This window comes from Bacteroides sp. An322, assembly GCF_002161765.1.
In the GTDB taxonomy this organism is placed as follows: Bacteria; Bacteroidota; Bacteroidia; order Bacteroidales; family Bacteroidaceae; genus Phocaeicola; species Phocaeicola merdavium.
In genome coordinates this window covers 1-57,671 of the sequence record NZ_NFIN01000018.1, presented here as the reverse complement: position 1 = coordinate 57,671, position 57,671 = coordinate 1, and the positions used below count along the sequence as shown (strand labels likewise).

General features: G+C 48.6%; 44 protein-coding genes (1 of these 44 running past the window's edge). 24 read left to right on the top strand and 20 right to left on the bottom strand.

What is annotated here, in order from left to right; translation table 11 throughout:
• The 3 genes from B5F91_RS10335 to B5F91_RS10325 form a co-directional block, all read left to right on the top strand.
• On the top strand, positions 1-809 hold the 3' portion of the coding sequence (locus B5F91_RS10335; protein WP_087429016.1) for a heparan-alpha-glucosaminide N-acetyltransferase domain-containing protein. The gene continues 265 nt to the left of window position 1, outside the view; the window shows 809 of its 1,074 coding nt (coding positions 266-1,074); its start codon lies off the left edge, out of view; the stop codon is at positions 807-809.
• A 6-nt stretch (positions 810-815) separates the two neighbouring features.
• On the top strand, positions 816-3,179 hold the full coding sequence (locus tag B5F91_RS10330) for a GH92 family glycosyl hydrolase (protein WP_087429015.1): 2,364 nt from the start codon (positions 816-818) through the stop codon (positions 3,177-3,179).
• A 171-nt stretch (positions 3,180-3,350) separates the two neighbouring features.
• On the top strand, positions 3,351-4,766 hold the full coding sequence (locus tag B5F91_RS10325; RefSeq protein WP_087429014.1) for a glycosyl hydrolase family 28 protein: 1,416 nt from the start codon (positions 3,351-3,353) through the stop codon (positions 4,764-4,766).
• Between the two features lie 47 nt (positions 4,767-4,813).
• Here B5F91_RS10325 and B5F91_RS10320 read toward each other — a convergent pair whose 3' ends face one another.
• Positions 4,814-5,788: a polyprenyl synthetase family protein gene (locus tag B5F91_RS10320; RefSeq protein WP_087429013.1), complete on the bottom strand. Its 975-nt coding sequence runs from the start codon at positions 5,786-5,788 to the stop codon at positions 4,814-4,816.
• Positions 5,789-5,883: 95 nt separating this feature from the next.
• Here B5F91_RS10320 and polA point away from each other — a divergent pair, with 95 nt between their 5' ends.
• Both polA and B5F91_RS10310 read left to right on the top strand, forming a co-directional pair.
• Positions 5,884-8,655, top strand: a complete 2,772-nt coding sequence (polA, locus tag B5F91_RS10315) for a DNA polymerase I (protein ID WP_087429012.1) — start codon at positions 5,884-5,886, stop codon at positions 8,653-8,655.
• Positions 8,656-8,807: 152 nt separating this feature from the next.
• Positions 8,808-9,194, top strand: coding sequence for a DUF3836 domain-containing protein (locus B5F91_RS10310; protein WP_087429011.1), 387 nt, complete (start codon positions 8,808-8,810; stop codon positions 9,192-9,194).
• Positions 9,195-9,458: 264 nt separating this feature from the next.
• Here the strand turns inward: B5F91_RS10310 and B5F91_RS10305 are convergent, their stop codons facing one another.
• The 3 genes from B5F91_RS10305 to miaB all read right to left on the bottom strand — a co-directional run bounded on the left by B5F91_RS10305 (position 9,459) and on the right by miaB (position 14,248).
• Complete coding sequence (locus B5F91_RS10305) at positions 9,459-10,622, bottom strand: SGNH/GDSL hydrolase family protein (protein WP_087429010.1); 1,164 nt, start codon at positions 10,620-10,622, stop codon at positions 9,459-9,461.
• A 198-nt stretch (positions 10,623-10,820) separates the two neighbouring features.
• Positions 10,821-12,845, bottom strand: coding sequence for a cytochrome c biogenesis protein CcdA (locus tag B5F91_RS10295; protein ID WP_087429008.1), 2,025 nt, complete (start codon positions 12,843-12,845; stop codon positions 10,821-10,823).
• Between the two features lie 32 nt (positions 12,846-12,877).
• The gene (gene miaB / locus B5F91_RS10290) at positions 12,878-14,248 is read right to left on the bottom strand and encodes a tRNA (N6-isopentenyl adenosine(37)-C2)-methylthiotransferase MiaB (RefSeq protein ID WP_087429007.1); all 1,371 of its coding nucleotides are present in this window, start codon (positions 14,246-14,248) and stop codon (positions 12,878-12,880) included.
• 256 nt (positions 14,249-14,504) lie between these two features.
• On the opposite strand from miaB, the gene B5F91_RS10285 reads away from it, so the two are divergent.
• The 3 genes from B5F91_RS10285 (at position 14,505) to B5F91_RS10275 (ending at position 16,716) form a co-directional block, all read left to right on the top strand.
• Positions 14,505-14,840: a hypothetical protein gene (locus B5F91_RS10285; protein ID WP_087429006.1), complete on the top strand. Its 336-nt coding sequence runs from the start codon at positions 14,505-14,507 to the stop codon at positions 14,838-14,840.
• 27 nt (positions 14,841-14,867) lie between these two features.
• Positions 14,868-16,364: an acetyl-CoA hydrolase/transferase family protein gene (locus B5F91_RS10280; protein ID WP_087429005.1), complete on the top strand. Its 1,497-nt coding sequence runs from the start codon at positions 14,868-14,870 to the stop codon at positions 16,362-16,364.
• A gap of 172 nt (positions 16,365-16,536) precedes the next feature.
• Positions 16,537-16,716: a hypothetical protein gene (locus B5F91_RS10275; RefSeq protein ID WP_087429004.1), complete on the top strand. Its 180-nt coding sequence runs from the start codon at positions 16,537-16,539 to the stop codon at positions 16,714-16,716.
• 325 nt (positions 16,717-17,041) lie between these two features.
• Here the strand turns inward: B5F91_RS10275 and B5F91_RS10270 are convergent, their stop codons facing one another.
• Positions 17,042-17,551, bottom strand: coding sequence for a hypothetical protein (locus tag B5F91_RS10270; RefSeq protein ID WP_144025107.1), 510 nt, complete (start codon positions 17,549-17,551; stop codon positions 17,042-17,044).
• A gap of 373 nt (positions 17,552-17,924) precedes the next feature.
• Here B5F91_RS10270 and B5F91_RS10260 point away from each other — a divergent pair, with 373 nt between their 5' ends.
• On the top strand, positions 17,925-18,386 hold the full coding sequence (locus B5F91_RS10260) for a DUF6261 family protein (protein ID WP_255376667.1): 462 nt from the start codon (positions 17,925-17,927) through the stop codon (positions 18,384-18,386).
• A gap of 150 nt (positions 18,387-18,536) precedes the next feature.
• On the opposite strand, the gene B5F91_RS10255 is transcribed toward B5F91_RS10260, so the two are convergent.
• The gene (locus tag B5F91_RS10255) at positions 18,537-19,286 is read right to left on the bottom strand and encodes a glycosyltransferase family 2 protein (RefSeq protein ID WP_087429000.1); all 750 of its coding nucleotides are present in this window, start codon (positions 19,284-19,286) and stop codon (positions 18,537-18,539) included.
• 6 nt (positions 19,287-19,292) lie between these two features.
• Positions 19,293-20,555, bottom strand: coding sequence for a glycosyltransferase family 4 protein (locus B5F91_RS10250; RefSeq protein ID WP_087428999.1), 1,263 nt, complete (start codon positions 20,553-20,555; stop codon positions 19,293-19,295).
• Positions 20,556-20,631: 76 nt separating this feature from the next.
• On the opposite strand from B5F91_RS10250, the gene B5F91_RS10245 reads away from it, so the two are divergent.
• The gene (locus tag B5F91_RS10245) at positions 20,632-21,453 is read left to right on the top strand and encodes a glycosyl transferase (RefSeq protein WP_239416402.1); all 822 of its coding nucleotides are present in this window, start codon (positions 20,632-20,634) and stop codon (positions 21,451-21,453) included.
• Between the two features lie 66 nt (positions 21,454-21,519).
• Here the strand turns inward: B5F91_RS10245 and B5F91_RS10240 are convergent, their stop codons facing one another.
• From B5F91_RS10240 to B5F91_RS10225, 4 genes are all read right to left on the bottom strand, one after another.
• Entirely contained in the window at positions 21,520-22,428 is a 909-nt protein-coding gene (locus B5F91_RS10240; RefSeq protein ID WP_087428997.1) for a glycosyltransferase, read from the bottom strand.
• Positions 22,429-22,557: 129 nt separating this feature from the next.
• A complete protein-coding gene (locus B5F91_RS10235) occupies positions 22,558-23,448 on the bottom strand; it encodes a glycosyltransferase family 2 protein (protein ID WP_087428996.1) in 891 nt (296 codons plus the stop codon).
• Positions 23,449-23,554: 106 nt separating this feature from the next.
• Positions 23,555-24,550 carry a hypothetical protein gene (locus B5F91_RS10230; RefSeq protein ID WP_087428995.1) on the bottom strand — a complete coding sequence of 332 codons (996 nt, stop codon included), beginning with the start codon at positions 24,548-24,550 and terminating at the stop codon, positions 23,555-23,557.
• Positions 24,551-24,669: 119 nt separating this feature from the next.
• A complete protein-coding gene (locus B5F91_RS10225) occupies positions 24,670-25,392 on the bottom strand; it encodes a DUF6261 family protein (RefSeq protein WP_087428994.1) in 723 nt (240 codons plus the stop codon).
• 612 nt (positions 25,393-26,004) lie between these two features.
• Here B5F91_RS10225 and B5F91_RS10215 point away from each other — a divergent pair.
• Positions 26,005-26,670 (top strand): hypothetical protein, encoded by a 666-nt coding sequence (locus tag B5F91_RS10215; RefSeq protein WP_087428992.1) that lies wholly within the window; start codon positions 26,005-26,007, stop codon positions 26,668-26,670.
• Positions 26,671-26,782: 112 nt separating this feature from the next.
• On the opposite strand, the gene B5F91_RS10210 is transcribed toward B5F91_RS10215, so the two are convergent.
• The 7 genes from B5F91_RS10210 to metG form a co-directional block, all read right to left on the bottom strand.
• Complete coding sequence (locus B5F91_RS10210) at positions 26,783-27,751, bottom strand: hypothetical protein (RefSeq protein WP_239416401.1); 969 nt, start codon at positions 27,749-27,751, stop codon at positions 26,783-26,785.
• Positions 27,752-27,800: 49 nt separating this feature from the next.
• Positions 27,801-28,325, bottom strand: coding sequence for a hypothetical protein (locus B5F91_RS10205; RefSeq protein ID WP_144025106.1), 525 nt, complete (start codon positions 28,323-28,325; stop codon positions 27,801-27,803).
• Positions 28,326-28,350: 25 nt separating this feature from the next.
• The gene (locus B5F91_RS10200) at positions 28,351-28,569 is read right to left on the bottom strand and encodes a hypothetical protein (protein WP_087428989.1); all 219 of its coding nucleotides are present in this window, start codon (positions 28,567-28,569) and stop codon (positions 28,351-28,353) included.
• The gene (locus B5F91_RS10195; protein WP_087428988.1) at positions 28,566-29,054 is read right to left on the bottom strand and encodes a DUF3990 domain-containing protein; all 489 of its coding nucleotides are present in this window, start codon (positions 29,052-29,054) and stop codon (positions 28,566-28,568) included. The genes B5F91_RS10200 and B5F91_RS10195 overlap by 4 nt, the downstream gene beginning before the upstream one ends.
• On the bottom strand, positions 29,051-29,281 hold the full coding sequence (locus tag B5F91_RS10190) for a DUF3791 domain-containing protein (protein ID WP_087428987.1): 231 nt from the start codon (positions 29,279-29,281) through the stop codon (positions 29,051-29,053). Before B5F91_RS10190 ends, B5F91_RS10195 begins: the two co-directional genes overlap by 4 nt.
• Positions 29,282-29,345: 64 nt before the next feature.
• Positions 29,346-30,800 (bottom strand): lipopolysaccharide biosynthesis protein, encoded by a 1,455-nt coding sequence (locus B5F91_RS10185; protein ID WP_087428986.1) that lies wholly within the window; start codon positions 30,798-30,800, stop codon positions 29,346-29,348.
• Positions 30,801-30,906: 106 nt separating this feature from the next.
• Positions 30,907-32,949, bottom strand: coding sequence for a methionine--tRNA ligase (metG, locus tag B5F91_RS10180; RefSeq protein WP_087428985.1), 2,043 nt, complete (start codon positions 32,947-32,949; stop codon positions 30,907-30,909).
• Between the two features lie 137 nt (positions 32,950-33,086).
• On the opposite strand from metG, the gene B5F91_RS10175 reads away from it, so the two are divergent.
• Complete coding sequence (locus tag B5F91_RS10175; RefSeq protein WP_144025105.1) at positions 33,087-33,539, top strand: hypothetical protein; 453 nt, start codon at positions 33,087-33,089, stop codon at positions 33,537-33,539.
• A gap of 160 nt (positions 33,540-33,699) precedes the next feature.
• On the opposite strand, the gene B5F91_RS10170 is transcribed toward B5F91_RS10175, so the two are convergent.
• Positions 33,700-36,192, bottom strand: coding sequence for a YfhO family protein (locus B5F91_RS10170; protein WP_087428983.1), 2,493 nt, complete (start codon positions 36,190-36,192; stop codon positions 33,700-33,702).
• A 258-nt stretch (positions 36,193-36,450) separates the two neighbouring features.
• On the opposite strand from B5F91_RS10170, the gene B5F91_RS10165 reads away from it, so the two are divergent.
• The 4 genes from B5F91_RS10165 (at position 36,451) to B5F91_RS10150 (ending at position 41,944) form a co-directional block, all read left to right on the top strand.
• The gene (locus B5F91_RS10165) at positions 36,451-37,146 is read left to right on the top strand and encodes a 5'-methylthioadenosine/adenosylhomocysteine nucleosidase (protein WP_087429030.1); all 696 of its coding nucleotides are present in this window, start codon (positions 36,451-36,453) and stop codon (positions 37,144-37,146) included.
• An 11-nt stretch (positions 37,147-37,157) separates the two neighbouring features.
• Positions 37,158-37,637 carry an S-ribosylhomocysteine lyase gene (locus B5F91_RS10160; RefSeq protein WP_087428982.1) on the top strand — a complete coding sequence of 160 codons (480 nt, stop codon included), beginning with the start codon at positions 37,158-37,160 and terminating at the stop codon, positions 37,635-37,637.
• Positions 37,638-38,084: 447 nt separating this feature from the next.
• Positions 38,085-40,760: a hypothetical protein gene (locus B5F91_RS10155; protein ID WP_087428981.1), complete on the top strand. Its 2,676-nt coding sequence runs from the start codon at positions 38,085-38,087 to the stop codon at positions 40,758-40,760.
• A gap of 281 nt (positions 40,761-41,041) precedes the next feature.
• Positions 41,042-41,944, top strand: coding sequence for a serine acetyltransferase (locus tag B5F91_RS10150; protein WP_087428980.1), 903 nt, complete (start codon positions 41,042-41,044; stop codon positions 41,942-41,944).
• 11 nt (positions 41,945-41,955) lie between these two features.
• Here the strand turns inward: B5F91_RS10150 and B5F91_RS10145 are convergent, their stop codons facing one another.
• On the bottom strand, positions 41,956-43,662 hold the full coding sequence (locus B5F91_RS10145) for a glycoside hydrolase family 43 protein (RefSeq protein ID WP_087428979.1): 1,707 nt from the start codon (positions 43,660-43,662) through the stop codon (positions 41,956-41,958).
• 235 nt (positions 43,663-43,897) lie between these two features.
• Here B5F91_RS10145 and B5F91_RS10140 point away from each other — a divergent pair, with 235 nt between their 5' ends.
• The 8 genes from B5F91_RS10140 to B5F91_RS10105 all read left to right on the top strand — a co-directional run bounded on the left by B5F91_RS10140 (position 43,898) and on the right by B5F91_RS10105 (position 57,089).
• Positions 43,898-45,523, top strand: a complete 1,626-nt coding sequence (locus tag B5F91_RS10140) for a glycoside hydrolase 43 family protein (protein ID WP_087428978.1) — start codon at positions 43,898-43,900, stop codon at positions 45,521-45,523.
• Complete coding sequence (locus B5F91_RS10135) at positions 45,520-47,889, top strand: glycoside hydrolase family 127 protein (RefSeq protein WP_087428977.1); 2,370 nt, start codon at positions 45,520-45,522, stop codon at positions 47,887-47,889. The genes B5F91_RS10140 and B5F91_RS10135 overlap by 4 nt, the downstream gene beginning before the upstream one ends.
• A gap of 64 nt (positions 47,890-47,953) precedes the next feature.
• Complete coding sequence (locus tag B5F91_RS10130; protein WP_239416403.1) at positions 47,954-49,870, top strand: glycoside hydrolase family 97 protein; 1,917 nt, start codon at positions 47,954-47,956, stop codon at positions 49,868-49,870.
• A 31-nt stretch (positions 49,871-49,901) separates the two neighbouring features.
• Positions 49,902-51,233: a glycoside hydrolase family 43 protein gene (locus B5F91_RS10125; RefSeq protein WP_087428975.1), complete on the top strand. Its 1,332-nt coding sequence runs from the start codon at positions 49,902-49,904 to the stop codon at positions 51,231-51,233.
• 16 nt (positions 51,234-51,249) lie between these two features.
• Complete coding sequence (locus tag B5F91_RS10120) at positions 51,250-52,608, top strand: glycoside hydrolase family 43 protein (protein WP_087429029.1); 1,359 nt, start codon at positions 51,250-51,252, stop codon at positions 52,606-52,608.
• 112 nt (positions 52,609-52,720) lie between these two features.
• On the top strand, positions 52,721-54,823 hold the full coding sequence (locus B5F91_RS10115; protein ID WP_087428974.1) for a glycoside hydrolase 43 family protein: 2,103 nt from the start codon (positions 52,721-52,723) through the stop codon (positions 54,821-54,823).
• 24 nt (positions 54,824-54,847) lie between these two features.
• Positions 54,848-56,206, top strand: coding sequence for a glycoside hydrolase family 43 protein (locus B5F91_RS10110; RefSeq protein WP_239416400.1), 1,359 nt, complete (start codon positions 54,848-54,850; stop codon positions 56,204-56,206).
• Positions 56,207-56,240: 34 nt separating this feature from the next.
• Positions 56,241-57,089, top strand: a complete 849-nt coding sequence (locus tag B5F91_RS10105) for an alpha/beta hydrolase-fold protein (protein ID WP_239416399.1) — start codon at positions 56,241-56,243, stop codon at positions 57,087-57,089.
• Positions 57,090-57,671 lie beyond the last annotated feature (582 nt).

Here is a 57,671-nt window from a genome sequence, read left to right as displayed (position 1 = left end):
TAGGCTGGGGTATCTATTGGTTCGAGTTCGCTTGCGAGGGAGACTTCTTTCCCTTTGCCCATATCCGCATCTTGGGTGTATTGCCACGCATTGCCCTCTGCTACGGCATTGTCTCGCTGCTCGCCCTCTATGTGCGCCCCAAAGGGTTGGCATGGATAGCGGGATTCCTGCTCTTGGGTTATGCCTTCCTATTGCATTTCGGCAACGGATATGCACAAGATGCAGGGGTGAACATCCTCGCCGTTTGGGACACGAATGTATTAGGTTACGAACATCTCTACCATAAAAGCCCCGTTGACCCTGAGGGACTGACCAGCACCTTGTCCGCCATAGCCCATACGATTATCGGCTTCCTCTGCGGACGGCTCATTATGGAGACCAAAGACCTGAACCAGAAAATCATCAAGCTCTTCGTGGCAGGCTTCCTGTTGGCTGCCATAGGATTCTTATTGGTCGAATGGCTGCCGCTGAACAAGCGCGTATGGTCGCCCAGCTATGCCCTTGTCACTTGCGGACTGGCGGCGATGCTTCAGGCTGCCCTACTCTACTTCATCGATGCGCAGGGGCGGAAACACTGGTGCCGCTTCTTCGAAGTCTTTGGCGTAAATCCGCTCTTCCTCTATGTGCTGAGCGAACTGACAGCCGTAGTGCTTAACGTAACCGAATGGAAACCGGTCCTCTACGGAGGCATCCACAGCGTCATCAGCAACCCTTACCTCGCTTCCGCCGTCTATTCACTCCTCTTTGTCGGGGTGATGGGAGCCATCGGCTATCCGCTTTACAAGAAGAAGATATACGTTAAAATATAAAACGATATGGGTACAAAACGATTTTACCACAGAGAACACAGAGGCACACGGAGTTTTGAATTAGAAAAAAAACTTTCCTCTGTGGGATTCTGTGCCCTCTGTGGTGCATGGCTCTTTACTGCCTGCACATCCTCGACTATCCCGGACAGCCTGAGCTGCATCGACACCCGAACGGGAACGGCTGCCAGCACCACACAAACCGCAGGCATGTTCGGCAAACATACCGAAGAATACGGACAAACCCTGCCCGCAGTGTTGGAACCAAACGGGATGAACTTCTGGACACCGCAGACGCAGGACACCGAACAGAAGTGCATCGCCCCTTATTACTACCGCGACTCGCTGATGCAGGGCTTCCGCAACTCGCACTGGATTGTGGGAGGCTGTACGCAGGACTATGGCTCGATGACCCTGATGCCCCTCGCCGGAGCATTGCGCTGTATGCCCGAACAGCGAGCCACACGCTTCTCGCACGATGACGAAACCGCAACCCCCTCCTACTACGCCGTATCCCTGCCCGACGAACACCTGACGGCGGAAATGACCTCCCGCTCCCGCTCCGCTATCTTCCGCTTCACTTACGAGGATGAAGGCGATGCTTGGCTCGTGGTCAACCCGAACAGCGATGAGGGCAAAGGATACATCGAACTGGATACGGTGAACCGCCGCATCTACGGCTATAATCCCGTACACCGCATCTACCAAGGCTGGGGCGAACCGGCGGGCTATAGCGGGCACTTCGTTGTGGAATACCAAAAGAATCTTGCCGGATTCGGCACCTTCCGCGGAGACAGCCTGTTCGAGGGGCAGACAAGCATCCGGTCGGGACAAGGCATCGGGCTGTACGTCCGCTTCCGGGTGAAGGCAGATGAAGAAGTGTTGGTGAAAGCCGCTTCCTCGTTTACCGGACGCGAAGGGGCTATCGGAAACCTCCAAGCGGAAATCCCGCACTGGGACTTCGACCAGACCCGTCGGGAACTGACCGGCATTTGGGAGAAACACTTGGCAAGCATCCAGATAAAGACCGACGACGAAACGGCACGGCGGAAGTTCTACGGAGCAATGTACCGCGCCTCGTTCCTTCCACGCACGTTCAACGACGCGGACGGGCGCTATCCCTCCTTTGCCACGGGCGAGCCTATCCGCCAATTAGCGGATGGCGAAACCTACTACGAGGACTTCAGCCTATGGGACACCTACCGCGCCCTGCATCCGCTCGTCAACCTCCTCCGTCCCACCCAAAGCGGACAGATGATGCAGTCGCTCGTGCTCAAGTACGAGCAAGGCGGCTGGCTGCCCATCTTCCCTTGCTGGAACAGCTACACGGCAGCGATGATAGGCGACCACTGCATTGCCGCCTTAGGAGACGCCTACGTGAAAGGCATCCGCAATTTCGATGTGCAGAAAGCCTACGAGGGAATGCGCCGCAATGCCTTCGAAAGCCCCGCCACGCGCGAAGAATATGTCAACGGAATGGGCCGCCGCGCCTTGCAGTCCTACCTCCGGTACGGTTACATCCCGTTAGAGGACAGCGTGCCCGACGCCTTCCACACCCGTGAACAAGTGTCGCGCACGTTGGAGTACGCTTACGATGATTTCGTCCTCGCCCAAGTGGCAAAACAGTTGGGCAAGACCGAAGATTATGACGCCCTGATGCGCCGCGCGCAGAACTACCGCAACGTCATCGACCCGCGCACCGGATATGCGCAAGGACGGCATGCCGACGGCACCTTCCTCGACGAAGACAACGCTTTCGGCTTTGCCGCGTTCATCACCGAAGGCGCCCCCTGCCACTACACGTGGTACGTCCCCCACGACCCCTACGGGCTGATGAAGTGCATGGGCGGGCAGGAACGCTACATCGCCAAGCTCGACTCGATGTTCAGCCAACGCCGTTACTGGCACGGCAACGAGCCTTGCCACCAAGTGGCGTTCATGTATAACTACGCCGGACAACCGTGGAAGACCCAGCGGGCAGTGCGCCACATCTTGGAGACCGAATACCTCGACGCTCCCGGCGGCTTGTCGGGCAACGACGATGCCGGACAGATGTCGGCGTGGTACGTCTTCGCCGCCCTCGGCTTCTATCCCGTCTGCCCCGGTACGCCTTATTACGCCTTGGCAAGCCCCTCGTTCCGCGAAGCCGTGCTGACCTTGGAGAACGGAAAGACCTTCCGCCTCCTTGCGCCGGAAGCCTCGGCGGAGAACATCTACATCCAGCGCGTCACCCTCAATGGCAAACCCTATACGAAGAACTACATCGCCCACGAAGACATCCTTCGGGGAGGCACGATGGAGTTCGAAATGGGTCCGGAGCCGAATCCCGACTGGGGAAACAAGCCCGAAGACTGCCCGCCGAGGACCTTCTAAAAGGTGGAAAATCCCCGGCGAGGGGTCGCCGCACATTTTCCGACACCCTGAAAGTCTCCGGCGAGGGGTCGCCGCACGTTTTCCGACACCCCGAAGGTCTCCGGCGAGGGGTCGCCGCGCGTTTTTGTAGTGATTTATTATCGAATTATTAACCTAAAAACCAATTTTGATATGACTGGATTCATCAAGACAAACAAACTGCTGCTCTTCTTGCTCGGCATCTGCCTGCTCGGCTCGTGCCAGACGAAGCAAACCAACGTGTACAACATCATGGACTTCGGTGCTAAAGGTGACGGGACGACCGACGACTCCCCTGCCCTGCAAGCCGCCATCGATGCCTGCTCCGAAGCGGGAGGCGGAACGGTGCTCGTCCCTGCCGGACACACCTTCTTGTGCAGCCCCTTCCGGCTCGCTTCGTATGTCGACCTGCATTTAGAGCCTAATTCCTGCCTGTTGGCAAACCCTGACGAGAGCGTCTATACTGAAAGCGCATTTGGCGAAAACCGGGGCGAAGGGATGATGTGGATAAGCGGAAAAGACCTGAAGAACGTCTCTATCACCGGAACGGGGACCATCGACGGAAACGGTGTATCGTTTATGGGCAAGGAGTTGGAAGACTCGTACGAACTGAAACCCGTGACCGACTTCGACCCGCGCCCGCACGTCCTGACGCTGACCAACATCGAGAAGTTAGTCATCCGTAACATTACTATCCGCAACAGCGCTTACTGGACCGTCCACCTCATCGGCTGCCGCGACGCTTCGATTGACGGCATCAGCATCCTGAACAACCTGAAGATACGCAACGGCGACGGCATCGACGTAGACCACTCGAAAGACGTGCGCATCTCGAACTGCTTCATCGAGTCGGGCGACGACTGCATCTGCCTGAAGAACCGCCGCGAGTTCGAGCAATACGGCTCGTGCGAGGACGTGGTGGTGAGCAACTGTACGATGACCTCGCGCTCGTGCGCCATCAAAATCGGTTCGGAGAACATGGATAGCATCAACAACGTCTTGTTCACCAACTGCATCATCAAAGACAGCAACCGGGGCATCGGCATCCAGAACCGCGATGAGGGCACAGTGACCAACGTCACATTCTCGAACATGATAGTCGACTGCCGGTTCTTCTCAGACGTGTGGTGGGGCAAGTCAGAAGCCATTTACGTCACCTCTTACCCCCGTGCCGTAGGCAACCACAAAGATGCAGGCTGGCGTTTCCCGAAAGGCGCGACGAAAGGCGCGTGCGGCGAAGTGAGCCATATCTACTTCCACAACATTCGCTGTACGAGCGAAAATGGCGTCTTTGTAGGCGGCGACACGCCCGAAAAGGTCAATCGTATCTATTTCGACCAAGTGTCGCTTACGCTGCAAAAAAAGACCGCCTACGAGGGCGGCATCTACGACAAGCGTCCGTGTGACGGCGAAGGTTTCCTGCGCGGCAACACTTACGGCTTCTTCGTGCATACCGCATCCGACATCCAGGTGAAAGCCTGCACCGTAGAATGGGCTACTCCCCGCCCCGACCATGCGGCAGAGAATATCAAGAGCGTGAATGCTACGGGGGTGAAGGTGATGCAGTAAACGAATATGCAATAAAAAAGGATGCGCAATGCATCCTTTTTTATTCATTATTTTGTCCGGTCTACCACATAATCCACGTAGGCGGTCAATGCAGTTCGGAGCGATTCATCCATTTGTTGGGGCAAAAGAGCCAGTGCCTTGTCCCGGTAATCGTGCATCACCCGGTCGGCGTATTCGATGCCTCCTTCCTGCTTCACATACGATACGAACGAAGCGATTTCTTCATGCGAGGCTTTCAACGAGCGGATGCGCAAAGCCAACTCCCGCTTTTCCTCGTCCGCCTTTTCATTGAGGACGTACAGGGCGGGCAGGGTCAGTTTTCCTTCTAACATATCGTTTCCTGTAGGTTTGCCCAATGCCTCGTTCTCGAAATAATCGAAGATATCATCCTTTATTTGGAAAGCGACGCCTATCATTTCGCCAAACAAAGCGGCATTGTCTACATCTTCCGCCGAAGCCTTAACGGAAAGCGCACCGCTCTCGGCACTTGCCGTAAAGAGGGCTGCGGTCTTCTTGCGGATAACATCGAAATAAATCTCTTCAGAGAATTCGGTATTGCTCGTATTCGCCAACTGCACGATTTCGCCTTCCGAAAGGTTCTGCCCCAAGCGTGCCACCAAGTCGACCAGCTCAATTTCTTTCGTGTAAGCAGCATGGCGCAAGCTTGTGGCAAGCATATAGTCGCCCACCAATACCGACACGCGGTTATCATACAACGCATTGACCGATGCTTGCCCGCGCCGTTTGTCGCTCTTGTCGACTACATCATCGTGAACCAGACTTGCCGTATGAAGCAATTCCAACGACAAAGCCGAATGTAACGTGGCGGGGTTGATTTTACCATATAATTTTGCCATCAACAGTACCAGCATAGGGCGCATCATCTTCCCGTTGCGCTTCCGGATATAGCCCAACACATCGCCCAATATCGGGGCGGTACTGGTCAAAGCGGCATCGAAAAGCGCCTTAAATTCGCTCAATTCCCTTTCTATCGGTCTCTTGATTATTTCTATCTTGTCCATTTAGAGATTTATTTGGGCACAAAAATAATAATAAAACATCGAAATACGGCGTTTTTTTGTACTTTTACGTTCAAAACATTAATATTTTTATACGAATGGAGAAACTATTTCTACTGGACGCGTACGCTTTGATTTACCGGGCGTACTACGCTTTCATCAAAAATCCCCGCATCAACTCGAAGGGATTCAATACTTCCGCCATTATGGGATTCGTCAATACATTAGAAGATGTGCTGAAGAAAGAACAACCCACACACATCGGAATCGCTTTCGACCCTGCGGGTCCCACGTTCCGCCACGAGGCTTACGAGCAATACAAAGCCCAGCGCGAAGAGACTCCCGAAGTCATCCGCCTCTCGGTGCCTATCATTAAAGACATCATCCGAGCCTACCGCATCCCTATCCTCGAAGTGAGTGGATACGAAGCCGATGACGTTATAGGCACCCTTGCCACCGAAGCCGGACGAAAGGGCATTACTACCTATATGATGACACCCGATAAAGACTATGGCCAATTGGTATCGGACAATGTCTTTATGTACCGGCCTAAATACGGGGATAAGGAATTCGAGGTAATGGGCATAGCCGAAGTGAAAGCCAAGTTCGACATCCAGTCTCCGGCTCAGGTCATTGATATGTTGGGGCTGATGGGCGATACCGCCGATAACATTCCCGGATGTCCGGGTGTGGGCGAAAAGACCGCACAAAAGCTGATTGCCCAGTTCGGAAGCATCGAGAGCCTGCTTGAACATACCGACCAGTTGAAAGGAGCCATCAAGACCAAGGTAGAGACCAACCGCGAACAAATCCTCTTCTCGAAGTTCCTTGCCACAATCAAGACCGATGTCCCTATCAGCCTCGACATGGATAGGCTGAAACGGGAAGAACCGGACAAGGAAGAACTCAAGCGGATATTCGAAGACTTGGAGTTCCGGAGCCTCCTCGACCGTGTATTGGGAACTGATAAGAAAACCGCCGCTCCCCCACCCTCTGCCCAAGGCGATCTCTTTGGATTTTTTGCGCCCGAGAGTACGGAAGCTCCCGAAAATTCAAATCTCACGAGGCTTCAAGACCTTACTTACGACTATCAACTGATTGATACAGAAGAGAAAATAGAGCAATTATTACAAAATATCCTTACACAGAAGATTCTCAGTTTAGATACGGAGACCACCGGAACCGACCCGATACGTGCCGAACTGGTAGGAATGAGCTTCTCGTATGCCGAAAATCAGGCTTTCTATGTCCCCGTCCCTGCCGACCGCACCGAAGCGCAACGCATCGTTGATAAATTCAAGCCCGTCTTCGAAAATAAAGAAACCTTGAAAGTCGGGCAGAACATCAAATACGATATGCTGGTCTTGGCGAACTACGGAGTCGAAATACAAGGCGAGATGTTCGACACGATGATAGCCCACTATGTGCTCCAGCCCGAACTGCATCACGGAATGGACTACCTTGCCGAAATCTACTTGCACTACGAAACCATCAAGATAGAAGAACTTATCGGACCGAAAGGGAAGAACCAGAAGAACATGCGCGACCTCGACCCTGCTAATATATATAGGTACGCGTGCGAGGATGCCGATGTCACCCTGAAGTTGAAAAACGTATTGGAAAAGGAATTGAAGCAAAACGATGCCGAATCCCTTTTCCGGGACATCGAGATGCCTCTTGTCCCCGTATTGGCTTATATGGAACGCAATGGCGTGCGCATTGATACGGAAGCCCTGAAAGAGACTTCGCGCCACTTCACCGCCCGTATGCAACAAATCGAAAAAGAAGTACACCGCTTGGCAGGTGTGGAGTTCAATATCGCCTCTCCCAAGCAAGTGGGCGAAGTATTGTTCGACCGTCTGAAAATCGTAGACAAGCCCAAGAAGACCAAGACGGGACAATACGTCACTTCCGAAGAAGTGTTAGAAAGTCTGAAAGGAAAGCACGAAATCGTAGGGAAGATTTTGGAGCACCGTGGATTGAAAAAGCTTCTTGGCACCTACATCGATGCCCTGCCCCAGCTTATCAACCCGCAGACCGGACACATCCATACTTCATTCAACCAAACCGTAACCGCCACGGGACGGCTTAGTTCGAGCAACCCGAACTTGCAAAACATCCCCGTACGCAACGAGGACGGAAAAGAAATCCGTAAAGCATTCATTCCCGATGAAGGTTGCGAATTTTTCTCTGCTGATTATTCGCAAATCGAGCTTCGCATCATGGCACACCTCAGCCAAGACCCGCACATGATAGAAGCCTTCCGCGAAAATCAGGACATCCACGCCGCTACCGCCGCCAAGATATACAAGGAGAAATTGGAAGATGTGACCCGCGAGCAACGGAGCAAAGCCAAAACCGCTAACTTCGGCATCATCTACGGCATCTCGGTCTTCGGGCTTGCCGAACGCTTGAACATCGACCGCAAAGAAGCCAAGGAACTGATAGACGGCTATTTTGAAAACTACCCGCATGTAAAGGAATACATGGACAAGAGCATTCTGGAGGCACGCGAGAAAGGCTATATCGAAACCATTTTCCGCCGCCGCCGCTATCTGCCCGACATCAATTCACGCAATGCCGTGGTGAGAGGATATGCCGAGCGCAATGCCATCAACGCGCCTATCCAAGGAAGTGCCGCTGACATCATCAAAGTGGCAATGGTACGCATCTACCTCCGCTTTCGCGAAGAGGGAATCCGCTCGAAGATGATTCTTCAAGTACACGATGAACTCAACTTCAGCGTCTTGCCCGAAGAAAAGGAGAAAGTGCAACAGATTGTGATAAGTGAAATGGAGAGTGCTTACAAAATGAAAGTTCCTTTGCAAGCAGACTGCGGTTGGGGTAAGAATTGGCTGGAAGCGCACTAATGGGATGAATTTGTTAACATATCTTTATATGCTGACATTTTGCTAAAATCGAGTAAAATTTTAGCCGAAAAGTTAGCACATATCAAAATATTTACTACCTTTGCACTGTAATTAAGAACAAAAAGATAGCAAACCCTTAAAAACATAAAGATATGAAAGCAATGAATTTTTTGAAGAGTGTATTTGTTGTAGCTTGCATTTTCGTAGCTAATCTTACAGTTTCTGCAAGCAATCCGGAAGCGAACTTGATTTACAACACCGAAGAAGTGGATGGCGTTAAGATGTCGGAAACCGTTTACAAGATGAACGAAGGCATCCTGACCAATTACGAAAAGTATAACTATAAATACAACGACAATAAACAAGTCGTTGAAAGCACATTGATGAAATGGGATGCTGTTCGTAACGATTGGCGCAACCACATGTGTATCAAGTACTCATACGCAGGTAACGATGTAACCATCGAATACTACAAGTGGAATAAGAACAAGAAAGATTTCATCCTTGTTCCGGAAATGACCGTTACGGTACAACAATAAGCAGCACATAAACAAACATATTTTCATAAACTCTCAACAATCTGAAAGAGACGCCTCGCGAGGAAGCGTCTCTTTTTGTTTTGCCCTATATACAATACTCCATTCACTCCCTTTCCGATAAATGAAGTTACAAATTATAAGCAAAAGGAATATATTATTCATGAAAGCTGCTTACTTTAAGAGTTTCATTAGGGTAGGATTGCAGTTTTATACGGATGAAATTACAATCCTACCCTAATGAAACTCAAAAGGAAGCCTAATGTGTTACAGATGTGATTTAAGTACCTTGGCGGCTTCTTCTCCCATTGCTTTATAACCTGCAGCATTGGGATGCAGACGGTCGAATTGGTAATCATCACGGATTTTCGTGGGATTAGCCGGGTCACGCAATACCTTATCGAAATCGATGACAGCATCAAATTTGCCGCTTGTGCGAATCCATTCGTTCACCGTCTGGCGGGCAGCCTCATGGAAATAAGACCAATAATCAGTATTACCTATCGGAGTAATCGTACCACCGTACACTTTCAGACCTTTGGCACGTGCTTTTTCAATGAATGATTCGTAAGCCTTGATAAGTTGTTGTGCCGTTTGTTCGGAAGCCTTGCTTCCGCCTATATCATTGACTCCTTCGAAGATAAGGATGCCCGTCAAGCCTCGTTGACCCATGATGTCACGATCGAAACGTTTCACAGCAGGTTCGCTCAGCCCTCCTGCCAGCACACAATTTCCACCGATACCCAAGTTCAGAATGCCGACTTCACCGCCTAACGCTTCTGCACATACGTCAGTCCAACGATTTTGTTTGTCTGTAGTCGTTCCACGTCCGTCTGTAATGGAATTGCCCAATGCGGCAATACACGGTTTGTCCGAAACTTTCACATCGATAGCAGCAATGCTATACCAATGTTCCAATTGCTCGGCTACAACAAATTCTTTTTTAGGATTTGATTTTCCTTCCATGATATAAGAAGTGGTACGAGAGCCGCGATGAGAGGTGGCATTCTTAGGAGTCGCTCCATAATAAACAGTAATAGAAAGTAATTGCAAAGGCTTCAAATCGTATTCTAACGGGTCAGAGAATACAGCTTTTCCGCCTTCGATAGTGACGTTTTTCTTACCGTCAAACTTCAAGTATTCTACGGTCTTGGGATTAATATTCTTGCCATCGAGTGCATCTGCGATATAAACCGACTGAATTTCAACCGGTTCGTTGCTCAGTTCGTTAGATAACTGCACACGGATTTCCTGACCGCCAAGAGATACATGCACAATCTGGCGGACCGAATTGCCGGTCAATGTAGTTTTCTTCGGCATATCGCCCGCTCCTGTCCATTCGGGTGCAGCCGCCCATGTTCCTGTCCAATTGTCTGCTGATACCGTGAAAACGGTCATCAAGCAACAAAGTAATGTAAGAATCTTTTTCATGTTGACTATTTTTATGTATATAAAACTTCTGTGCTGCAATATACGAAATAAAATGCAGATTATACAAATGGTTTACCGAGAAATTAATGAACAAAAAGTGCAGAGACACAAGTCTTATTTCGAAAACCTGCATATCTGCACTTTTGTTCTAATCAGAAAGTTGTTTTTTTATATCCTTTAGAAACATGGATATAATGTTTATTTCTTGTAATTCTTCAATCCCGTCTGCAAGAAGTCGATGTATTTCGCTACGTCTTCGTCATACGAATACGACTTGTTAAGCGGGTTGCCTTCGTTGTCTATCAAGACATAGAAAGGCTGGGCATTGGCTCCGAACTTCGAGCGTTGCAGATAGCTCCATTTGTCGCCCACGGTGCGGAGTGTACGTTCCTTGCCATTTTCCATAATCTTGATAGGCTCGGGCAATTTTGCCTTTTCATCTACATAAAGCGTGATGAGTACATAGTCGTCTTTCAGCATCTTGCTCACCTGCGGGTCGGTCCATACTGCCAACTCCATTTTCCGGCAATTCACGCATCCATAGCCCGTAAAGTCTATCATTACCGGTTTGCCTTGCTGGCGGGCATATTCCATACCAGCATCAAAATCTTGGAATTTAGCGTGCACCTCGTCATCGTAAAGATTGAAATCTTGCGTCTGCATAGGAGGAGCGAACGCACTGACCGCTTTCAGAGGCGCACCCCATAAGCCGGGCACCATATAGACGGCAAAAGCAAGCGAAATAAGAGCAAGGAAGAAACGTCCTACGCCTACTTTAGTGGAATCATCATCATGCGGGAATTTGATTTTGCCTAACAAGTAGAAACCTAATAAGCCGAAGATAACAATCCACAAGGCGAGGAAGGTCTCACGGTCGAGCAAACGCCAGCCGTATGCCAAATCTGCCACCGAAAGGAACTTGAGGGCAAAAGCTAATTCGAGGAAGCCTAACACCACCTTAATCACATTCATCCAGCCGCCCGACTTCGGCATCGACTTGAGCCAAGAAGGGAACATGGCGAATAGCGTGAACGGCAAGGCAAGTGCAATGGCAAAACCCAACATTCCCAATGCCGGAGCAATAATGCTGCCCGTAGTAGACACTTCCACCAATAGGAAACCAATGATGGGACCTGTGCAAGAGAAAGAAACCAACGAAAGCGTAAATGCCATCAAGAAGATGCTGAGCAATCCCGTAGTGGCTTCCGCCTTGCTATCGACCGCATTACTCCACTTCGAAGGCAAGGTAATTTCGAACGCGCCGAAGAACGAAGCGGCAAATACGACCAACATCAGGAAGAAGAAGATATTGAAGATCGCATTAGTAGACAAGGCATTGAGTGCGCTTGCGCCGAATATCAGCGTAATAGCAAGTCCCAATGCCACGTAAATCACCACGATAGATGCACCGTAGGTCCATGCGTCACGAATGCCCTTCTTCTTATCTTTCGTACGTTTCAAGAAGAAGCTGACCGTCATCGGAATAATAGGCCATACGCAAGGGGTAAAGAGGGCAAGCAACCCGCCTACTACACCTGCAAAGAAAATATAAACCCACGAATGCGTATCTTGTTGCTGTGTCTCGCCAAATTCAGAAAGTTCCTTGATGACCGGTTTCCAGTAATCATTCGTTCCCTTCAATTGGACAGGAGCAGAAGCCGTACTATCTACAGCCATCGTAGCGGTATCCTCCTTCACTTCGGATACGGGTGCCGGAGTTTTCGGTTGATCAGAAGGTTGGGCAGAAGGAGCCTGAGCAGCCGCTTGCGCTTTTCCGTTATACGAAAAATCTACGGCTGTAGGAGGCAGACAGTTCTCATCATTGCAAGCACCATACTCCAAATACCCTTTGATTACATAATCACCTCCAGTAAGCTTTACTTTTTGAGTAAACTTCGCGCTCTTCTCAAAGTAACGTACCTGCATTCCGAAGATAGGGTCCATCTTGTCGATTTCCCCTGCACCGGGAGTGAGTTTCCCCACCAATTCCGCTCCTTTGATTTCATCAATATTAAACGTAGCGGAAGTCGGTCCCCCGTCTCCCAATTCAGTAGAATACACATGCCATCCGGCATCAATCGTACCTGTAAACACTATTTCGGCTTCAGTAGCCGAAATCTCTTTCCATTCGGCCTTGAACTGCACCGGGTCTTGCATTTGGGCAAACATCGGCAGGCAGAACAGAGCCATCAGCAGCCAACAGAGTATCACTCTTGTTTTCATTGTTTTGTCTTTGGTTTTATTGGATTATGAAATTAAAATACTTCGATTCCTTTCAGTGTCGCCGAACTCGATTCGGTGATGCGCACCTTCACAAAATCACCGATACGGTGCGTACCTCGGTCGAATACTACGACTTTATTTTGTTCCGTACGTCCGAAGAGTTGTTCTTTCGAGCGTTTGGAGACACCTTCTACCAACACTTCAAACGTCTTGCCCACATCTTTTGCGTTGCTTTCTGCAGAAAGCTGATTCTGAAGTTCTATCAATTCGTTCAGACGACGTATCTTGACCTCTTCGGGCACATCATCGGGCAAATGCTTCGATGCATAGGTGCCAGGACGCTCGGAATACTTGAACATGAAAGCCGAATCGTACGCGCATTCACGCATCAGCGAAAGACTCATCTGGTGGTCTTCTTCCGTCTCCGAATGGAATCCTGAGAAGATATCGGTGCTCAATCCGCAATCGGGGATGATGCTCCGGATAGCCGCTACCCGTTCCAAATACCACTCACGGGTATATTTGCGGTTCATCAGCTTCAAGATGCGCGAACTTCCGCTCTGCACCGGCAGGTGGATGTGACGGCATACGTTAGGCACTTCGGCTATCACATGAAGCGTCTCGTCACTCATGTCTTTAGGATGCGAAGTAGTGAAGCGCACACGCATATCGGGCACCGCTTCCGCTACCGTACGAAGCAGCGTGGGGAAAGTAATCACATTCCCGTCTTGCTCGAAACGGTACGAATTGACGTTTTGTCCCAAAAGGGTGACCTCTTTATAGCCTTTCGCCTGCAAATCGCGCACTTCATTAAGAATGCTTGCTACATCCCGGCTACGTTCCCTTCCGCGGGTGTAAGGCACGATGCAGTAATGGCAGAAATTGTTACATCCGCGCATAATCGACACATAGCCCGAAACCCGGTTTCCGCAGATGCGTGAAGGAATCACGTCGCGGTAAGTCTCAGTTGTAGACAATTCCACATTGATAGCCTTCTCGCCCGCTTCCACCGAAGCAATCAGGTCGGGCAAGGAAAGATAAGCATCCGGTCCCGCCACCAAATCAACGTGGTGGTTCGCTATCAGGTCTTCTTTTACCCGTTCCGCCATACAGCCCAACACGCCTACAATAAGATGTTTGCGTTTTTTCTTCAGCGAATGGAAAAACTCCAGCCGGTTCAGGATTTTCTGCTCGGCATTGTCACGGATGGAACACGTGTTCATAAACACTGCGTCGGCTTCGTCCAAAGTGTCGCAAGGCACATAGCCCGCCATTTGCATAATCGAAGCCACAACCTCGCTGTCTGCCACGTTCATCTGGCATCCGTAGGTCTCCATAAACAGTTTCTTCGTCTCTTTTCCGGTCGCGGATTTAAAGTCCGTTCCCGCAGTTTGATTTGTCATACGATAAATGGTTTGGTTATAAATTAATCGAACACAGAGACACAAAGCCACAGAGATTCTATGTACAAGAGAATAAAGTTCATAAAAACTCTGTGTCTCCGTGTCTCTGTGTTCAATTTTATGTCTTTAATTCGCCCGCAAAGATAACAATTCTATCTCGTATCACACAATAAGCGGGAAGTTCTTATGTTTCTTTGCAGGAAAATTACTATCTTTGGGCGATTCCTTTCACACCTTACTATTAATAGCAACGGATATGAGCAACATTCTTATCATTCTTATATGCATCGTGATTGTCACTTATAAAGTGATGACACAGAAGCCGAAGGCGGAAAAGGCAGCCCGCCCGAAACCGGTTTTCGACTTTCCGGAACTATCTATGGAAGAAGACGAAGCACCCGCCGAGGAAGAACAGCCCCGCCCACGCAAAGAGCCGGTCCGATATACTCAACAAATGCAACGGCAGAAGCCGGCACCCAGCGTTCCGCCTAAAGCGGCGCATCCGACGGAAAAAGGAAAAATCAGCCTCCACACGCGGAACGAAGCGCGGAAGGCATTTATCTACTCGGAGATATTCAAACGGAAATACTAATACATAAATTAATAATACCTGAAAACTATGAACTACAACCGAATGACAGCGGCAGAAGCCGCCAGCCTGATACAGAACGGCGAAATCATCGCGCTGAGCGGATTTACGCCGGCAGGAAGCCCTAAAGCAGTAACTACCGAATTGGCGAAACAAGCCGAAGAAAAACACGCGCGGGACGAAGAGTTCCGCATCGGAATCATTACCGGAGCTTCGACAGGAGACTCGTGCGACGGAACGTTGACCCGTGCACACGCCATTAAGTTCCGCGCCCCCTACACCACCAACACCGATTTCCGCAAGGCGGTGAACAACGGCGAAATCAATTACACCGACATCCACCTCTCGCAAGTGGCGCAACGCCTGCGCTCCGGATTCTTAGGACACGTCACCACCGCTATCGTGGAAGCCTGCGAACTGACCGACGACGGACGCATCTACCTCACGGCAGGCGTAGGACTTACGCCCACCATTGCCCGCCTGGCAGACCGCATCATCATCGAGCTGAACGCGGCGCACAGCAAACGCATCATCGGCATGCACGACCTCTACGAAATGGAACGTCCGCCCTACCGCCGCCCCATCCCTATCGTCCGTCCCAGCGACCGCATCGGACTGCCCTACATACAGGTCGACCCGAAAAAGATAGTCGGCGTGGTAGAAGTGAACATCCCCGACGAGGCACGCGGATTCAGCGCACCCGACCCTGTGACGGATAAAATCGGACAAAACGTAGCCGACTTCCTTGCAGCCGACATGAAGCGGGGCATCATCCCCTCCACCTTCCTCCCCCTGCAATCGGGCGTGGGAAACATCGCCAACGCCGTGCTCAGCGCCTTGGGACGCGACTCCAGCATCCCGCCCTTCGAAATGTATACCGAAGTCATCCAGAACTCCGTCATCACCCTCATTAAGGAAGGGCGCATCAAGTTCGGAAGCACCTGCTCGCTCAGCGTCACCAACGACTGCCTCGACGACATCTACCAGAACATGGACTTCTTCGCCCACAAGCTCGTGCTCCGTCCCTCGGAGATATCCAACTGCCCCGAAGTCATCCGCCGCATCGGCGTCATCACGATGAACACCGCTATCGAAGCCGACATCTACGGCAACGTAAACTCCACCCACATCTGCGGCACGAAGATGATGAACGGCATCGGCGGCTCGGGCGACTTCACCCGCAGCGCCTACATCTCCATCTTCTCGTGCCCGTCGACCGCCAAGGGCGGATGCATCAGCTCCATCGTCCCCATGGTGTCGCACCTCGACCACAGCGAGCACTCCGTCAACGTCATCATCACCGAGCAAGGCATCGCCGACCTGCGCGGCAAGAGCCCCATGGAGCGTGCCCAAGCCGTCATCGAGAACTGCGCCCACCCCGACTACAAGCAGCTCCTTTGGGATTACCTGAAGATTTCCACCAAGGGGCAGACCAGCCACAGCCTCTCCGCCGCCCTGGGCATGCACCAGGTGTTCCTCAAGAAAGGCGACATGCGCCTCACCGATTGGGCAGAGTTCGCCGGCTGACATGTCTTTTTCACCACAGATTACACAGATTTCAAAAATTGATTATCTGAAAGAAACGCGGATTAGCGCAGATTTTCAACCAATTAATTTTATCAATCCGTGTAATCTGTGGTGAATATAAAACCTAAAATCACTACCTTTGCAGCGGAATCTCAAAAAGAAAGGAAAAGCTATGGCAAGACCAATCAAAGAAACCCCGATACTCTTCGGGGAAGACGCACGGCGGTTCGAAGAGCGGATGAAGCAAGTCCGCCGGGAAACGCCGGAAGAAAGAGAAAGAAGGCTGGCTAATTATGAATTAGCTTTGAAAATGCTCGAATTGGGCGAACGTACAAGAAAGAAAAGCGTATGAAAGCCAGTCTGCAAGCACCATTCTCATCTTACATCATCCGTAAGTTGGGACCTGAAGAAAAAGTAAAATCGTTCGATTGCGGCGATGCCGACCTGAACGATATTGCCGATTAGAATAATCTCAACCAACGCTGTAGGGGCGGGATTTGCCCGCCCGAAGGCATCCACGCGGGTGTTTTCAGGCAGGCAGACCCTGCCCCTACAAGTAAGCAGAGCCTTGAAGAGGCTCAACGATACGTAACCGCCTTTGTCATTTCAACTGCTTATGATTACAAATCTGATGTGGCAATTTTTCCGTAATTTGCAAAATATGTTCATAGACCGACTTATTTAAATCTTACCGTCCAGCTTTTTAGAAAATTGACAGCCTTCCCGTCTCTGGTTGCAGGAGTAAATCGAGGAAGTTCGGCTATCACCTTGCAGGCTATAGAATCCATACGGGCAGCCACATTGGGTGCTGCACCGTTTTCTCTTGCTGATTTCTTGATAGTCACGTCCCGGATATACCCTTCCTTGTCGATAATGAAAACGAGGTCTACCGCCCCTTTGCCAAGATGCACGTCTGACACCTGTTTCTTCACATAATTATTCAAATCGATAAATAAGTCAGGATTATCGGGAGCAGAGGTGTGTATGGGAAATACAGGACCGCCGTCAACAAGCGTATATACCGTATCGCCTTTCAAGATGAAATAGAGGGGCAAAGGGTTAACATAATAGACTGAAGCAGTATCCACGATCTGATGTTTTGTCCCTTCAGCAGATTGGATGTCCTGCTTGCGTCCTCCTTGACAAGAAAGCAAGGCAAGCGATAATAAAAAGAAAATCGTTTTCATAAGCATAAAATTTTATACAAAAAATCCGCTTCCTGAAGCCGATTTTCTCTGCCGAAATGTTGGCGAATCCGCCGATTATGCTAACTTTGCGAGACAGAAGTCAGCCAACGATCGTTGGGAACACTCCGAAGGCCTCGGAAACCCTGCCAACGATCGTTGGGAGCATTCCCAAGCCCCCGGCGGACCTGCCAACGATCGTTGGGAGCATTCCCGAGCCCTCGGCAGACCTGCCAACGATTGTTGGGAGCATTCCCGAGCCCTCGGCAGGCTTGCCAACGATTGTTGGCTGAAAAACAATGTACCACCTTAAATAGAAAACGATTATGGCAAACCAAATCAAATCTTTCGGAATGAGCGCAATGACCATCGGCTCGTGCAGCGACTTCCACACCCAAGTGAACAAACTCATCACCGCAGCCACGAATACACAAAGCAGACCGCCGAGACGCGGGGAATGCTCGCCGTGCTGGACGACACGGAGAACGCCGCAGCCGTTGCCACATTGGGGCTGACCGAGGAAGTGGAAGCGTTGCGTGAGGCAAACGCCGCATTCGAAGCGAAATTCCTTGAGAAAACCGAGGAGATGAGCGCGCGCATGGTGCAGAGCGACGTGAAGTCGGAAGACGCCGTAGCCGAGGCGAACGCCCTCTACGAGGACATCGTGCAGACGGTGAACGCCTACGCCATCGTGCAGCCCACGGACGAAATCAACACGTTCATCGCCAGCGTAAACGGCTTGGTGGGCACCTATTCGGGGATAGCGGGCAGCTCGTCGAAAGGCGGCAAAGCCGAGGGCGGCGATACGCCGGAGCCGGAACCGGAGCCTACGGAGTGAGTGGTTTAGTCGAACGCAGAGGCGCAGAAGCGCAGAGTCTTTAATTTTTTGAGAAGGCAAGAGTTCACGGAGTTTTTACGCTCTGTGTTCTTTGCTCTCTCTAAATAAAGAACTCTGCGCTTCTGCGCCTCTGCGTTCGACTAAAATCATCTACTTTTTATACAGCAGCCGGATAGCGAACTTGAGATGAAGGGCGACGGTCTGCACCGTGCCGTAATGGCGGCACATGATGCGGAAACGCTCGCGCAGGGAGGCACGGTGATTGCGCGTGGTCATCCCTTCGTTCAGGTAGTCGATGAGCGTGAGGCGGGTGTTGTGGAGCACCGTGCTTTGCTTCATCACGCGGATGCACCAGTCGAAGTCGGCAGAGAAGCGGTAGCGGAGGTCGTAGGCGACGGCATGGTCGCGGCGGGCGAAGAACGCCTGGTGGCAGACGAGCATCCCTTGGCGGAAGCTGCGCCACGTAAGGTTTTCGGGCGGTTCGAGGCGGCGCATCCGCAGGAAATGGCCCTCGCGGTCGACGATGGCGGTGCGTCCGTAGATGACATCGGGCAGTTCGGCCAGCCCCGCAAGGCTGTGGACGATGAGTTGCAGCGTATCGTCTTCGTGCAGTTCGTCGCCCGCATTGAGGAAGCACACATAGTCGCCCGTGGCGAGGCGGATGCCTTTGTTCATCGCGTCGTACAGCCCGCGGTCGGGTTCGCTCACTACGGTGTGGATGCGGTCGCGGTAGCGGTTGACGATGCTCATCGTCTTGTCGGTAGACGCGCCGTCGACGATGATGTATTCGATGTTCTTATACGTCTGGGTGATGACGCTCTGTATGGTGTCTTCGATGACGGCTCCGGCGTTGTAGGTGACGGTGATGACGGAGAACTTGGGGTGCAGATGCTGTAGCATAGGCGTTCAGGCGTTTTGTCCGGTGATGTGGTTATAGATTCCGATGTATTTCATTGCCACCACGTGTTCGGTATAGGTGCTGAGCACTTTGCGGCGGGCTTCGGTGCTGAGGCTTTGGTAATCGCCTTCGGTGAGCGACCAGCAGATGCCGTTCGCCAGGTCTTCGGCAGAACGGTAGCGGGCTACGTATCCGTTGTGCAGGTGGTCTATCATTTCGGGAATGCCTCCGATGCAGAAGCCAACGCAGGGCACGCCGCACGACATGGCTTCCATAATGGTGTTGGGCAGGTTCTCTTGGAGCGACGGGGTGACGAAGAGGTCGACAGCGTTGTAGACGGCGGTCATTTCCTTCTCCTTGCCTATGTAGCTGAGGCAGTAGACGGGGAAAGGGAACAGGTCGGCATACTGTTGCGACTCCTTGCCTACGACCACTACGGCAAGCTTTTCGCAGAATCCGGGCTGCTTTTCGTGGAGCAGGCGGCAGGCTTCCACCAAGTAATCAATACCTTTCTTCTTGTCGGTGATTTTCATCGAACTGAACAGCAGCAGCCGTTTGTCTTCGGGAAGGTTGAGTTTCCGCCGGGCTGCAACCTTGTCGGTAGGATGAAACAGGTTGGTATTGATAGGATTGGGAAGGTTGGTCACGGTATGTCCGAGGGTGAGGGCGCTTTTCTTTGCCAATTCTTCCAGCCAGCGGCTGCACGCCACGAAAGTGATGTTGGCGTCTTTATAGAGCTGTTGCTTCTTGACAAACGTCTTGTAGGAAAGGTCGTGACGGTGCCCGCGGTAAAGCAAGGGGCAATCGTGACACTGCGCCTGATAATGCGTGCAGTCTCCCGCGTGGTGGCAGATGCCGGTGACGGGCCACATATCGTGCATGGTCCACACGACGGGCTTGCCCGACAGGAAGATTTTCCGAAGGTCTTGCAGCGAGAGCAAGCCCTGGTTGACCCAATGCAGGTGAATGACATCGGCTTGGCGGAATTCGGGCAGCGAAGTGATGTCGGTGCCTGTGTTGGCAATGTCCACGGCGAAGAGGTTGTGCTTCTTGAAGCGGTTGGCTATCCATATCACGATGCGTTCCCATACGAATTGCCAGATTTGCCGCCACGACTTCTTCAGCGCGACCACGGTCACTTGGTCGGTCTGCTTGTCGCGCACCAGCATCTTGGCTTTGATGCCGCTGTTCTTCAAAGCCTCCATCAGGCGGCTTGCTGCGATTGCCGCGCCTCCTGTCCGTTCGGATGTATTTATGATAAGTACCCTCATATTTCGTCAAAGTTTTTGCAAAGGTACGATTTTCTCTAAGATAAATTCGCTACTTTTGCGCGATATGAAAAGAAAAATGATATTTGTCCCCGCCGGAGGCTTGGCAAACCGCATCCGCGCCACGCTTTCCGCCATTGCATTGGCGGAACAAGCCGGCATTGATTTGAGAGTAATCTGGTTTCGCGACTGGGCGTTGCACGCAGCGTTCCGCGATTTGTTCGTGCCTCGGCGTTTGCCTGAGAGAGTGCGTATTGTCGAGGCTTCAGCTTCCGACTTGTTGGTGTTCGACCGTCCGCGGCAGAAGAACTTCCACGTCCCTGCCCTGTTTCAGAAACTGTTGTTCCGCTCGTGCCTATACGAGCATCAGATAGACGCGCTCCGCACGCAAGGTTTCGATTTCGAAGATTGGGTAAAGAAAGGGAATGTCTATATGGCATCCTATCTGCCTTTCTACGCTTATCCCGAAACGCTGTTGCACGAAGTGTTCCGCCCCGTGCCACAGGTGGAAGCAGTCATCGGGAAACGTGCCGCCGCTTTTTCCGCTTACACCGTAGGCGTGCATATCCGCCGCACCGATAATGCCTTGTCTATCGAGCACAGCCCGCTGGATTTGTTCTTCGATTGCTTGGACCAGGAACTAGCGGCACACTCCGACCTTTGCATCTATCTTGCCACCGATTCGGAAGAAGTGAAGCAAGCAATGCGCGCCCGCTACGGCGAACGCATCGTCTGTGCCGAGAGCAAGGCAGACCGCAGTACCACAGAAGGCATCCGCGAAGGCATTGCCGACCTATGGACATTAGCACGCACGCAGAAGATATACGGCTCGTTCCACAGTTCGTTTTCCGAATTGGCAGCAGAATTAGGCAACATACCCTTGAAAACGGTTACGAAATAATTAATAATGAACAATTAAGAGTGAATAACGACAGACTAAAATCTGTGCAATCTGTGATGAAAAGCATCACGCCCCGAAATCCCCTCTTAACGTCCGCTTGATGCGGCGGATGGCTTTCGCCCAAAAGCCGTTGGTGCGATGATAATAGCGGGCGAAGGCCTTGCGGGCTGCTTGGTTTTCGGCAATGGGAGCGATGGGGACGACGGGCAGGGGCTGCATCCATAAGTCGGAAGCATAGAGGCCGCCACCGCCGCAATTGGTACCCGTGCCGTCGAAGCCTGTGTTCTGCACCAACGATTTGCCTACGTTCAGCGAAAGGATACCGGCAAGGAAAAGGCTGGCATTCCAACGGATAGCCCACGAATTGTTTTTGCCCGCTATCTGGCGGCGAAGCATCCGGGTAAAAGGATAATTGCCGTCGAAATCGAAGGTACGGGTGAGGCGGCGGGCTTCTAGTTGGGCGAGCAAGGCTTTCCCGTCGGGATTGAAATGCCGCCACGCCCGTGCCCATGTTGCCCATCCCCAGCTTCCCGTCCACTTGATGAGGAAGGTGTCGGGTAGCGAAGGGTCTTTCGTGAAGTCGCATGCCTGAATATGCCCCACCCGCTCTTCGTCTTTATAAACCTCCAACGCATCGTTCATAAAGCGCAGGAAGTAAGGCGAAACCACCAAATCGTCTTCCAATACAATCACACGCCCGTAAGCGTTGACTTGCGTAGTCACTCCGTCGATGATATTGCGGGCAAGCCCCCAGTTCTCGGCGCGTTCGATAAGGGTGACCTGCTTGAAGCCACCGATGTTTCGGATATACCGGCGCACCTCGTCCACGTTCGGACGGTCAGCCTCGCTTCGGGCTTGGTCGGCATAGATAAATAACCGGCTCTCTGCCGCTTCGGCATTGGCTTGCAGGGATTCGATGACTCGGCGGGTATGCTCGGGACGATTGTAAACGAATAGGAGGATTGGGGAATACATTGCTTCAGTTAAAAATTAAAAGTTAAGAATTAAAAGTGTGTTTAAGGGGGCACCACAGAGGACACAGAGTATCACAGAAAAAATAATTTTAAAGACTCTGAGTGCCTCTGTGTCCTCTGTAGTGAATATTCATAAGAAGTGCGCTCCCGCCTGTTCCGTTTCCCGGCGGATGCGGACGGCTTCACACGTCCGGGCACTTAGCTTTGCGGTGAGGCGCAAGTAAGTACATCCGTCTTTCAGCTTCAGCCGGGCGAATGCTTGCAGGGCTTTTTTCATACAGGCGAGCACGCTGTAGGCGAACGCGCCCGAAAAGGGACGGTTCAGATTCGCGTATTCGGAGAGCAGATAGACATACTCCGAACGGAAGAACGCCTCGCGCGAAACGGTGCGGAACTCCCGGTCGTGGCATCCGAAGGCTTGAGGAGCATAGCCCACCTTCAACCCGTGGCGGTGCAGACGATTGATGTAGTCCTTATCCTCGCCGTAATGGTAGAAGAGCGGGGAGAATCCGCCTACCGTCCGCAGCGTGCGGGCAGGGATGAACCAGAAAGCGGCGTTGACGAACGGAGCCTCCACGACGTCTTTATCCGCCGGAAGGTCTTCACGCCGAGGACACCCGACGTATTGGGCGAATCCCTTATCCAGCCCGTTTCCCGCCCCGTTCAGATGCACAGGCGAGAGGATGCCGAACGCCGGATGCCGCTCTGCCCGTTCTGCCAAAATGCCGAGCGCATCGGGACTGACCCACGCATCTTGGTTCAGAAGGAAGGCAGCGTCATACCCTTCGTCTAAGGCGAGGCGCAGCCCGATATTGTTCGCCCGCCCGAAGCCGAGGTTCTCCCCGTTGGCGATGAGGTGCACCCACGGATAAGATTCCCGCAGAAGGGAGACGGTACGGTCGGTCGAGCCGTTGTCAATCACCAGCACGTCCGTAGGGTGAACAGAGCGCGTCAGGCTCTCCAAGCAAGGCTTCATCCACCGCTCGAAGTTATAAGAAACGATAATGGTCAGTATTTTCATTGGTGTTTGTTTTTGAGGGGTCACCACAGAGGATACAGAGGCACACAGAGTTTTTAAATTTATTTCCTCTGTGGTACTCTGTGTCCTCTGTGGTGAAATATAACATTCATTTCGTAAACCACATCAGCAAGGTCGTCCATCTATCCCGCAGCCGCTTGCGCAGGCTCACGGCAGGCACGCCCGTCAGTTCCTTTGCCCGATGCCAGAAACGCTCCTCGTCGCCCAAGCCTTTCTGCTTTTCGAGGAGACGGAAGAGACGGTACAGCCCCCGCTTCTTCTCGTAAGGCAGGTGCCACACGGCGAGACGCTCGTCTTTGGGACGGACGTTGTTGAACTGCGGCGAAGTCCACATCCGCTTCACGTAACGGTTCGCCACGGCATTGCGCAAATCCAGCCGCTCGGCAAGGACGCTCAGCACGTGCGCCTCCTCGTTCAGCTTCGGCTCACGGCGGTCGGCACGGGCGAGATTGAATGCCCAAAGCCCGGCGTATGCCTCGTTGATGCGGCACACGCTGTCGCCCCTCAGCCCGATGAACTCCCCGCCGTAATAAGCGAGGGGCAAACGGGGCGGCGTGCTGTAGCAGGCAGAGTAGAACGTCTCCATTTCGGGCAGCGTAATGCCGTTGATGGTGGCGGAGCGGTCGGTGATGAACTCGTAGAGCGCGCTCCCTTGTTTCCGTATTTCATCGAAAAGCCCGTCGAGCGGCGTGCGGCACAAGCAGTCGGCATCGCACACCAAGAGCGCATCGTCCGCCTTCATCCGCCCGCCCATCCAGCCGAGGATGTCGTACAAGTAGAACTGGTTCTGCCATGCGCCGTACCAGCCCTTCGGAGGCCGCCGCTCGTAAGGCAGCGTCACGGTCTCCACCCCTAATTCGTCGAACAGGCCGAGCAGGAAGCGGGGCAACGCATCGCGCCTCAGGTTGGTGAAGAACAGCAGCCGCGCCGCCGGGTTGTAGTGGCGGAAGGTGCGGAAGAAAGGCACCTGTATCTGCATATAGACGGAATGCACCAATGCCGAGTCTCCCCTCTGCCCCATCTGCGGGTAGAAGCTCGCCTCGTCCGCCGATTCGCGGTAGAACCAAGTGGCAATGTAGTTCATATAGTTAATAGTTAAAAATGAATAGTTAATAACGGCAGATGCCATTGCTTACCGTTATTAACTATTAATTATTCATTGTTCATTATCGAAATCCGTGTAATCTGTGGTGAGTTCAGAAATCAAGCTTCGGGGTCTTCTTCCTCCTCTTCAGGACGTGTGAAAGCGTCTTGCTTGTAGCGCAGGATAACGGAGTTCTGCAAGTCGATGAACGCGGCGTAAGCGTCCTCACCTTCTATCAACACGAAGGCATTCACCACCTGCACTAACTGGCGGTACGCCTCGTCGACGGCGGTACGGGCTGTCTTCATCGCACCTACGGTACGGGCGGCATACTCGTTGTCGCGCTCCTCGATGAGGGTATTCACACGTTCGTTCGCCTCGGCAAGCTGGGTGACCACGTCGGTAAATCCGAGCGTGGCGACTTGCGCAGCATATTTGCCCGTCAGGTCGTTGCAAAGGTTGGTAAGCAATCCCGTCTCCTTGTCAAGCTGCATCTGCGGGTCAATGCCGTAATCCTTGATGTGCTGTGCCAGCACTTTGGCAGCCTCGGCAATGTTTGCCACGGGGAATCCCGTCATTCCCTTTACTGCCTTGCGGTAGCTGCGGTAGAGCGAGTCGCGGAGCTTGTCGGCGGCGGCGATGTCGTCGGTGATAAGGCTTTTCTGCGAGATTTTCAACGCCTCGTCCTCGGCAGCAAGGTCGGTTTCGTAGACAGTGACGAATTTGGCACATTTTTCGGCGAGAGCGGTTTCTGCCTTGACACGTGCCAATGTGTTGGTGTGGAACGTGAAGTGCGCTCCGTTATTCAGGCGGTCCAGCCTGATGGTGTCAATTTGTTTCATATCCGTGAAGGTTTAATTTATTTGTGCCGAAGATACGATATTTTTTCTTTCCGTGCAAGTGCTGCGGAGGCTTCGTCGGTCGGCAAAGCGTTGCCCGCACGTGCTGCGAAGCTTTCGGCGCCGCCATTTCGTTGCCAGCAAGTGCTGTGAAGGCTTCGGCAGCCGACAAAGCGTTGCCCGCACATGCTGCGAAGCTTTCGGCGTTGCCATTTCGTTGCCCGTATGTGCTGCGGAGGTTTCGGCAAGTTCCGCCAGCTTCTTTTTACCTGAATCGATACAGATTTTTAGCGGCTTTATATGAGGTTTTTAATGTTTTTATCTTAACTTTGCCCGCGTAACCCGCACATAATTAAGCGGGTCATCGATTTTTTGAAAATAAGGAGCGTTATGTCTGCATCTTGTAAGTGCGAAGCCTGAGAAACTTACCACGTAAATCAACAAGAAGTCGGCGTAGCAGTTCCCACGTCATAGCGTGGGCTGCTATTACCATATCTGTTGATTTAGGTTTTCTCAGGGCCTGCACTTTAAGACGTGGTTCATAGCAGTGCCACGCTTCCGTTTTATAATAATCTGTCCTTTGGGTACTGGAGAGCAACGAAAAACACTTCGATTATGAAAAAGATTTTATCACTTGCAGTTCTGCTGGCATTTTCGCTCGCTATGTATGCGCAGAAAGATGTAACTAAGTTCCTCGGAATCCCCGTTGACGGGACAAAATCAGAAATGATAAAGAAACTGAAAGAGAAAGGGTTTACAGAATGTTCGTATGACAAGGATGTATTGGAAGGCGAATTTAATGGGACGGATGTTCAAATATTTATTGTAACAAATAATAATAAAGTATGGCGGATTGCTGTTGCTGATGCTAATACAACAATGAATGAAGCAGATATTCGGATAAGATTCAATAATCTGTGCGAACAGTTTAAGAACAATAAGAAATACACATCATTTTCATCTTCTGATTATACAATACCTGATGATGAAAATATATCTTATGAAATAACGGTACACAACAAACGCTATGAAGCGAGTTTCTATCAAAAGCCAGATTCTGCTTCTATGGCTCAAAGTGTACTCTCAAAATATCCCAAAGAACAATTAGATAGTTTGTCTGAAGAAGAACAGAAAGAAGTTATAAGAGAATTGGTTTCATATGCAGTAGAAGCAGCAAGTAATAAAAGCGTTTGGTTTATGATTGCAGAACGTTTAGGAGGATATTACATTGCAATGTATTATGATAATGAATACAACCACGCTCAAGGGGAGGACTTATAATTAAGTTCAATAGTTAAATTGTAGGGGCGGGGTCTGCCCGCCCGAATGCATCCACGGCGGATGTTTTCGGGCGAGCGGACCTCGCCCCTACGGTGTTTATAGCTGCTAAATGTCACGGCAAGTAATGCCGGATCCACCCGTTCACATCGTAGGCGGCGCGGACGGGTTCGGGGACTTCGGCTATGGGGCTTTCGATGAAGGCACGGAGGCTGTCCGCGGGGTCTTTGCCGAGGATGAAGACGTTCTGCGGACGGTAGAAGTCGTAGGAGGCTATCTGCGGGTTGTTCGTCAGGAGCTTCTTGCCGTAGAAGAGGGCTTCGAGGGGGCGGCGGGTCAGTCCCGTCTGTCCCTGCTGGCAGATGTCGATGACGCAGCGGGTGCGGGAGAGTCGGTCGAGGTACTGGGGATAGGTGAGCTTCTCTGCCGGGGTGCGGGGGATGACGAAATCGCACGTGAGGGCTTCGGCTTCGAGGCGGGTGCGGAGGTCGTGGAGGAGGGCGGCTCGGTCTTTGGGCAGTCCGCAGAAGAAGCAGTCGGACGTGATGCCGCCGGGCTGGCGGTCGGGATAGCGGAAGTATTGGCCTGTGCACGCCATTCCGTAGCGTTCCGCCTCGCAAGGGTCGAAGCTCGTCAGGCGGTAGCCCAAGGCGCGGATGGCTTTTAGTTCCTCAGCGGGACGGCGGAAGGTGGTCTCAACGGGGTTGCAGTAGTAAATGTAGCAAGGCACTCCCTTGGGCAGGTAGGGACGAATGGCACGGAGCACCCGCACGTTGCACGCTTCGTAAATCAGAATGGCGTCGCCCGCCTGTGCACGGACGAGGCGGTCGAAGTGCTCTTTCGGGAACCAATAATACAGGATTTGTTTGGGCAGGGGGATGCGTCCCACCAACAGGCTCCGGGTGATTCCCTTTATGCGTCCGGCGGGATAACGCAGGAAGTCGGGCAGGGTCACGATGCGTTGCCGGAGTTCGGGCTTCAAGCCTTCGAAGATTTCAAGCGGGGGGCTGACTACGTAGAGGGTGCTCATCGAGTAAATGAAGAGTTTGCTTGTAGGGGCGTATCGCATACGCCCTGAAGACATTCACGTGGATGTTTCCGGGCGTATGCGATACGCCCCTACTGATGTGGTTTTACTTGATAATGTGTATAGGATTATCCGTTTCTACACCGTTCAAGCGTACGATAGTCTCGGATTCCGGCTCTTGGTTTTCCCACCAAAACTTATGGCTGAACGTGATGGTGTCTTTCGGAGTGCCGTCGTTCCAGTCAAGAATAATGCTTTCGTTATTATAGTCTCTGTTTCCGTAAAATTCACCGATGATCAATAGGTAACGTCCGTCTTTTGTCTGAAAGGTTTGTAGCCCGTAGAATCTCGGAAGATAGTCTCGTGACAATACTTCACAGACGAGCGAATCTTTCTCGTAGGTCTTGTCCCGGAAAATCATTTTGATACCTTGGTTGGCAATGGAGTTTTCCGTTTCGGGATTCAGCAGGTCGTTGCCTTCGGCATCGGTCACTTCGATACTGATGCCAAACGGATAGATGTCCCAAATCACGTCAGGGGCTGGTCCGTCTAAGTTCTCGTCATCGTTACAGCTTGTGAAGCAGCAAAGGCTAAGGAGCATCGCTCCTAACAATAAGAATCTTGTTTTCATAATGATTTTGTATTTTAGATTGTTTTTATGCCATTTTCCCTGTCGCCAGTTCGTGTTCAAGGTATTCGTACACGTATGCGGTGCTTTGCGAAAACAGCCCCGTGCGGAGGTTTGTCAGCTTGGCGTAGGTGTCCGAAGTGTAAAGGGTGCGAAGGGCTTCTTTCAAATCCATTCCGTGCTCTTCCATCAAGAGGAGCACGATTTCCTTGGATATCTCTTCTATCATAAATGTTTCTTTGGTCATAGCGTTTCGAGTTTTTTTAGATAACGGATTGCTTTTTCTGTGCCGAAAAAATATTGGATGGTGACTCCTTTCATATATTTCAATTCTTTGATGAACTGGTCCTTATCTATCAATCCTGCCATGAATCGTCGTATTTGAAGACCGACAGCATCGTTTGCTATCGGTCCAATGACAATGTCATAATTGTGTGCAGGAGTTCGGGTACGGTTCCGACGATTCATCAATATGAATTCCGCCCATTCCTTACTGTAATTTTGGAAACGGAGTACAGATAAACCTGTGTCGCACAAGCTATTTTCATCAAACTCGTAAACATTCAATGTAGGACTTCCACTTCCGATTTGTTCTGTTTTCCGTTCAGCCAGTTCACGCGCTTGCTCTTTATCTGCCGAAAGATAAAATCCGCATCCGAAATCTTTACCTGTTTTCGATTGTGAAAGGTCTATATGAATGATATCAATATTAGAACCGTGATAAAGTATCATATCAAGGCGCCTCCTTTCCGATGACAATAAGCAGTAAGGTCTTCTATGACATCTTCGAATGAAAAGGTATGTTCGACATTGTAGAAGCGGTTCACAAAGTCGATGCCTTTAAATCTGTCTAAATAGCGGTAGGCTTGCGATGGGGTAAGCGAATGGGCGGCAGCAAATTCGCTTATTACGGCAATGATATAAGCTACCTTATCTTTAATATCAGGTTCTGTTTTCATATCTGTTTAGTATTTAGATATTATTTCCGCAAATGTAGCAAAGTTCCGTTACTTTGCAAACGATTTACGGGCGTTTCTTCTTGAAGAAGTAATTGATGCACTCTTGCAGGATTTCGGCGTGGGCGAGCTTCATTATGAGGAAATAGCACGCGGCGGCTGTGATGATTTTCGTAAGGAAAGTGACGAGGAGCGGGCCTCCTGTCCATTCCGATACAACCCATCCGGAGGCACAAGCTATGAGAGCGGTAAGGAGGAAGGGAGCTATGTCGAGCAGGAGCATCCGCAGGCTGAGGCGGATGAAGCGGCGGGCGAAGCGTTGCCATACGAAAAGCCATAGGATGTTGATGCATACGCCAGTAATGACCATGGTATGGATGCTGCCTCCGAAGCGGACAATCGTCAATACGGTTGCCAACTGGAGCACGACCTGGGCGATAATGTTCCACATATAAATGTTCGATTTCCCCTGGCTGATAATCAGGTTCGAAAACAAGGTGTTGAGAGGGATGAATGCACCTCCAATACAGAGCAATTGCATCAAAGGGATGCTGCCCGTCCATTTCCCGCCTACGGTAATCAGGATTAGTTCGTGCGTCACGATGCTCAGCCCGAACATGGCAGGGAAGGCAAGGAAAGCGCAGAAGCGGAGAATCTTGCGGAACACGCGCAGGGAACGTTCGCGGTCATCGTTGATGCTTGCCAATACGGGCTGTGCCACGCTGCCCATCATTCCCGTAATGAACTGATGCCCAGTGCCGTTCCATTTGTTTGCCTGATTGTAGTTGCCCACGGCTTGCGGGTTGAAATACTTTCCCAATATCACCGAAAGCAGGTTGTTGTTCAGTTGGTTGGCGATGTTCGTTATCAGGAGTTTGCTACTGAAGGCAAAAAGCGGCTTCAGCGGACGGAAGTCGATGCGGAACGTGGGTCGCCAAGGCGAGAAATACCACGTGCAAAGCGTCACCGTAATCAGGTAAGTAAGGCTTTGTGTGGCGATGCCCCAATAGGAGAAGCCGCAAAAGGCAAGCGTGATGCCCAAGCAGCCCGAAACCACGTGGGCAATGATGCCCGAAAGGGCTTGCTGGCGCACTTTCAGGTTGCGGAAAAGATAAGCTCCCTGTGCCGTGCCGAGGCTGGCAATGGGAATGGCAAGAAAGCAATAGCGTGCCAATGGGGTGAGTTCAGGCTCTTGATAGAACCGGGCGATGAGCGGAGCGCAACAGAAAAGGAGCAGATAGGCGCACGTGCCGATAAGCAGGCTGCACCAGAATACGGCATTGTAGTCTTCGTGCCGGATGTTCCTCACGTTCACCAATGCCGCCCGGAATCCGCTTTCCTGTAACGAATTCCCGATAAGGGTAAAGATAGTGAGCATCCCCACCATTCCATATTCATCGGGCGAGAGGATGCGTCCCAAGATAATCCCGAACAAGAGCACAAGCACCTGCTGGGCACCATTGTTAATGGCTCCCCAGAAGAGTCCTTTGGCTGTCTTTTCTTTTAATGAAGGTTCGGGCATAATAAATAAAGATTAAAGACAAAACGCAGATTAGCGCAGATTTACGCGGATTTTTATTTTATAATCTGCGAAAATCTGCGTTAATCTGCGTTTCAAAATAAAATGATTACTTCACTTCGCTTCCCGGCTTCACTTCACGCAATACCGAAGTGACTGCCAGTGAGCCGTCGAAGTTTTCGGCACTTAATATCATGCCTTCGCTTACCAAGCCGTTCTTGAACTGGCGCGGAGCAAGATTAGCGATGAACAGTACCTGCTTGCCTACCAATTCTTCGGGTTTGTAATGCTGGGCGATGCCACTTACAATGGTACGGTTTTCCAGTCCGTCGGCAATCTTGAACTTCAGGAGCTTCTTCATCTTGGGCACGGTTTCGCATTCCAATACCGTACCTACACGGATATCGAGCTTGTCGAAGTCTTCGATAGATACCGTCGGCTTCACGGGATTTGCTTTGTAAGCGGCTGCTTCGTTCGCCTTCTTGGTGGCGAGCAGCTTGTCTACTTGTGCCTGAATGGTCTCGTCGTCTATCTTTTCGAACAGAAGTTCCGCCTTGTTCAATTGATGTCCGGCTTCTAACAGGTCGGTACGTCCTAATTGTTCCCAACTGAAGTTTTCCATGTTCAGCATCTTGCGGAGCTTTTCGGAACTGAAGGGCAAAAACGGCTCGAAGGCGATAGAGAGGTTTGCCACCAATTGAAGGGCGATGTGCAGAATGGTAGCCACACGGTCCATATCGGTCTTCGCCAACTTCCACGGCTCGGTATCTGCCAAGTATTTATTGCCGATGCGGGCAAGGTTCATCGCTTCCTTCTGTGCGTCGCGGAACTTGAATACATCAAGCAGCTTCTCTACCTGTGCCTTTACATCGGCAAATTCTTGGAGGGTTGCCTTATCGTAATCGTTCAGTTCGCCGCAAACGGGCACTTTGCCTTCAAAATATTTGTGTGTCAAGACAAGGGCACGGTTGACGAAGTTGCCGTATACAGCTACTAATTCGTTGTTGTTGCGTGCCTGGAAGTCTTTCCATGTAAAGTCGTTGTCTTTTGTTTCGGGAGCGTTGGCGGTCAATACGTAGCGCAATACGTCTTGCTTGCCGGGGAAATCTTGCAGGTATTCGTGCAGCCATACAGCCCAGTTGCGCGAAGTAGAGATTTTGTCTCCTTCCAAGTTCAGGAACTCATTGGCGGGCACGTTGTCGGGCAGGATATAGCTGCCTTCCGCCTTCAGCATAGCGGGGAACACGATGCAGTGGAACACGATGTTGTCTTTCCCGATGAAGTGGATAAGGCGTGTTTCAGGGTCTTTCCACCATTTTTCCCACGAGTCGGGAAGCAATTCCTTGGTGTTCGAGATATAACCGATAGGCGCGTCAAACCATACGTAGAGCACTTTGCCTTCGGCTCCTTCTACGGGTACAGGAATACCCCAGTCAAGGTCACGGCTCACGGCACGTGGCTGAAGTCCCATATCAAGCCACGACTTGCATTGTCCGTACACGTTGGGACGCCATTCCTTGTGGTCCTCCAATATCCATTGGCGCAGCCACGCTTCGTGCTTATCGAGGGGCAAATACCAGTGCTTGGTTTCTTTCATCACGGGTTCACTTCCGCTGATGGCACTCTTCGGATTGATAAGTTCCGTAGGCGAAAGAGTGGAGCCGCACTTCTCGCACTGGTCGCCGTAAGCTCCCTGGGCGTGGCAACGCGGGCATTCGCCCGTAATGTAACGGTCGGCAAGGAAAGTCTTCGCTTCTTCATCGTAATACTGCATCGAAGTCTTTTCGATGAACTCGCCTTTATCGTAAAGGGTGCGGAAGAAATCGGAAGCCGTTTTGTGATGCACTTCCGATGAAGTGCGTCCGTACACATCAAACGAGATGCCGAATTCCTTGAACGAATCGCGAATCAGCGTATGATAGCGGTCCACGATGTCTTGAGGCGTGCAGCCTTCTTTCTTGGCACGGATGGTGATAGGCACACCGTGCTCGTCCGAGCCTCCGATGAATAACACATCTTCTTTTTTCAGGCGCAGGTAGCGCACGTAGATGTCAGCGGGCACATATACGCCAGCCAAGTGTCCGATGTGGACAGGTCCGTTGGCATAAGGCAGTGCCGAAGTGACGGTAGTCCGTTTGAATTTCTTTTCCATATAGCGTATGTTTTTTCTTTGATATCAAATAACTTTTGCAAAGATACAGTTTTTTTTCGTACGTTTGCAGAAACCAACCCTTTATGCGTATGAAACTGATAATGTTCTTATGCCTGTTCGTTTTAACGACTTGCCAAATGCAAAAGAAACCGGACCAAACGCTTACGGTGCAAACAGATACAATACGGAAAGATACAGTACAAAGAGAACGGAAAGAGCCGATAACCATCGAAAATTTGCCCGGCATCGATGCGCCTGTCATTTTAGATGAAGATACGGTTTATACGGATGTCGATACGCCGCCCGTGTTCTCGGCTGGAGATTTGGAAGATTATTTGCAAGAAGCCGTAAAGGACATTCACATTGGCGAAGCTATCCCGGTAGTCATGTTCGTTGTAAGCAAGGCGGGGTATCCTTGCCACGTTGCCATCCGAAGGTCGGCAAACGTTTTTATTTCCGATATTCAAACCGCTCAGAAAATAGACTCTATTGCCTGCAAGCTTGTCCAGGACTTACCCCGCTTTACTCCCGCAAGCCTTGATGGAGAATTGGTTAACCATCGGATGGTGGTAGCGGTCAGATTTAAATGATAAAGCATAACTGATAATTGGGTACCTCTAAAAACGAAGCAGGGTCCATCAGCCAACGAAGCCTGCTTCGTAAGCTGATGGACCCTGCTTCGATGGCTGATGAAGCCGTATGCATTTTTGGCAGCAATAAAATGTCAACTTGGCAGAGAATAAATAACACTCATCTACGCTTCCGCACACGAAGTACAATCAACACAACGGTTCCAACGAGCAGGATGCCTAATGCACAATAAGCAATGGTCTCGGTTATGGTAACCGATTGGGGTTCGAAAAGCAAGCGGACTGTATGCTTTCCGGCAGGAACGTTTATTGCACGAAGTACATAATCAGCCCGTCCGACAGGGACTTCTTCATCATCCACAAACGCTTGCCATTCGGGATAATAAATTTCGGAGAAAACCACGGTGCCTCCAGCCTGTGAGGTGACTTCGTAAATCAATTCATTCGGCTCATAATGCTTGAATGTGATGCTCCGTGTCGAATCGGAAACCGACGCTTGTGAAGGAGCTTTCACTTGCTCGGCAAATTGAAGGTTTACCACAGCAGTCTTGCGTAAGTCAACTACCGCAAGGCTATCCAACTCTTCATTGGCATTGCCTACGTAGCGCACGTCATCGACAAACCATGCATTCCCCATCGCGTAGGGATTCTGTACGGGCATCGTGCCTCCGCCTTGCAAGGGGAAGATGAAATATTTCGCGTTCAGCATATTCAGAATGCGGATATGGTCGGGATTGAACTTCGACATATCTCCTCCCGCTTCAGGAAGTTCGGAGAAGAGATTGTTCATCTCAAACTGGATATACGTCTCGATAAGTTCCTGATACCGGCGGAGTTTGGCTGCATGATATCCTCCGATGCTCTTGTGCCAATAGGAAGTCTCGTTCTCGTTGAATGTATTAGTCGAGAGGTTCAATACACGATAGTAAGTAGTATCTTTCAAAATTGCCTTATCGGTCTCCGAAGGCTGGGCAAAGGGTTTCATCTCCGTGCCTTTCGCCACGAATTGCGCATCGTAGAGATAACGCTTGTTCACCGTCCACATATCAAGCAGACAGAGAATAGCCAACGAAACGATGAGTGCGGTAGATTTCAGTTTCCCACGTACATACATCAACAGCAATGCCACACCTACCAGGATGACACAGAAGCTACGCCACGCATCGGCTGTAAAGATGCTGACACGCATTTCTTCTAAGTTTATCAGGATTGGCGCCAAATGTTCAGCTGGAAGGGCATTTTGCAACGCATTCATTTCCATTGTCGATACATACGAAGGGAAGAACACGCGGGGAACCAAGGCGAACAGGAGCGATAAGCCTCCCGTCAGCCCAAGGCTGATGAAAAATGCTTTTGCCTTTTCGCGCAACAATTCAGGACGTTCCACAATCTGTTTCAACGCTAGCATAGCCAACAACGGTATGGTGAACTCGGCAATAACAAGGATAGACGACACGGCACGGAACTTGTTGTACATCGGTACATAGTCGATAAAGAAGTCGGTCAGTCCCATAAAATTCTTTCCCCACGATAGAAGGATGGAGAATAACGTTCCGCCTAATAATGCCCATTTCATCGGACCTTTCACGATGAAGCAGCCTAATACGAAAAGAAACATTACGAAAGCGCCTACGTAGACCGGTCCCGAAGTGCCCGGCTGTTCTCCCCAGTATTGTCCTAATTGGTTGTATAGGCTTGAATACATCGGATTTGCCTTACTCATTGCCCGTTCGTTTTGTGCCAAAGGAACGGATGCCCCGCCTTTCACGTTAGGCACGAGCAATGAGAATGTTTCACCAATGCCGTAGCTCCATTGCGTAATATAACTACGTTCCAATCCGCTTCCGGTCTGGTCTGCAGACTGGGGTTTGACCAACTCGCTCTTACCACGCATACTCTCCTTACTGTATTGATACGTGTGATACAGGTTCGACAAGTTGATGCATACCGCTAATACGCCCGCTATTGCCAGCACGCCCGTTGCTTTCAAAAACTGAGGGAACGCCTTTTCTCTCCATGCCTTTACGCCGAACGATATTGCCATAAAGAGCATCACAAAGAGGAAATAATACGTCATTTGGAAGTGGTTCGACACAATCTGAAGTGCGGCGAAAAGTGCCGTAATGATTCCGCCAGCCCAATATTTTCCACGATAAGCCAATACCATACCTGCAATGGTAGGCGGAATGTATGCCAACGTAACGAATTTCCAAATATGCCCCGCCGCAATAATAATGAAGAAATACGATGAGAACGCCCATATAATTGCACCTAATGCTGCCATCCAAACTTTAAAGTTGAATGCGCGGAGCAGGATATAAAATCCCAACAGCATCACGAACACATACCACACATAGGTAGGCAGATATAAGTGATACAGGTCTTGTACCGTATTCAACGTACGGCTTGAATCATAACCCGGAGCCAACTGGTACGTAGGCATTCCACTGAACAATGAATTGGTCCAGCGGGTCACCTTTCCATGTTCCTGATGATATTCCTGGTGTTCACGTCCGGCACCGATACCCGCTACCGCATCGTGTTGTGCCAAGATACGCCCTTCGAACACCGCCGGATAGAAATAAGCGAACGAAAGGACTACAAAAAGTACAATCGCCGCCACATCCGGAAGAAGTTTCTTTAATCCATTCATAAAAAGCTGTTTATTGATTTACATTTCAGCGGACAAAGATAACACAATACTCCTTGAAAATGCTAACTTTGCAGCGTAAAATAAAATAATATGCTTCAATTATCAAACGCAGAGACGCAAAAGCACAGAGAATTATTTTTTAGAGGAGACAAAAGTTCGCAAAATGTCGCGTCTATTCTCTATATCTTTTACTCTCTCCCAAATATAAATTTTGCGCTTTTGCGTCTCTGCGTTTAATTAATGCAAACACAAACATTTATGAAAATAGGAATCATTACCGCTATGTCTTCCGAACAGAAGCAATTAGCAAACCAACTGACAGACAAGACCGAACACCGTGAAGGACCTTTTGCTTATATCGAAGGAAAAGTAAAAAACAATACGCATATCCTGATGCAGTGCGGCATCGGAAAGGTGAATGCTGCTGCTGGAACGGTGGAACTCATCCGCAACTTCCAGCCCGACTGTATCATCAGTACCGGTGTGGCGGGAGGTATTGATAGTGAACTGAACGTGATGGATGTCGTTGTTAGCCGAAACATCGTTTACCACGATGTATGGTGCGGCGAAGGAAATGCTTACGGACAGATACAAGGCTTCCCCACTTTCTTCCAAGGAAACGATACCTTATATAATTGTGCCCTCTCACTTGACACCGAAACACCGATTCATGGCGGACTGATTTGTACGGGCGATAAATTCATTACCGACCGCGAGGAACTGAACGTCATTAAGCAGAACTTCCCCGAAGGACTTGCCGTTGATATGGAATCGGCTGCCATTGCCCAAGTATGCTATCTTTATCAAGTGCCTTTCATCAGCTTCCGCATCATCAGCGACACGCCGGGAGCAGAGAAACATTGGGAACAATACAAGAATTTTTGGGGCGAGATAGCCGACAACTCTTTCCGTGTGACCGAAACATTCTTGAAAGCATTACCGAACAAACTCTAAAACTTACAGATATGAAAAAAATACCCAGCTTTACCGTAGACCATATCCACCTGCTACGTGGCATTTACGTATCGCGTAAAGACGCGGTAGGAGACGAAATCGTTACGACTTTCGACATCCGTATGAAAGAACCGAACCGCGAACCCTGCCTCAGCCCTTCGGCTATCCACACGATAGAACACTTGGCTGCCACTTTTCTGCGTAATCATCCTGTATGGGCAGACAAAATCATTTATTGGGGGCCGATGGGTTGCCTCACCGGAAACTATCTTGTAGTAAAAGGAGACCTGCAATCGGAAGACATCGTGGACCTGATGAAAGAAACCTTCCGTTTCATCTCCGGGTTTGAAGGCGATGTGCCCGGAGCCAGCCCCAAGGATTGCGGCAATTACCTGATGATGAATCTCCCGATGGCACGGTGGGAAGCCAAGAAATTTCTTGATGAAGTATTAGACAAGCTGACTAAAGAAAATTTAAATTATCCCCAATAACCAACTTTTACAACAATCTCAACGCTATTTTAAATTAAAAACAACACGGAGATGCCAAGAAAAGATAATCTTGCGTCTCCGTGTTGTTTTTAATCTTTTATATTTATTGTTCCCACAGCATTCTTGTTTACTTTTATAGACTTTTAACTTTCTACTTTTTGTAAAGCATACAATATCAGGCACTTATTTCGAACTTTTACGTCAGGTTTTGGACTACAAAACCGGCACATATTTGCGCCGCGTGAGTTCCGGGCTTTCCGGAATCATTTATTAATGCGTTATTTATCAACCACTTAACCACACCCACGTCAGTTTCCGGCTCGGTTACAAGACAAAAAGGATTCGGGAGTTTCGGCAGATTAGGGAATTGTTTGTAACGACTTGAGTTAGAACGATTTGAGTTAGAACGATTTGAGTTTTTAATTTATAAATTAAATTTATTTTGTTATGAGAAAAAAGTATTTAAGTGCACTGCTGTTCGGAGCGCTTCTGTTCGCTTCGGCAGGAACTTTTACATCTTGTAAGGACTACGATGATGACATCAACAACCTGAGCCAGCGGGTGGATCAGATTGCATCGGACTTGGCAGACCTGGAAACCAAAGTAAACGCTTTGGGATGCGTGGAAAGCATCGAGTTCAGCGATGGCAAATTGATCGTTCATACACCGAACGGAGACGTTTCAGCTGCTATGCCTGAATGCACCGGCATTAAAGAAGTGAAGCTGGAAGGCAATACGCTGTACGTAGACGGAGTAGAAGCTGGAAAGGTTGAACTTGGTTCAGGTGAAGAAGGACAAATTCCGGTTATCACCGTAAAAGACGGAAAACTGTACGTAAACGACCAACTGATGGATATCGAAGTGGGAAGCAACGTTGTTTTGGTTGACAACGGCGACACTTGCACCATTACTGTTGACGGACAAAGCGTTACTTTGATGAAGAATGCTGCACAGTTGAGCTCTATCGCTATCGAAGATTTGGAAAAAGCAGACTTTACTTCTATTAGTGGAGGAACTATCCAATGGGGACTTGCAAAAAAGGCTACTCCAGATTGGGCAGGTGAAAAAGGTGCTGTAGCAATGAACCAATTGTTGATTGGTCAGATTGCAACTGTAAACGTACAAGTTACTCCGGCTGATTATGACTTGGGTGCACAAAAATTGACTTTGGTTGACTCAAGAGGCAATGTTGCTCCGGTTATTATTACCGCTGAAGCTAATAACCGTTTGATGAGTCGTGCTGCATCTGCTAATGGCAGTTGGACATTGTCTGCTACTATTGACCAGACTAAAGTTAATGAAGGGAATATAGCAAAAGCATTCGATTATGACCCTGAATCGACATGGAATAATGCTCCAATGGCTTATACATTGTGTGTAAACGGTAAACCTTTTACTACATATGATTTAGCTGTTCAAGTTAATGATACTCAGGTTTCATCTTCTTCTATTTATGTATCAGGTCTTATTCCACGGGATTTGAAATTTATTGATGAAGATGGACGTGAACAAAATGCTCAAGTTGCTAAAATCCCGGTAGGTGGTGATACTGAATTGTTCATTGAAGATGATAATCTATATGATTATTATTATACATTCGAAGGCACAAATAAATCTTTAGCTGAACAATATGGAATTATAGCAAATGGTAAAACCATTACTGTTCCAGCTGGAGCTGAAGGTGTTATTATTGATGTAACAGTACATACTATATCAATTACTGGTCATGTATGGCCTGCTGCAAATCAACCTGTTGGTACAAATGCCGTTAGATTAGAAATCGCAGGTTCTGAAGTTGCTGCAGAAACACTGGCTGCTACAACTCATCAGATTGTACCAGGTGATGCATTGAAAGAAATCCGTGTAGACTTTGGAGATATATTCTCTAAATTCCCAGCTGCTAACCGTGAAGCTGCTCGTCGAAGCGGACAATTCTATGTAACAGAAGCAAATACTCAAACTGGATTCCTTGTTAAATCGACATTAAATTTGAGTATTAATAAGCAAACTATTAGCAATGTTCAATATTTCAAAGCAGATGGTTCTGTATGGACTTCAAGTGAAGATATCCTTGATTTGAGTTACATGACATTGAATGTTGCTGGCAATGTAGCAGGTGATGCTAAACCGGGTGACTATACATTGGAATTTATTGCAATTGATGAAAATAATACTCCTACTGTAAGCGGTAACGAATTAATTAAGGTTACTATCCCTGTTTCTATCGAAACTCCTGCATTTGCTGACATGTTTGAAAAGGATGCTAATTGGAACGATGCAAAAGATACTTACACTGCAAGAATCATTGCTAATGGTCAGAATGCTACATTGCGATATATTAATGCATTCGAAAAGACTGCAGCTTACGCTGATGCAGAAACATCTCATATCGGTATCGTATTCAATGCGCTTGAATATAACCAATATCCTATCAATAATGGTACGGAATATGTTACAGACAATGTACAAGCTGTAACTACACCGATTTCAACTGATGTTGAATTAAATAAGAGCGTTGTTTATAACGATGACATGGATGCATTGGAAGTTAATAAGTTAGAAGGTATGCGCGCTTATTATAACGTATTCGATAATGTTATATCTAGTGCAATGAATCCTTCTATGACGATTGACGAATATAACGCTATCAACCAAGCATTTACCGTAGTTTCAGATCCATTCAATACAGAAATCAAGGCTTCTCTTGATGGAGTTAGCATCGCTTACTATATTGACAATGTTAAACAAACAAATGTAACATTGAATTCTGACAATACTATCACTAAAGGTAGTGGCGATGGTAGTGATGGAGCTAAATACAATGGTTTGATTTTCCATTTAGGAAATGATGAATTGTGGGCTACTTTAGATAACTTTGGAGCTTCTGCAGCAGACGACTTGGATGGTTTCACTTTGTATACAGCAAGTTCACCTTTAACTTCTTTGACTAATAATAATGTAAATGTATTGTTTGAAGGCGCAAATGCTGGTGAATCTGTAATGTGGAATACTACAAATAAGAATTTGCAATTTAATATTGCAAGTGATACATCAACATTGAACATAACACTCAAAGACGCTACTGGTATAGAGTATAAATTGTCTGTTAAAGTTCAAAAGTGATCATCTACTTATACATAAAGAAAGCGGCTCAACCGAGCCGCTTTTTTTATGCCTTTATATCTCTTAAAAAACACATACGGGTGCATCAGCCAACACATGCGGGTGCATCGGCTTACGAAGCAGGATGTATTAGCCGATGAAGCCTAGTGCGTTAAAAGACGGAGATGCTTTGTCGCAAACGGCGGTTTTTGTAAATTTTTAGCGGGATGCAGATTTAATTCCGCTTTCGTGTTTATTATTCCGATTCTATTTGTATTTTTGTCGGGAAACAAAATAGAAATATGATGACATCCGACTACACTCCTATCCTAAACAAAGCTGTAAGCGAACTTTCTGAAAGCCAGTCGTACGACGGCTTGTTCCACCAATACAGAGACGGCGAACCCTTGCCTTCTGCCCGGTCGCTCCGGCGTATTGTAGAACTCTCGCGCGAGATACTTTTCCCCGGCTATTTCGGTAATTCCACTATCCATCGGCGTACCTTAAACTATCATATCGGGGTCAACGTAGAAGAATTGTTCCGTCTGCTTACCGAACAAGTCCAAGCCGGATTGTGTTTCGGCATTGAAAACGCTTTATCCAACGAGACAGCAGAGGAACCGTTTTGCAAGGAAAATGCCAAAAACATTGCCGCACAATTCATCAGCCGCATGCCTGAGATACGGCGCATTCTAGCCACCGATGTCGAGGCAGCCTATTACGGCGACCCTGCCGCTACGTGTTTCGGCGAAATCATTTGCTGCTATCCCATTATCCGGGCTATTACGAATTACCGCATTGCCCATGAACTTTATGCGCTGAATGTCCCGCTCATTCCCCGTATCATCACCGAAATGGCACATTCGGAAACAGGTATCGACATTCATCCGGGAGCAAAAATCGGCGATCATTTCACTATCGACCATGGTACGGGTGTGGTAATCGGAGCCACCTGTATCATCGGGAATAATGTAAAGCTTTATCAAGGCGTGACATTGGGAGCGAAAAGTTTCCCCTTAGACGAGCAAGGAAACCCTATCAAAGGAATCCCCCGTCATCCTATTCTGGAAGATAATGTAATTGTTTATTCGAATGCGACTATTTTGGGACGCATTACGATTGGAAAGGGCGCCACAATCGGCGGAAACATTTGGGTAACAGAAAGTATCCCTCCCGGAGCACGGATTGTGCAGCGGAAGGGATAAGGATTTATGCATTAAATGGCATCATTTCCTGCCGTAGCATATAGCCCGATCATGGCTCCGGTGAATCCTCCAGCCACATTGGTTGAGAGGATGTCACCCGAAACAGGTTCTGTAATGGGCTGGAAGGTAGTTCCGTCTTCCGAATAATTGAAAGTGTACTGGTCGCCTACGGCTTTCACTTGCAACAAGATAGGACGCGGTTCTTTTACCACAACACTTGCCAATACGGTAGAATTGCCTTTCTCGGTGCGTTGCAATACCAATACATAATCTTCGCCTTTCTTTGTTACGCCAAACACGTAGTTGAAACTTTCGCTTTGATAGCAGGTAATGCCAGCCAAGTCTTTTTCAGAACGCGGGATGTAGTTCATCGTTGTGGTAGCGGTGAAATTCAAGTGCTGTTGGCGATAGAACAAAGTAGAGGTAGGCAGAGCCACCTTAATGTTCACGTCATACGGGGTGATAGCAAGCCCGTCGGGCGATACGGAGATAAATTTCTCGCGTGCGCCTCTCACTCCTACCCAACGGTAGTCTAGCGTATCCGACGGGAAGGTTTCGGTAAACGTAAAGTTCCCGTTCGGGAAATAGCCGTTCTGCCCTGTCTGGTTTGTGACACCTGCCGGCATCTTCAGTTTTGCCTTCAAAGGCTCCATTCCGCCTTCGAATACGGGGAACGTACCGGTCCAGTCTACAGGAAGAATAAACGTTTCGCGTCCGGTATTCACACGGTTTTGTTCATTCGGTCGGATAGCAAGGAATACTCCGTAATATTTGCCGTCGGGACCTTCTACCAGGTCAGCATGTCCAGCCCAATCCACTTTATCGGGACGGTCGGCATTGAGGTGGCGTTGTGAAAGAATCGGGTTTTCAGGAGCAGGCTTGAAAGGACCTTTCGGGCTGTTGCTGATGAAAATCACCTCGCTATGCATATCGCCTGTACCTCCTTCGGCACACATCAGGTAATATTTGCCGTCTTTCTTATAAAGGTGTGGAGCCTCAATCCAAATAGGTTTCTTCTTGATATCCACGCCTCCGTTTACAATCACCTTATCGGTTCCGGGGATAACCTGGTCTTTTTCCACATCGTATTCCCACACCTTGATAACGCGGTGTCCTTCGTAAAGCGCTTTCTTGGGCGCATCGTTATGCACGATGTAAGCCTTGCCGTTATCATCAAAGAAAATAGAAGGGTCGATACCTTCAAAATTCAGCTTGATAGGGTCGCTCCAGCCCTGCATAGGGTCTTTGGTCTTAACAATGATATTTCCGAATCCGCCCGCAAATTCGGTGGTAATCATATAAAACGTATCGTTGTTTGCATTATAACGGATCGTAGGTGCATATACGCCTGCACTGATTCCTGTATCTTCTACCTTCAGTTGTGAAGGACGGTCGAGGACGTGCCCGATTTGTTTCCAGTTTACCAAATCCGTAGAATGGAAGATAGGCACACCCGGATTGATGGCAAACGAAGAGCAGACCAAATAGTAGTCGTTCCCTTTCTTACAAATGCTGGGATCGGGATAACATCCCTGCAAAATAGGCGAATAAAATTCATCTGTCCCAAGCGGATTCTTGTCGTACACGGCATCTTGTCCGGTGTAAGTAAAGTTGCTGAACACCGGAGTTCCGGGAGTTACTTCCACTTGATTGTTTGTACACGAGCACGCTATCAGTCCCAGCGCACTCAAAGCGAATGTCTTGAATGAGTTTTTCATAAGCAGCTATAATATATAAGTGAAATTTATACATACGCAAAGATAGCAAATCAGCCGGAATAATCATGTTGCGTATGTTACATATATTATTCTCTATGTTACATGATATGCTTCCATGATGCTGAATGATACACAAATGTTGCATCTGGGAAAATAACTTGATTAAAAAAATAGGTTTTCTCGCTTTTTCTTTTAAATTTGCACTCACAACATTGTTTTAAATTACAACCTAATTATGAAAATACGCAAACCTTTATTCTGTGCACTGACGATGTGCAGCCTTTTCCTCGGTTCCGCACAAGCCCAATCGAGTGACAACGGTGACGGAACGTTCACCAATCCGATGCTGTGGAGTGATGTACCCGACCCAGATGTAATCCGGGTAGATGATAATTTTTATTTGGTCAGCACCACGATGCACCTGATGCCGGGCGCCCCTGTGATGCGTTCCAAAGATTTAGTGAATTGGGAAACGGCAAGCTATTTGTTCGACCGTCTGACCGATACCCCCAACTACGACATGGACGGATGTACCGCTTACGGACGCGGGCAATGGGCGACTTCACTCCGTTATTATAACGGCAGATATTACGCTTATTTTTCGCCCAACGACAAGCCTTTCCGAGGTTATGTATATACTACTACCGACCCTGCTAAAGAGAAATGGGAACTGGTTTCCCGCCTGCCGCATTTTCACGATGCATCCCTGCTTTTCGATGATGACGGACGTGTATATGTTTATTATGGAACAGGACAACTCCGTGAGCTGAAACCCGACCTAAGTGATGTACAGCCCGGAGGCGTGGACATGAAAATCTTCGAACGTGACAGTACCGAGACAGGGCTGTTAGAAGGAAGCCGCGCTATTAAATATAACGGGAAATATTACCTGCTGATGATTTCGTGGCCCAATGGAGGCAAGCGCCGCCAGGTGTGCTACCGTGCCGATAAGATAACAGGCCCGTATGAAAAGAAAGTGATATTGGAAGCCGACTTCGGCGGGTTCCCTTACGTAGGGCAGGGATGTATCGTAGACGATGCCAAAGGCAACTGGTACGGTGTGATATTCCAAGACCGTGGGGGTGTAGGCCGCGTGCTCACCTTGATGCCTTGCCGATGGGTAGACGGCTGGCCGATGTTGGGAGACGAAAACGGACAAGTACCCACGGTAATGGAAAAGCCCGTACAGGGCAGTCCGGCTATTCCGTTGGTGGTAAGCGATGATTTCGGCAACAAACAAATGAAAATAAACTGGCAATGGAACCACAACCCGGTGCATAAGGCATGGTCATTGGAAGAACGCCCTGGCTATTTGCGTCTGAAAACAAGCCGTGTCGTAGAAAACCTGTTTTGGGCACCCAATACCTTAACCCAACGCATGGAAGGCCCGAAATGTACCGCTTCTGTAGCCATTGACCTTTCACACATGAAAGAAGGGGATGTAGCGGGATTCAGTGCATTCAACGGTAATTCTGGTGTACTTGCGGTATTGAAAGAAAACGGGAAAAAATGCCTTACCATGTCAGAACAAGTCGTTTCCTTAGACGACAAGAGCAAAGCAGTGACTGCCCTTGACACGAAAGAAAAAGCCCGTGTGGAATTGAGTCAGGACATCATTTACCTGCGTATTGACGGCGATTTCCGCCCGGGTAAAGACATTGCCACCTTTTATTATAGCCTCAACGGGAAAGACTGGACAAAAATAGGCTCCGACTTTAAAATGATATTCGACTACCGCCGTTTCTTTATGGGAACCAAGTATGCAATATTCAATTATGCAACACAAGAGACTGGCGGCTATGTGGATGTGGACTATTTCGACTATAAGAGAATTAAGAATGAAGAATTAAATTTACCATGAAAAAGAAAACGTTGATGCTGATGGCTTGTCTGGCATGCTTAGGAAGCACGCAAGCACAAGAAAAATTGTATCCGAACAGCTTTCCGCTAAGTGAAGTGACCTTATTGGATGGACCGTTCAAGCATGCACAAGAAGTAAACGGAAAAGTATTATTGGAATATGATGTAGACCGCTTGTTGGCTCCCTTCTTGAAAGAAGCCGGCTTGCCCAAGAAAGCAGAACTTTTCCCTAATTGGGAAGGACTGGACGGACATGTAGGCGGACATTACCTTTCAGCATTGGCAATACACTATGCCGCTACAGGTAATGAAGAATGCAAACGCCGTATGGAATACATGATAGCCGAATTAAAACGCTGCCAAGAAAAAAACGGTGACGGGTATATCGGAGGAGTCCCTAACGGAAAGCCATTATGGGAAGAGATAAAAAAAGGGAATGTAGGTGCTATTTGGAAATACTGGGTACCTTGGTATAACCAGCACAAGTTGTATGCCGGTCTTCGCGATGCATGGATGTATGCCGGAAACGAAGAAGCCCGCCAAATGTTCCTTGACCTATGTGACTGGGGAATCGAAGTCATTTCACCCCTGACCGATGAACAAATGGAACAAATGCTTGAAATGGAATTCGGTGGAATGGATGAAGTATATGCCGATGCCTATCAAATGACCGGCGACAAAAAATACCTTGACGCGGCAAAACGTTTTTCCCATCATTGGCTGCTCGACAGTATGGCAAAAGGCGTGGATAACCTCGACAACAAACATGCCAATACACAAGTACCTAAGGCTGTAGGATACCAACGCATTGCCGAATTAGGGAACGACCCTACGTATGAAGATGCGGCAACATTCTTCTGGCATACGGTTGTAGAAAACCGTTCATTGTCTTTCGGAGGGAACAGCCGGCGTGAACATTTCGTAGCGAAAAATGACAGCAAGAGCTATGTGGAAGACCGCGAAGGTCCTGAAACATGTAACACCAACAACATGCTGAAACTAACTGAAGGGCTCTTCCGGATGCATCCCGAAGCCAGTTATGCCGACTTCTACGAGCGTGCCCTCTACAACCATATCCTCTCTGCCGTACATCCCGAACACGGAGGATATGTATATTTCACTTCAGCCCGTCCGGCACATTACCGGGTCTATTCGGCACCCAATCAAGCCATGTGGTGCTGTGTAGGGACAGGAATGGAAAATCCAGGCAAATACGGCGAATTCATCTACACACATACGGGCGATTCACTTTTCGTGAACCTCTTCATCGCCTCACGTCTTGAATGGAAAGAAGGAGGTATCAAACTAACACAGGAAACACAATTCCCAGCGGAAGAAGGAAGCCGAATCACCGTATCGCTTGACGCTCCCAAGCGTTTCAAAGTGCTGGTACGTCATCCCGGTTGGGTGAAAACAGGTGAAATGCAAGCTATATGCGGCGGAAAAAATTATGCCGAAGGTTCGAAAGCGTCTTCGTATGTCTGCATCGACCGCGAATGGAAAAACGGGGATGTCATCGAAATCCGCACCCCGATGCGTGTCACATTGGAAGAGTTCCCCAACCTGCCTGAATATGTAGCTATCCTACGCGGTCCGATTGTATTGGGTGCACGGATGGGAACGGAAAACTTAGACGGGCTGGTAGCAGACGACAGCCGGTGGGGACACATCGCCTCAGGACCACTAGTGCCTGTATACGACACACCGTTCCTTATCGGAGAGCGTGAAGAAATACTTGCCAAACTGGAAGAGATGAAACCGGTAGAAGGCAAGCCTCTTCACTACACCGTATCAGGATTGTTCCGTTCAGATAAATACAAAAATTTAGAGCTAGAACCGTTCTACGGTATCCACGATAGCCGCTATTCTATTTATTGGTTATCCATGGACGAAGCAGGATACGATCGTTACCTGAAAGAACGGAAGGCAGAAGAAGAGGCACGTATTGCCTTAGACCGCCGCACGGTGGATGCCATTGCTCCAGGTGAGCAACAACCCGAAGCCGACCACCTGATGAAAAGCGAAAATTCAACGAAAGGAAATTTCGAAGGCAGGGCTTGGCGTGACGCGAAAGACGGAGGTTATTTCAGCTATGTACTTTCTACGGAAGGGAAATCCGGGCTTACGTTACGGATCACCTATTGGGGTAACGAAACTGCTGACCGTGAGTTCGACATTTTGATAAATGACCAACTACTTGCCTCTGAAAATTTAGTCGGGAAATGGAAAAAACAAGCATTTGTCGATGTGGAATACCCGATTCCGGCAGATATGCTTAAAGGAAAGAAAGAAGTGACCTTGACATTCCGTCCCAAACCGGGCAAAATAGCCGGAGGTGTATTCTACATCCGGTTGACAGAAGAATAAATATCAATATGAAAAAACAAACACAAGTATAGAAAATATGAAAAGACAAGCATTAGTAGTTCTCATGATAGGAGGTTTCCTTTCGGCATATGCGAAAGACTGGAACTTCACCAGTCCTGACGGATGTGTGCAAGTGACGGTATCCGATGAAGGAGGAAAACCGTCTTACAGCGTATCGTATAATGGAACAGCATTCTTGGAACGCTCGCCATTAGGGCTGATTACGGATATCGGCGACTATTCGCAGAATGTATCGTTGGGCGCGGACATGAAAATCAGCAAAGTAGACGAAACTTATTCGCTCCCTACAATCAAACAAAGTACGGTACATTATGAAGCTACCGAAGCGATATGCCCCGTGCTACAGGAAGGCAAGCAGGTATACGATATTGTGTTCCGCGTAAGTAATCGTGATGTAGCTTTCAAATATAAACTTTACCCTAAAGGAAACACCCTGTGTTGCATGGTAAAAGAGGAAAAGACTGGTTTTGTCCTGCCCGAAGGAACTACTACATTCCTTTGCCCACAAGCCAAGCCAAACGGAGGATTTGCCCGTACATATCCCAGTTATGAAACCTCTTATACCCCTGATGATGCGATGGGGAAAAACGGCTGGGGCGAAGGATATACCTTCCCTTGTTTGTTCAAGAATGCAGATAAAGGTTGGATTTTACTTTCGGAAACAGGCGTAGACAGCCGCTATTGCGCAAGCCGTCTGATAGGTCATGAAGGAGGACTCTACACTGTAGGCTATCCTCAAGAAGGAGAATATAACGGAAACGGAACTACAGCTCCGGGCATCGCACTTCCGGGAGAAACTCCTTGGCGCACAGCAACCTTGGGTACAACTTTAGCTCCTATTGTAGAAACGACCGTTGCTTTTGACCTGGTTTCCCCGCTTTATGAAGCGTCTCAAAAATACCAATACGGATGTGGCACATGGAGTTGGATTATCGGAGGAGATGCAAGCATGACCTACGATGACCAAAAACGCTACATTGACTTTGCCGCTGATATGGGATATCAATCCGTATTGGTAGATGCGCTTTGGGATTCACGTGTAGGATACGATAAAATAGCCGAATTAGCACGATATGCACAAACCAAAAATGTGGCGTTATATTTATGGTATAATTCCAACGGTTATTGGAACGATGCGCCTCAAGGTCCACGCGGAAAAATGAGCAATACCATTGCCCGCCGAAAAGAAATGAAATGGATGCAAAGTGTCGGCATACGAGGCATCAAAGTAGATTTCTTCGGAAGCGATAAACAAGTGACCATGCAACTCTACGAAGATATTCTGGCAGATGCGAACGATTACGGATTGTTAGTCATCTTCCATGGTTGTACTCTTCCGCGAGGCTGGGAGCGGATGTATCCTAATTACGCATCAAGCGAAGCCGTATTGGCAAGCGAAAACATGAACTTCTCGCAAGGAAGTTGTGATGCTGAAGCATTCAACGCCTGCCTACATCCTTTTATCCGCAACACGGTGGGCAGCATGGATTTCGGAGGAAGCACCCTGAACAAATATTATAATGTAAAGAATCAAGAAGGCGGAAGCAAACGCATCACTTCAGATGTCTTTGCATTGGCTACGGCTGTACTCTTCCAAAGTCCCGTACAGCATTTTGCTTTGGCTCCTAATAATCTGACAGATGCTCCGGAATGGGCTATGGACTTCATGAAGCACGTGCCTACCTTGTGGGACGAAGTGCGTTTCATCGACGGCTATCCTGGTAAATATGTCATTTTAGCACGCCGCCATGGAGATACGTGGTACGTAGCAGGTATTAACGCACAGCAAGAACCTGTGAAAATGAAAATCGCTCTCCCGATGTTCGAGGCGGGTGAAGAAGTCAACGTTTATGCCGATAACGAAAAATTAGAAGGCAGCCTCCGCACGAAGAAACTGAATAAGAAAGGTGAAATGGAAATCACTATCCCCTGCAACGGAGGTGTTGTGATAAGCAAATAAGTATGAATATTAATCCTAAAAAACAAATAACATGAAAAACAAAAAACAGCTATCCCTGATGGCATTGGGCGTATTCGCCCTTTCTGCCACAGCACAAGAGCCGATTATCCAAACCAAGTATACGGCAGACCCTGCCCCAATGGTGTATAACGACACCATCTTCCTCTATACCAGCCACGATGAAGACGATGCACAAGGCTACGAGTTCAAAATGCTCGACTGGCAACTTTATACCTCTACCGATATGGTAAACTGGACAGACCACGGTCCCGTCGCTTCCCTGAAAGAGTTTGCTTGGCGTAAGCGTGATAACGGTGCATGGGCACAACAGGTAGTGGAGCGCAATGGTAAGTTTTATATGTATTGCCCCCTCCACGGGAACGGCATCGGTGTATTGGTTTCCGATTCTCCCTATGGACCATTTAAAGACCCTATCGGAAAACCGCTTGTATGGCAACAAGAACATTGGGAAGACATTGACCCGACTGTCTGGATTGACGATGACGGACAAGCCTATATGTACTGGGGTAACCCGAACCTGTATTATGTGGCGTTGAACGAAGACATGATTTCCTATAGCGGCACCATCGTGCGCGTGGGCAAGCTGGAGCACTATCAGGAAGGTCCGTGGTTCTATAAACGTAATGGCAAGTATTATTTAGCATACGCTTCCACGTGTTGTCCCGAAGGTATCGGCTATGCCATGGCCAAATACCCCACCGGACCGTGGGAGGTGAAAGGCTACATTATGGCTCCTACCGACCGTACGCGCGGCAATCACCCAGGCATCATCGACTACAAGGGTAAGAGCTATGTCTTCGGACAGAACTATGACTTGCTGCGCCTCGAAATGGAAGAGCACCATGAACGCCGCTCGATTTCGGCTGCCGAAATGCATTACAATGCAGACGGAACCATACAAGAAGTACCTTATTTTAAAGATACGAAATTAATGCCGATAGAAAACTTTAATCCATATCGCCGCGTAGAAGCCGAAACCATGGCATGGGGATATGGACTGAAGACCGCCAAACATGCGGAAAGAGGCATCTATGTTACAAGTATCGATGATGCTGATACGCTGGTTGTAAGGTCTGTAGATTTCGGAAAGGGTGCCAAACGGTTTACCGCATCGGTGGCTTCCGCTACGGGCAATTGCGCGATAGAAGTGCACCTCGATAGTGCTGAAGGAAAGTTGGTAGGCACATTGAAAGTAAACGCTACGGGAGGCATGGATAACTATAAAGAGTTCACTTGCTCAATAAAAGGAGCGAAAGGCGTACACGACTTAGTGTTCCGCTTTAAAGGAAAAGGAAAAGAAAAGAAGAACCTGATGAACTGGGATTACTGGAAATTTGAATAATAATTAGATGAAGAACATGAAAAACAAAAAGCATTTATTCATAATGACATTGGGTATGTTTGCCTTCTCCGCTACGGCGCAAAACCCAATAGTACAGACCATGTACACCGCCGACCCTGCTCCAATGGTTTATAATGGCAAAATGTATCTCTATACCAGCCACGATGAAGACGAATCAACTTGGTTCACAATGAACGATTGGAAGCTCTATTCCACTGAAGACATGGTGAACTGGACCGACCACGGTGTAGCACTCTCTTATAAGACTTTCGAATGGGCAAAAGGTGACGCTTGGGCAATGCAATGCGTAGAACGAGGAGGCAAATTTTACGCTTATGTTCCTGTCACAATGAAAAAAGGCGGAGGAGCTATTGGCGTAGCAGTAGCAGACAATCCTTACGGACCTTTCTATGACCCTTTAGGCAAACCATTGGTAAGCAGCGGAAAAGGTGATATTGACCCTACCGTAATGATAGACGATGACGGGCAGGCTTACCTGTATTGGGGTAATCCGTTCTGTTATTACGTAAAATTGAATGAAGACATGATTTCGTATACAGGAGAAATCACAAAGGTCCCCATGACCGAAGAAGCTTTCGGCAAACGCGAAGGAAATGTACCCGAACGCCCTACGCTTTACGAAGAAGGTCCATGGCTCTATAAACATGCTGACTGGTATTACCTGTTGTGGGCGGGAGGCCCTATCTCCGAACACTTGGGCTATTCGATGAGTAAAAGCCCCATCGGTCCATGGAAATATGCCGGTACGCTAATGCCCACCGAAGGACGAAGTTTCACCAACCATCCGGGAATCGCCGACTATAAAGGCAACACTTATCTATTCTATCACAACGGTGCGCTTCCCGGAGGTACAGGCTTTACCCGTTCGGTATGCGTAGAACAAGCAGAATTCAACGCCGATGGCACTATCAAGCCTATGAAAATGACCGAAGGCATCCGCGAAGGGTTACAAACACTGAACCCGTACCGCAAGACAGAAGCCGAAACGATGGCTTTTTCTGAAGGCATGAAAGCAGACCAAAACGAAGAAGTTGGCGTATTTGTCAATGCGATGTGCGACGGAGCCTACATCAAGGTAAAAGGTGTGGACTTCCGTACGGAAGGGGCTTCGAAGCTAATCACCCGCGTAGGCACTACACATAACGGAGGTGTAACAATGGAAGTGCGTGCCGATGGTTTACAAGGCGAATTACTTGCTACTATCAAAATACCTATGACTGGATGGGATGACCGTTGGGCTGTAGTGACCACAGACATAGCAAAAATAAATGGCGTACACGACCTCTATTTCGTATGTAAAGGCGAAAAGCCCGGACGACTGATGTATTTCGACTACTGGATGTTCCAGTATTAATTATTAAATGCAGAGGCACGGAGACACAAAGAATTTAAATTCTACATAATGATGAAATTTTGTGTTTCCGTGCTTTTGTATTCAATGGATAATTACCTATTTACTTTTAACTATGAAAAAGATAATTTGTTCTTTCTTATTGGGGCTATACACCTTGTGTGGAATATATGCCCAGACATGGACGGCGGACAACGGAAATGGTACATTCACCAATCCCCTGTTTTACGATGAATTTACCGATCCTGACCTTATCCGGGTGGGAACGGACTTCTATATGGTGGCAAGTTCAATGCACGCCATGCCCGGCTTACCTTTATTACATTCTAAAGACCTCGTAAACTGGAACTTTGTTACATACGTATTCGAGACTTTGGATTTGGGTCCTGATTTTCATCTGGAAGGGAAGAAAGGAGTATATGGCAACGGCATTTGGGCACCATGTATTCGTTATTACAATGGGAAATTCTATATTTTCGTTAATATAAACGGATACGGTTTGCAAGTGTTCATTGCCGACCGTCCCGAAGGTCCCTGGACACATAAAAACATGGGTGGAACGATTTACGACCTTGGTGTCCTCTTCGATGATGACGGTAGAATTTATGCCGTACATGGATATGACGAGGTACATCTCATTGAAATCAAACCCGATTTCAGTGGCTACGTAGAAGGAAGTGATCGCGTCATTATCCCTAAAGGCAGTGCTATGGGTGAAGGACATCATTTTTATAAAATTAACGGGAAATATTACATTATCAGTGCCGACTATGCACCGGTAGGGCGGATGCAATGTGCTCGTGCCGACCGTCCCGAAGGTCCTTACGAAACAACGGTCATCAGCCACCGCGAAACAATGGGTAACGGACAAGGCTGGTGGACACAAGGATACGGTTTTTGGTCTGATATTCCTGATGAAGGAGACAAATTCACATTTCAACCTCCTTCTGACAATTATTTCAGCGCCGTACCTCTACATCAGGGAGGCATTGTAGATTTGCCCAATGGCGAATGGTGGGGTTTTTCGATGATGGATATGAGGTCGGTAGGCCGGCTTACTTATCTTTCGCCTGTTACGTGGAAGAACGGCTGGCCCTATTTCGGTGTAGAAGGCAATTTGGGACGCTCACCACGCACGTGGTTCAACCCCGATACGGGTGTGGAAACAGAGCCTCATGCTCCTTATCAACGTGATGACGACTTCTCGTCAGACAAATTGAATCCCGTATGGCAATGGAACCACATCCCTGTAGATAGTAAATGGAAAGTAACGAAAGGTACACTCCGCCTGCATACACTTCCTGCCCGAAGCTTAATGTTTGCCAAAAATACGTTGACCCAACGGGCTATGGGTCCCGAATCCACCGTCACAGTGGAGCTGGATGCAAGTGCGTTAAAGAAAGGCGATGTGGCGGGACTAGCCTTGTTTAACACACCTTATTATTGGATAGGGGCAGTACGCACTGCTGAAGGACTTATGCTCCGTTTCTACGACATGGTGAAGAACGTCCGTACTGATGAACCTTTGGCTTCTGACAAGGTCTGGCTCCGTGCCTGTGGAGACTTCCGCAACGATATAGCATCAATGGCTTACAGTACAAATGGAAATGACTTTAAGACGATAGGCGAAGGCTTGCGTTTAGGTTATCAGATGCATACCTTCCAAGGCGTGCGCTACGCACTTTTTGCTTATAACACGAACGGGAAGAAAGGCGGATACGCTAAGTTCGATAATTTCACCGTTGACGAACCTTTAGCCGACCGCTCAAAAAATCTGCCTGTAGGAAAAATCATTACTCTAACAAACCTTGCAAATGGCGAACGGGCTTGGGCGAATCCGCATGGGATGCTTCACCATGCAGCTTCAGGAAGCAAAGAGTTTAATGAAGCTAGTTGCCGTTTCCTCGTACATGACCGCGGTAAAGGACGAGTAGCACTCGAAGCGGCAGATGGTTCGGGATTTCTCACCGTAACAGGTTTAGGACTTTCGGGTGATGTACGTCTTATGAAAAAAGAAAGTAAAGCAAGTCTTTTCTTATGGCAAGATATGCTTTGGGGAAACTGTATGTTACTTTCTCTCCATACAAATCGTTTCGTGGGTCTGAATCCACTAACAAGCGAACCGTATGCCGCCGATTGGGAAGGCACTCGCCCCGACCGTAAGGACGGAACGGTCTTTGCTTGGGAAGTATACTCTGAAGAGAATGCGTCAAAATGAATCAAATGCAGAAAAATGAAGACAATGAAAATAAAGAATATCCTTTTTTCAATGGCAGGGCTATGCGCACTGTCCATTCAAGCGCAAAACCCCATTATACAAACCCATTATACGGCTGACCCGGCTCCCATGGTTTATAACGATACGCTGTATCTGTATGTAGGATGTGATGAGGAAGATTCGCCAAAGGATTCCTATCTGATGCGCGAATATCGCTTGTACACAACTACCGATATGGTAAACTGGACTGATTGTGGTACACCGCTTCGGACAAGTGCTTTCACTTGGTCGGCAGGTGATGCCAGTGCGGCACAATGCATTCCTCGTTACGGGAAGTTCTATTGGTATATCTCTTCACAGAACACACAAAGTCCCGGTTCTTCCATTGGCGTAGCAGTGGGTGATACCCCATACGGGCCTTTTAAAGATGCGATAGGACGTGGATTAGTAACGAATAACATGACCACCTATGCCAAACATTCGTGGGATGATCTCGACCCTACCGTATTTATCGATGATGACGGACAAGCATGGCTCTATTGGGGTAATGGCGTTTGTTATTACGCCAAATTGAATGCAGATATGGTCAGCTTGGGGAGCGAAATCAAGGTCATCGACCGTTTGGACGCTTCCTCCTTTTCTGGAGGTTTCACCGAAGCTCCATGGCTTTATAAACGCAATGGACGTTATTACTTGCTTTATGCAGCAGGATTCCCCGAATCCATTCATTACTCTATGAGCAACGCAGCAGACGGGAAATGGCAGGCACAAGGCGTGCTTATGCCTACCGAACGTGGTAGCAACACCAATCATCCGGCTATTATTGATTATAAAGGGCATTCTTATTTCTTTTATCACAACGATGCCTTGCCGGGCGGACATAGCTATTGTCGATCTGTATGTGTCGAAGAATTCAACTACATGCCCGATGGAAAGCTTCCTGAACTGCACATGACTGATGCAGGCATAACAGAACCCGTTGGCACACTTTGTCCCTATCAACGTATCGAAGCAGAAACTATCGCCTGGTCGGAAGGTGTGACCACCGAAACAGATGAGGAACGAGGTGTATATGTAACAGATATCCACAACGATGATTATATTAAAGTGCGTTGTGTTGATTTCGGAGATAAAGGAGCATCACGTTTCACGGCATGTGCCTCTTCTCGCTATTTTGGCGGGCAGATAGAACTTCGTCTGGATAATAAAGAAGGTGAAATAATAGGCACACTTGATATTTCCTATACTGGTGAGTGGAAAAACTGGCGGGAATTTGAAACCTCAGTGAAAAGTGTGACGGGTGTACACGACCTCTATCTTGTGTTCAAAGGGAAAAAGCCTCACGCCTTATTCAATCTTGATTGGTGGAAGTTCGATAATTAATTTCTATAATCAAATCAAACAAAACCATAAACAAATGAAAAAACACATTGCTTTCAGTATTGCGTGGTGCTTGTGTTGCCTGCATCTTCTTGCCCAAGGTACAGTGACATACACCAAAATGCCCTGTACCTTATTGCAAGGCATCACCGAGCGTGAATATACTATTTATCTACCTCCGAGTTACGAAACAGACACTGTTCGCACTTATCCTGTGCTATATCTACTACACGGCGGAAATTGCTCGAATATTGATTGGGAACGTTACGGCGGACTTTCACATTTAGCAGATAGCCTAATAACATGCGGACAGATGAAAGAAATGATTGTAGTCTGTCCCGAAGCTAATAAGAATAACATGATTTGGTTTAATGCCAACCATTGGCGGTATGAGGATTTCTTTTTTCATGAATTCATGCCCTATATTGAGCGTACTTACCGAGTAAAGCAGGGAAAGGCATACCGCTCGGTAGCAGGCTACTCTATGGGAGGCGGCGCATCAGTTGTCTATGGCGTACTTCATCCAGACCTTTTCAATGTGGTTTACGGAATGAGCAGTTACTTACGTAGCCAACCGTTGGAGTTCTTAAAAAATGACCCTTCAGCACCATGGCGTCAAAAATTAGTCGATGATTACAATCCCATTCACACAATAATAAAAGGAACGGAAAATGATGTAAAAGCATGGAAATCTATACGTTGGTTCATCGATTGCGGTGATAAAGATTTCACTTATGATGCAAATATTGATTTGATAACAAGTTTTCGTAAGCGAAACATTCCTTATGAACTTCGCATAAAGGCAGGAGGACACGATTGGAATTATTGGCGCCCTGCTTTACATGACGCTTTAATTTATGTATCCGAACAATTACCTGAAAAATAAGAGAGAATAATATTTCTCGTAAAGCTTTAATCGGGATGTTCAGAAATTAAATAATTAATACATTGCAAATTAATTATTTAATTTCTAGACATCCCTTTTTATTTCTCACCTCAATCCCATACCTCTTCTTTTATAGACTTTTAACTTTCTACTTCTTGTAAAGCATACAATATCAGGCACTTATTTCGAACTTTTACGTCAGGTTTTGGACTACAAAACCGGCACATATTTGCGCCGCGTGAGTTCCAGGCTTCTTGGAATCCTTTATTAATGCGTTATTTATCAACCACTTAACCATACCCACGTCAGTTTCCGGCGCGGTTACAAGACAAAAAGGATTCGGGAGTTTCGGCAGATTAGGGAATTGTTTGTAACGACTTGAGTTAGAACGATTTGAGTTTTTTAATTTTAAAATTAAATTTATTTTGTTATGAGAAAAAAGTATTTAAGTGCACTGCTGTTCGGAGCGCTTCTGTTCGCTTCGGCAGGAACTTTTACCTCTTGTAAAGACTATGATGATGACATTGATGGTCTGCGCACAGAAATTACTGATCTGAAGAGCGCAGTTACTGAATTGCAGAA

Coding starts and splice junctions, on each gene's coding strand:
- B5F91_RS10330 (WP_087429015.1), top strand. CDS start 816: ATGGGTACAAAACGATTTTACCACAGAGAACACAGAGGCACACGGAGT.
- B5F91_RS10325 (WP_087429014.1), top strand. CDS start 3,351: ATGACTGGATTCATCAAGACAAACAAACTGCTGCTCTTCTTGCTCGGC.
- B5F91_RS10320 (WP_087429013.1), bottom strand. CDS start 5,788: ATGGACAAGATAGAAATAATCAAGAGACCGATAGAAAGGGAATTGAGC.
- polA (WP_087429012.1), top strand. CDS start 5,884: ATGGAGAAACTATTTCTACTGGACGCGTACGCTTTGATTTACCGGGCG.
- B5F91_RS10310 (WP_087429011.1), top strand. CDS start 8,808: ATGAAAGCAATGAATTTTTTGAAGAGTGTATTTGTTGTAGCTTGCATT.
- B5F91_RS10305 (WP_087429010.1), bottom strand. CDS start 10,622: ATGAAAAAGATTCTTACATTACTTTGTTGCTTGATGACCGTTTTCACG.
- B5F91_RS10295 (WP_087429008.1), bottom strand. CDS start 12,845: ATGAAAACAAGAGTGATACTCTGTTGGCTGCTGATGGCTCTGTTCTGC.
- miaB (WP_087429007.1), bottom strand. CDS start 14,248: ATGACAAATCAAACTGCGGGAACGGACTTTAAATCCGCGACCGGAAAA.
- B5F91_RS10285 (WP_087429006.1), top strand. CDS start 14,505: ATGAGCAACATTCTTATCATTCTTATATGCATCGTGATTGTCACTTAT.
- B5F91_RS10280 (WP_087429005.1), top strand. CDS start 14,868: ATGAACTACAACCGAATGACAGCGGCAGAAGCCGCCAGCCTGATACAG.
- B5F91_RS10275 (WP_087429004.1), top strand. CDS start 16,537: ATGGCAAGACCAATCAAAGAAACCCCGATACTCTTCGGGGAAGACGCA.
- B5F91_RS10270 (WP_144025107.1), bottom strand. CDS start 17,551: ATGAAAACGATTTTCTTTTTATTATCGCTTGCCTTGCTTTCTTGTCAA.
- B5F91_RS10255 (WP_087429000.1), bottom strand. CDS start 19,286: ATGCTACAGCATCTGCACCCCAAGTTCTCCGTCATCACCGTCACCTAC.
- B5F91_RS10250 (WP_087428999.1), bottom strand. CDS start 20,555: ATGAGGGTACTTATCATAAATACATCCGAACGGACAGGAGGCGCGGCA.
- B5F91_RS10245 (WP_239416402.1), top strand. CDS start 20,632: ATGATATTTGTCCCCGCCGGAGGCTTGGCAAACCGCATCCGCGCCACG.
- B5F91_RS10240 (WP_087428997.1), bottom strand. CDS start 22,428: ATGTATTCCCCAATCCTCCTATTCGTTTACAATCGTCCCGAGCATACC.
- B5F91_RS10235 (WP_087428996.1), bottom strand. CDS start 23,448: ATGAAAATACTGACCATTATCGTTTCTTATAACTTCGAGCGGTGGATG.
- B5F91_RS10230 (WP_087428995.1), bottom strand. CDS start 24,550: ATGAACTACATTGCCACTTGGTTCTACCGCGAATCGGCGGACGAGGCG.
- B5F91_RS10225 (WP_087428994.1), bottom strand. CDS start 25,392: ATGAAACAAATTGACACCATCAGGCTGGACCGCCTGAATAACGGAGCG.
- B5F91_RS10215 (WP_087428992.1), top strand. CDS start 26,005: ATGAAAAAGATTTTATCACTTGCAGTTCTGCTGGCATTTTCGCTCGCT.
- B5F91_RS10210 (WP_239416401.1), bottom strand. CDS start 27,751: ATGTCTTCAGGGCGTATGCGATACGCCCCTACAAGCAAACTCTTCATT.
- B5F91_RS10205 (WP_144025106.1), bottom strand. CDS start 28,325: ATGAAAACAAGATTCTTATTGTTAGGAGCGATGCTCCTTAGCCTTTGC.
- B5F91_RS10200 (WP_087428989.1), bottom strand. CDS start 28,569: ATGACCAAAGAAACATTTATGATAGAAGAGATATCCAAGGAAATCGTG.
- B5F91_RS10195 (WP_087428988.1), bottom strand. CDS start 29,054: ATGATACTTTATCACGGTTCTAATATTGATATCATTCATATAGACCTT.
- B5F91_RS10190 (WP_087428987.1), bottom strand. CDS start 29,281: ATGAAAACAGAACCTGATATTAAAGATAAGGTAGCTTATATCATTGCC.
- B5F91_RS10185 (WP_087428986.1), bottom strand. CDS start 30,800: ATGCCCGAACCTTCATTAAAAGAAAAGACAGCCAAAGGACTCTTCTGG.
- metG (WP_087428985.1), bottom strand. CDS start 32,949: ATGGAAAAGAAATTCAAACGGACTACCGTCACTTCGGCACTGCCTTAT.
- B5F91_RS10175 (WP_144025105.1), top strand. CDS start 33,087: ATGCAAAAGAAACCGGACCAAACGCTTACGGTGCAAACAGATACAATA.
- B5F91_RS10170 (WP_087428983.1), bottom strand. CDS start 36,192: ATGAATGGATTAAAGAAACTTCTTCCGGATGTGGCGGCGATTGTACTT.
- B5F91_RS10165 (WP_087429030.1), top strand. CDS start 36,451: ATGAAAATAGGAATCATTACCGCTATGTCTTCCGAACAGAAGCAATTA.
- B5F91_RS10160 (WP_087428982.1), top strand. CDS start 37,158: ATGAAAAAAATACCCAGCTTTACCGTAGACCATATCCACCTGCTACGT.
- B5F91_RS10155 (WP_087428981.1), top strand. CDS start 38,085: ATGAGAAAAAAGTATTTAAGTGCACTGCTGTTCGGAGCGCTTCTGTTC.
- B5F91_RS10150 (WP_087428980.1), top strand. CDS start 41,042: ATGATGACATCCGACTACACTCCTATCCTAAACAAAGCTGTAAGCGAA.
- B5F91_RS10145 (WP_087428979.1), bottom strand. CDS start 43,662: ATGAAAAACTCATTCAAGACATTCGCTTTGAGTGCGCTGGGACTGATA.
- B5F91_RS10140 (WP_087428978.1), top strand. CDS start 43,898: ATGAAAATACGCAAACCTTTATTCTGTGCACTGACGATGTGCAGCCTT.
- B5F91_RS10135 (WP_087428977.1), top strand. CDS start 45,520: ATGAAAAAGAAAACGTTGATGCTGATGGCTTGTCTGGCATGCTTAGGA.
- B5F91_RS10130 (WP_239416403.1), top strand. CDS start 47,954: ATGATAGGAGGTTTCCTTTCGGCATATGCGAAAGACTGGAACTTCACC.
- B5F91_RS10125 (WP_087428975.1), top strand. CDS start 49,902: ATGAAAAACAAAAAACAGCTATCCCTGATGGCATTGGGCGTATTCGCC.
- B5F91_RS10120 (WP_087429029.1), top strand. CDS start 51,250: ATGAAAAACAAAAAGCATTTATTCATAATGACATTGGGTATGTTTGCC.
- B5F91_RS10115 (WP_087428974.1), top strand. CDS start 52,721: ATGAAAAAGATAATTTGTTCTTTCTTATTGGGGCTATACACCTTGTGT.
- B5F91_RS10110 (WP_239416400.1), top strand. CDS start 54,848: ATGAAAATAAAGAATATCCTTTTTTCAATGGCAGGGCTATGCGCACTG.
- B5F91_RS10105 (WP_239416399.1), top strand. CDS start 56,241: ATGAAAAAACACATTGCTTTCAGTATTGCGTGGTGCTTGTGTTGCCTG.